Consider the following 56435-nt stretch of genomic DNA (forward strand, 5'->3'; position numbering starts at 1 on the left):
GAAGAACAGCTCGCTGTCTACAAAACCAGACAAGCTCCGCTGGATCTTGGACTCGTGGTGCGCGACTATCTGGCGCAATATCCGCGCGCGCGCCACTTCGACGTTGCCCGCATTGTGGTAGACCAGGCGGTGCGCCTGGGTATCGCACAAGCAGATTTCACCGGACTGCCGCCGAAGTGGCAGCCAATTAACGATTACGGAGCCAAGGTACAGGCGCATGTCATTGACAAATATTGAACAAGTGATGCCGGTTAAGCTGGCACAGGCGCTGGCGAATCCGTTATTTCCGGCGCTGGACAGCCAGCTGCGTGCCGGTCGTCACATTGGCTTAGACGAGCTGGATAATCACGCCTTTTTGATGGACTTCCAGGAGTACCTGGAAGAGTTTTACGCCCGCTACAACGTGGAGCTGATTCGCGCGCCGGAAGGTTTTTTCTACCTGCGCCCGCGCTCCACGACGCTGATCCCGCGCTCCGTGCTCTCCGAGCTGGATATGATGGTCGGCAAAATTCTTTGCTATCTCTATCTCAGCCCGGAACGTCTGGCGAATGAAGGCATCTTCACCCAGCAGGAACTCTACGATGAGCTACTGACGCTGGCGGATGAGAGCAAGCTGCTCAAGCTGGTGAACAACCGTTCGACCGGATCGGATCTTGACCGTCAGAAATTACAGGAAAAGGTGCGCTCTTCCCTGAACCGTTTGCGTCGTCTGGGGATGGTCTGGTTTATGGGCCACGACAGCAGCAAATTCCGCATTACGGAATCAGTCTTCCGCTTCGGCGCCGATGTGCGTGCGGGGGATGACGCGCGTGAAGCGCAGCTTCGCATGATCCGTGACGGTGAAGCGATGCCGGTGGAAAACCATTTGCAGCTCAATGACGAGCATGAAGAGAATCTGCCGGATAGCGGGGAGGAAGAGTAATGATTGAACGCGGTAAATTTCGCTCACTAACGCTGATTAACTGGAACGGCTTCTTTGCCCGAACCTTCGATCTGGACGAGCTGGTCACGACGCTCTCCGGCGGTAACGGGGCGGGGAAATCCACCACCATGGCGGCGTTTGTGACGGCGCTGATCCCCGACCTGACGTTGCTTCACTTCCGTAACACCACTGAAGCAGGCGCGACAAGCGGCTCCCGCGATAAAGGTCTGCACGGTAAGCTGAAAGCGGGCGTCTGTTATTCCGTTCTGGACGTCATTAACTCTCGTCACCAGCGCGTGGTGGTGGGGGTTCGTTTGCAGCAGGTTGCCGGTCGCGACCGTAAAGTGGATATCAAACCGTTTGCTATCCAGGGGCTGCCAACCTCCGTGCAGCCGACCGCGCTGCTGACGGAAACCCTGAATGAACGCCAGGCGCGCGTGCTGACGTTACAGGAACTGAAAGACAAGCTCGAAGCCATTGAGGGCGTGCAGTTCAAGCAGTTCAACTCCATCACCGACTACCACTCCCTGATGTTCGATCTGGGCGTGGTGGCGCGTCGTCTGCGTACCGCTTCAGACCGTAGCAAATACTACCGTCTGATCGAAGCGTCCCTGTATGGCGGTATCTCCAGCGCCATTACCCGCTCCCTGCGCGACTACCTGTTGCCGGAAAACAGCGGCGTGCGTAAGGCGTTCCAGGATATGGAAGCGGCGCTGCGTGAAAACCGCATGACGCTGGAAGCGATTCGCGTGACCCAGTCAGACCGTGACCTGTTTAAACACCTGATCAGCGAAGCCACCAACTACGTGGCGGCGGACTACATGCGTCACGCCAATGAGCGCCGCGTCCATCTCGATCAGGCATTAGAATACCGCCGCGAACTGTTTACCTCCCGTAAACAGCTGGTGGCAGAGCAGTATAAGCACGTCGAAATGGCGCGCGAGCTGGGCGAGCACAACGGTGCTGAAGGTGATCTGGAAGCCGACTACCAGGCCGCCAGCGATCACCTGAACCTGGTGCAGACCGCGCTGCGCCAGCAGGAGAAAATCGAGCGCTACGAAGCGGATCTCGATGAGCTGCAAATTCGTCTCGAAGAGCAAAATGAAGTGGTGGCCGAAGCCGCCGAGATGCAGGAAGAGAACGAAGCCCGCGCCGAAGCCGCCGAGCTGGAAGTGGATGAGCTGAAAAGCCAGCTTGCTGATTACCAGCAGGCATTGGACGTGCAGCAGACGCGTGCGATTCAGTACACCCAGGCACTGCAGGCGTTACAGCGCGCGAAAGAGCTGTGCCATCTGCCTGACCTGACGCCGGAAAGCGCCGACGAGTGGCTGGATACCTTCCAGGCTAAAGAGCAGGAAGCCACCGAGAAACTGCTCTCTCTTGAACAGAAAATGAGCGTCGCGCAAACGGCGCACAGCCAGTTTGAACAAGCGTATCAGCTGGTGGTCGCCATTAACGGCCCGCTGGCGCGTAACGAAGCCTGGAACGTTGCCCGTGAACTGCTGCGCGACGGCGTCAACCAGCGCCATCTGGCCGAGCAGGTGCAGCCGCTGCGTATGCGCCTGAACGAACTGGAACAGCGCCTGCGTGAGCAGCAGGAAGCCGAGCGTTTGCTGGCTGAGTTCTGTAAGCGTCAGGGTAAACATTACGATTTCGACGAGCTTGAGGCGCTGCATCAGGAGCTGGAAGCGCGTATCGCTGCACTTTCCGATACGGTCTCCAGCGCCAGTGAGCAGCGCATGACCCTGCGCCAGGAGCTGGAACAGCTTCAGTCCCGTTCTAAAAGGCTCCTGGAGCGCGCGCCGGTCTGGCTGGCGGCGCAAAGCAGCCTTAACCAGCTCAGCGAACAGTGCGGCGAACAGTTCGAATCCAGCCAGCAGGTGACCGAATACCTGCAACAGCTGCTGGAGCGTGAGCGCGAAGCCATTGTTGAGCGTGATGAAGTCGGCGCACGTAAGCGTGACGTCGATGAAGAAATTGAGCGCTTAAGCCAGCCGGGCGGGTCAGAAGATCCGCGCCTCAATGCCTTAGCCGAGCGTTTTGGTGGCGTACTGCTGTCTGAGATTTACGACGATGTCGGCCTGGACGATGCGCCATACTTCTCCGCATTGTACGGTCCATCCCGTAACGCGATTGTGGTGCCGGATCTGTCGCTGATTTCTGACCAGCTCGCCGGGCTGGAAGATTGCCCGGAAGATCTCTATCTGATCGAAGGGGATCCGCAGTCGTTCGATGACAGCGTGTTTAGCGTTGACGAGCTGGAAAAAGCGGTGGTGGTGAAAATCGCTGACCGCCAGTGGCGTTACTCCCGCTTCCCGGAACTGCCGCTGTTTGGCCGTGCCGCGCGTGAAAGCCGTATTGAGAGCCTCCATGCCGAGCGTGAAACGCTGTCGGAACGTTTTGCGACCCTGTCGTTTGATGTACAGAAAACCCAGCGCCTGCATCAGGCATTCAGCCGCTTTATCGGTAGCCATCTGGGCGTGGCGTTTGAAGCCGACCCGGAAGCGGAAATCCGCAAACTCAACACCCGCCGCGGCGAGCTGGAACGCGCCATTGCCAGTCATGAAAGTGACAACCAGCAGAGTCGTGTCCAGTTTGAACAGGCGAAAGAGGGCGTCGCGGCCCTTAACCGCATCCTGCCGCGCCTCAACCTGCTGGCAGATGACACGCTGGCCGATCGCGTGGATGAGATCCAGGAACGTCTGGATGAAGCCCAGGAAGCCGCGCGTTTCGTGCAGCAGCACGGCAATCAGCTGGCGAAGCTGGAGCCCGTGGTGTCTGTCCTGCAGAGCGACCCGGAACAGTTCGAGCAGTTAAAAGAAGATTATGCCTGGTCGCAGCAGGTGCAGCGCGAAGCGCGTCAGCAGGCGTTTGCCCTGACGGAAGTCGTGCAGCGTCGCGCGCACTTCGGCTATTCCGATTCGGCTGAAATGCTGAGCGGTAACAGCGACCTGAATGAAAAGCTGCGTCAACGTCTTGAGCAGGCAGAAGCGGAACGTACCCGAGCACGCGAAGCGATGCGCAGCCACTCCGCTCAGCTTAATCAGTACAACCAGGTGCTGGCCTCGCTGAAAAGCTCCTTCGACACCAAGAAAGAGCTGTTAAACGACCTGCAGAAAGAGTTGCAGGACATTGGCGTGCGTGCCGACAGCGGGGCGGAAGAGCGCGCCCGTCTTCGTCGTGATGAACTGCATAGCCAGCTCAGCAACAACCGTGCGCGTCGTAATCAGCTGGAAAAAGCGCTGACCTTCTGCGAAGCCGAAATGGATAACCTGACCCGTCGCCTGCGCAAGCTGGAACGCGACTATCACGAGATGCGCGAGCAGGTGGTGACGGCGAAAGCGGGCTGGTGTGCGGTCATGCGGATGGTGAAAGACAACAACGTGGAACGTCGCCTGCACCGTCGCGAACTGGCGTACCTCTCAGCCGATGAGCTGCGTTCAATGTCGGATAAGGCGTTGGGTGCGCTGCGCCTGGCGGTGGCGGATAATGAGCACCTGCGCGATGTGCTGCGCATGTCAGAAGATCCGAAACGTCCGGAGCGTAAAATTCAGTTCTTCGTGGCGGTTTATCAGCATCTGCGCGAGCGTATTCGTCAGGATATCATCCGTACCGACGATCCGGTCGAAGCCATCGAACAGATGGAAATTGAGCTGGGGCGTCTGACGGAAGAGCTGACTTCCCGCGAGCAGAAGCTGGCTATCAGCTCCCGCAGCGTGGCGAATATTATTCGCAAAACCATTCAGCGTGAGCAGAACCGTATCCGCCAGCTGAACCAGGGTCTGCAGAGCGTGTCGTTTGGTCAGGTGAACAGCGTGCGTCTCAACGTCAACGTGCGTGAAGCCCACGCGACGCTGCTGGACGTGCTCTCTGAGCAGCACGAGCAGCATCAGGATCTGTTCAACAGCAACCGTCTGACCTTCTCTGAAGCGCTGGCGAAGCTGTACCAGCGTCTGAACCCGCAGATTGATATGGGTCAGCGCACGCCGCAAACCATCGGTGAAGAACTGCTGGATTACCGTAACTACCTGGAAATGGAAGTTGAGGTTAACCGTGGTTCAGACGGCTGGCTGCGTGCGGAATCCGGGGCGCTCTCTACCGGTGAAGCGATCGGTACCGGGATGTCCATTCTGGTGATGGTTGTACAGAGCTGGGAAGATGAAGCACGCCGTCTGCGCGGTAAAGACATCTCTCCATGCCGCCTGCTGTTCCTGGATGAAGCGGCGCGTCTTGATGCCCGCTCTATTGCCACGCTGTTTGAGCTTTGCGAGCGTCTTGATATGCAGCTCATCATTGCGGCACCGGAAAACATCAGCCCTGAAAAAGGGACCACCTATAAACTGGTGCGTAAAGTGTTCCAGAACAGCGAACACGTTCATGTTGTCGGGTTGCGTGGTTTTGCGCCGCAGCCTCCGGAGTCATTGCCGGAAACCACGGCAGACGCTTCCTGAGGCGTTTTGTTACAAAGAGCGGCGCAAAAGCGCCGCTTTTTTTATTCACTTAACTTGTGCTTAGGGCTGCGTTATCTTTAAACTTCTTTACATAAGGTAAGGCAACAGGTTTGCCGTCTACCTATAATAAAAGAAAGCCCCACCGTGATGGGCATGTCGTAAAAACAGGGGGCAAGGGATGTTGCTAAAGAAAGAATGTGGTCGTCAGCTGTCTGCGCTGAGTTTATGCCTGGCAGTGATGTTTGCTCCACTGTTAACCGCCCAGGCCGACGAGCCTGAAATTGTGCCGACGGACAGCTCCGCAGCGACAGGCGCGCAGCCGACGTCATTGTCTCAGCCGCTGGAACAGTCTCCGGCGACCGCCGTCATGGCCGGCATTAAGCCGTTGCCGGAAGGCATCGATATCGAATCGCTTAGCCAGCAGCTCCTCTCAGGGTTGCCGTCAGGCTACACGCCCGCCTATATCAATCAGCTCACGCTGCTTTATGCAGCCCGGGACATGAAACCCATGTGGGAAGATCGTGATGCCGTGCGCGCGTTCCAGCAGCAGCTGGCAGAAGTGGCGATTGCGGGTTTTCAGCCGCAGTTTACGAAGTGGGTTGAGCTGTTAACCGATCCAGCCGTCACTGGCCAGGCGCGGGACGTGGTGCTTTCCGATGCCATGATGGGCTATCTGCAGTTTGTGGCGGGTATTGCGGTCAACGGCAACCGCTGGTTATATAGCGATAAGCCCTACAAGCTGGCGACGCCAGCGCTGTCGGTGATCAACCAGTGGCAGCTGGCGCTGGATAATAGCGATCTGCCGCGCTTTATTGCCAGTCTCGCCCCGGCGCACCCGCAGTATGCCACCCTGCATGAGTCGCTCCTCGCGCTGGTAGGCGACTCGCGTCCCTGGCCGCAAATGCGGGGTACCGCGACGCTACGTCCAGGCCAGTGGAGCAGCGATGTTCCTGCTCTGCGCGAAATCCTGAAACGCTCCGGTATTCTTGAGGGCGGGCCGAAGATTGCCCTGCCGGGCGACGATCCGCAAAGCGCGGTTGTGAGCCCGTCAGCGCCGGTGAAAGAGAAGAAGGCCGCTCTCCTGAGCGATAAACCTGCGGCATACGATCGCGAACTGGTTGCTGCGGTTAAGCAATTCCAGGCTGCGCAGGGGCTGGGTGCCGACGGGGTAATAGGTCCGTCAACGCGCGACTGGCTTAACGTCTCTCCTGCGCAGCGGGCAGGGGTGCTGGCACTAAATATTCAGCGTTTGCGCCTGCTGCCGGGCACCTTGTCCACAGGCATTATGGTGAATATTCCGGCCTATTCCCTGGTCTATTATCAGGATGGCAGCGAAAAACTGGCCTCGCGCGTTATTGTCGGGCGTCCGGATCGTAAAACACCGATGATGAGCAGCGCGTTAAATAACGTGGTGGTTAACCCACCGTGGAACGTGCCGCCGACGCTGGCACGTAAAGACATTCTGCCAAAGGTCTGGAACGATCCGGGTTATCTGGAACGTCATGGCTATACGGTGATGCGCGGCTGGAACAGTAAAGAGGCGATTGATCCTTACATGGTCGACTGGTCGACGATTACGGCTTCCAACCTGCCGTTCCGCTTCCAGCAGGCTCCCGGGGCGCATAACTCCCTGGGGCGTTACAAATTCAATATGCCGAGTTCAGATGCTATCTATCTGCACGATACGCCGAACCACAACTTGTTCCAGAAAGATACCCGCGCCCTCAGTTCAGGCTGCGTGCGCGTAAACAAAGCCTCGGAGCTGGCCAATATGCTGTTGCAGGATGCGGGCTGGAACGATACGCGTATTTCTGATGCCCTGAAACAGGGGGATACGCGCTACGTGAATATTCGACACAACATTCCGGTCAATCTTTACTATCTGACGGCATTTGTGGGTGAAGACGGGCGCACTCAGTATCGTACAGATATTTACAATTATGATCTCACTGCGCGATCCGGCGCACAAATTTTGCCAAAAGCGGAACAATTAATCAGGTAAATGAAGTAGTTCGGGAAAAATGATTGTCGTAAGTTATGGTGAATAGGGGGCGATATCGCTGTAAGCCGCGTATTCACTGGGGTTGGGCGCCTTGACGTACCCCGTTTTGCCAGTTAAGGTGCCCTTCGTGCGCTAAGCATACTTACAATTTCATTGACCTGTAGACCTGATTATCATGGACAAATTTGACGCTAATCGCCGCAAACTGCTGGCGTTAGGTGGTGTTGCGCTTGGCGCAGCGGCCATCTTGCCGACGCCAGCATTTGCCACCCTCTCGACACCTCGTCCGCGAGTTTTAACGCTCAACAATCTTCATACCGGTGAGTCGCTAAAAGCGGAGTTTTTCGATGGCAGAGGCTATATTCAGGATGAATTAGCAAGACTCAACCATTTTTTCCGTGATTTCCGCGCGAATAAAGTAAAAGCCATCGACCCAGGATTGTTTGATCAGTTGTTCCGCCTTCAGGGCCTGCTGGGCACCAGGAAGCCCGTGCAGCTCATTTCTGGTTATCGCTCACTGGATACCAATAATGAACTACGCGCCCATAGCCGTGGGGTAGCGAAAAAAAGCTATCACACGAAGGGACAGGCAATGGATTTCCATATTGAAGGCGTTTCGTTAGCCAATATTCGCAAAGCTGCGTTATCTATGCGCGCAGGTGGTGTAGGATATTACCCCAGCAGCAACTTTGTGCATATTGATACCGGTCCGGTCCGGCACTGGTAATAACGAAACACAGGAGCAGTATGAACTATCGTATTATTCCGGTTACCGCGTTCTCCCAGAACTGTTCATTGATCTGGTGCGAGCAAACCAAACTGGCCGCGCTTGTTGATCCCGGCGGCGACGCCGAGAAAATCAAGCAGGAAGTCGCCGACAGCGGTGTGACGCTGATGCAGATTTTACTGACGCATGGTCATCTCGATCATGTTGGCGCAGCGGCAGAGCTGGCACAGCATTTTGGTGTGCCGATCATCGGTCCGGAAAAAGAAGATGAGTTCTGGCTGCAGGGGTTACCTGCCCAAAGCCGCATGTTTGGCCTTGATGAGTGTCAGCCTCTGACGCCCGATTGCTGGCTGAACGAAGGAGAGCGCGTTAACGTAGGGAATGTGACTTTACAGGTGTTGCATTGTCCTGGGCATACGCCAGGCCATATCGTCTTCTTTGATGACCAGTCTCGTCTGCTGATTTCGGGCGACGTGATTTTCAAAGGCGGCGTAGGACGCAGCGATTTTCCGCGCGGCGATCACGGGCAGCTGATTCAGTCGATCAAACAGAAGTTATTGCCGCTGGGCGATGACGTGACGTTTATCCCTGGACACGGTCCGATGTCGACGCTGGGCTATGAACGGCTCCATAATCCGTTCCTTCAGGATGAAATGCCTGTCTGGTAAACCTGGTTAAATAAAAAAGCCTGCTGAACGCAGGCTTTTTTGTGGGCGTAAATTACAGTACGGCGACAATCGCTTCGCACAGAGGCGCCATGTTGTCAGGCGTCATCCCTGCCACGTTCACGCGACCGGAAGCCACGGCGTATACGCCAAACTCTTCACGCAGACGCAGAACCTGCTCTTTGGTCAGGCCGCTGAAAGAGAACATGCCGTTCTGTTTGATGATGAAGCTGAAGTCACGGTCTGCGCCTTTCTCGGCCAGAGTATTAACAAACAGCAGACGCATACGCTGGATACGCTGGCGCATATCGTTCAGCTCTTGTTCCCAGATCGCGCGCAGCGCATCGTTGCTGAGAATGGTTGCAACAACGGACGCACCGTGTGCCGGTGGGTTAGAGTAGTTCGCGCGGATAACCGATTTCATCTGGCTGAAGGCACGATCGACGGTTTCGTCGTTAGCCGCAACCAGCGTACAGGCACCTACGCGCTCATTGTACAGACCGAAGTTCTTGGAGTAGGAGCTGGCAACGATCAATTCCTGGTGTACGGCTGCAAAAGCGCGCAGGCCTTCTGCATCTTCTTCCAGTCCACGGGCGAAACCCTGATAGGCGAAGTCAAACAGCGGCAGCCAGCCTTTCTCTACGGAGAGTTTAGCCAGCTGTTCCCACTGCTCAAGCGTCGGGTCGATACCGGTTGGGTTATGGCAGCAGCCGTGGAACAGCACCACATCACCCGCCTGCGCTTCGTTCAGGCTTGCCAGCAGGCCATCAAAGTCGAGAGCATGGTTTGCCGCGTCGTAGTATGCATATTCGCGCACTTCCAGACCTGCAGAGTTAAAGACGCTCTTGTGGTTCGGCCAGCTTGGGTTGCTCACCCAGACACGCTTAACAGAGGTGTTTTTCGCAAGGAAATCCGCCGCCACACGCAGTGCGCCGGTACCGCCTGGTGTCTGTGCTGTACGCGCACGTTTGTCACTCACAATTGCGCTACCTTTACCGAACAGCAGCTCCTGCGTGCAGCGACCAAATTCAGGAATACCATCAATACCGAGGTAGTTTTTGGTGGTTTCATTTTCCAGCAGATACTGCTCAGCTTTCTTAACGCTGGTCAGTACCGGGGTTTTGCCGGTTTCATCTTTATATACACCAATACCCAGGTTGATTTTGCCAGGGCGGTCGTCGGCACGAAACAGATCGGCCAGGCCCAGAATTGGGTCGGCAGGAGCGGCGGTAATGTTCTCAAACATGACGAAGTTCCATTGTGATTACAGAAGTGAAATCCGCTATCAGGTTAACGGTAGATTTACAAAATGCCAACCGTTTGCGACGAAAAGCGTGCGGCTTTTCAAAAGTCGCCATTATTTTCTGTCAGGCATAAAAAAACAGGGCCGAAGCCCTGTTCATTAAGCATATAACAAAGTGGTGTTCTGATTAGAACTGGTAGGTTACACCCACAGCAGCCATATCGTCGTTGCCGTTCAGACCGCCAACCGCTTTCGCGTAGTCGGTGTCTTTGTCCAGCAGGTTGATGTAGTAGTCAGCCCACACGTTGAAGTTTTTGTTGAAGTAGTAAGTGGTACCCACCTGGATGAATTTAGCCAGGTCTGCATCGCCACCGCTGAAGCCGCCGACGGCAGCCAGGTCTTTACCTTTGGTCTGCACGTAGGAGATGGCTGGACGCAGGCCGAAGTCGAACTGGTACTGAGCAACCACTTCGAAGTTCTGCGTTTTGTTAGCAAAACCAGCATCACCGCTAGAACCGGTACGGGTGGTGTTACGGGTTTCTGCATAGGTGGTTGCCAGGTACAGGTTGTTAGCGTCATATTTCAGACCAACACCCCATGCTTCAGCTTTGTCACCCTGACCATCAGCTTTCTGGTTCAGAGTACGGTTAGCGTTGCTGTAAGATGCGATTGCACCGAAGCCTTCGCCGAAGTCGTAACCCAGGGAGTAACCTACGCCGTCACCGTTAGAGGTTTTAACGTCAGCACGGTCGTTTTTACCCTGGTACTGTACGCCCAGGCTCAGACCGTCAACCAGACCGAAGAAATCGCTGTTACGGTAGGTCAGCAGGCCGGTGCTACGGCTGGTCATAAAGTTATCAACGTAGTTACCGCCCCAGGTCATACCTGAGAAGGACGGCGCCATATCGGTGTATGACTCTACGTCATAAACGATACCGTAGTTACGGCCGTAGTCGATGCTGCCAGCGTCGCCCGCTTTCAGACCGGCAAAGGCCAGACGGTTTTTGTTTTTCTGTGCAGTGTTTTCCGCATCATTGGCCATGAAGCGGTATTCCCACTGGCCGTAACCGGTCAGCTGGTCGTTGATCTGAGTTTCGCCTTTGAAACCGATCTGCGCGTAGGTTGCGTCGTTGTTGTTGGTGTTATCACCAGAGGTCACGAAATCGTGCTCGGCGTTAACTTTCCCGTAGAAGTCCAGTTTGTTGCCGTTCTTGTTATAGATTTCTGCAGCGTTAGCTGCACCGGCTACCAGCAGGGCAGGGATTACCACTGCCAGAATATTGCGCTTCATCATTATTTATTACCCTCATTGGTTTTTTTATGACACTCGCCACTGCCGTCAATAAATTCTGTCAATAAATATTTCCGGAACTATTGATGAGAGTTAGGTGTCTTTATGTATCTGACAGGCATCTTTCCATTCACTGAAGCGTTTCGCTAGCCTGAAAGTGCTACAATTCTCAAGATTGAGTTACAAAAAGAAAATATGTGTAACTAAATGTGTATTTTTCGGAACTTTGTGAACCATCTCAAATTTCAGAACGCCCTGGCGAATTAAACAGCAGATTGTTTCCTATATATATGAATTCCTTATGATTAATTTGGATAAAGGCAATTCCTATAAACAGATGTTAAACGACTCGTTTTTTCTTATGACCGAAAAAAGACTTCTGGATGGCTGAAAAAGTGGTTGAAAATTGTGCTATTGCTTGAGGGTGTAATAATCGCAATAAGAATAGGGTTTATTTTTTGTGGCTAGATGTTTCTCGGAAACAAAACGTAACAGGTAGTGGTTGTGACGGGGTGGTGCTTTAAAAACACTGACTTTGCGCTGACGAAAACTGACAGTGCAGAATAAAATAATGGCCAGCAAATGCTGGCCATGGTCTGTTTTTTGCTCTTAGAAGCTGGCGTTACGTGGCGTACGCGGGAACGGAATCACATCACGCACGTTCTGAACACCGGTAACGTAGGCGATCAGACGCTCGAAGCCCAGGCCGAAACCTGAATGCGGAACGGTGCCGTAACGACGAAGATCGCGATACCAGCTATAGTCCGCAGGATTGAGACCCATCTCTTCCATGCGCGCGTCCAGCACATCCAGACGTTCTTCACGCTGAGAACCACCGATGATTTCACCGATGCCAGGCGCCAGGACGTCCATCGCTGCGACGGTTTTACCGTCTTCGTTAAGGCGCATATAGAAGGCCTTGATGTCTTTCGGGTAGTTTTTAACGACAACCGGCGCTTTGAAATGTTTCTCGGCCAGATAGCGTTCGTGCTCAGACGCCAGGTCAACGCCCCAGTAGACCGGGTTCTCGAACTTCTCACCGCATTTCTCGAGGATCGCAACCGCGTCGGTATAGTCCACCTGCGCAAAGTCGGCAGAGACAAAACGTTCCAGACGGCCGACCGCATCGCTGTCTACGCGCTCAGCGAAGAACTTCATATCGTCCGGACGCTCTTCCAGCACCGCTTTGAAGACGTACTTCAGCATCGCTTCTGCCAGACCGGCGACATCGTCGAGGTTAGCAAACGCCACTTCCGGCTCCAGCATCCAGAATTCCGCCAGGTGGCGGCTGGTGTTAGAGTTTTCAGCACGGAAGGTTGGGCCGAAGGTATAAATCTTAGACAGTGCACAGGCGTAGGTTTCGCCGTTGAGCTGACCGGATACCGTCAGGAAGGCCTCTTTACCAAAGAAGTCTTTGTCATAGTCCACTTTACCTTCTGGCGTGCGCGGCAGGTTTTCCATGTCCAGCGTCGAGACGCGGAACATTTCACCCGCACCTTCCGTATCGGAAGCGGTGATCAGTGGGGTAGACACCCAGAAGTAACCCTGCTCATCGAAGAAGCGATGCAGCGCCTGAGCCAGCGTATGGCGCACGCGTGCCACCGCGCCGATCAGGTTGGTACGTGGACGCAGGTGCGCCACTTCACGCAGGTACTCGATGCTGTGACGTTTTGCCGCCATCGGGTAGGTGTCCGGATCTTCAACCCAACCGGTCACTTCAATCGCAGAGGCCTGAATTTCGAAACTCTGGCCCTGACCCGGAGACGCCACAACCACGCCGGTCACAATGACGGAACAGCCGGTTGTCAGGTGCAGAACGTCATCATTGTAATTGGGCAGAGAATTATTAATGACGGCCTGTACAGGATCAAAGCAGGAACCGTCATAGACGGCGAGGAAGGAGATGCCAGCTTTAGAATCTCGGCGGGTACGCACCCATCCGCGCACGGTGACTTCCTGGTCAACGGCAACACGGCCCTGGAGTACGTCGGCTACAGGCACAACGCTCATAATATTCTCTCTGTTAATAGTCGGAAAAAATAAACACTTGTCCACCCTTATGGGGGGATATCTATGTTACCTGCCATCCGCTATCAGACAAGTAAATTTCGCAGTCAAAAGAGAAGAATTGAGAAATAAATAAGGGAAGGGAGCCCTTCAGGCTCCCGTAAGCGCTTAACTGGCTTTTTTGATCTGCGGGAGATCGAAGGCTTTGCGCAATGCGCGGACAAACGCTTTGTCATGGCAGATGGTTTTACCCGGGCTGTCGGAGAGTTTCGCCACCGGCTTGCCGTTACATTCCACCAGCTTTATAACAATATTCAGAGGTTTTACCTGAGGAATGTCGCAGGTCAAACGGGTACCAATCCCGAAGCTCAGGTTCACTCGGGTGTTGAAATGGCGATAAAGTTCAACCGCTTTTGCCAGGTCAAGATTATCGGAGAAAACCAGCACCTTGCTCATCGGGTCAATGCCGAGTTTTTGGTAATGGGCTATCGCCTTCTCGCCCCATTCAACCGGGTCCCCGGAATCGTGGCGTAACCCCTGATAACGCTCAGCAAATTCGGGACCGAAGTCACGCAGGAAGGCATCCATCGTAATGCAGTCGGTGAGGGCGATCCCGAGTTGATTCGGGTACTCCTCAAGCCATGCGGCGAGGGCCGCGCGCTGGCTGTTAGCCAGATCCGGGCTGATTTGCTGATGCGCCTGGAACCACTCGTGCGCCTGGGTGCCCATCGGCGTCAGGTTGAGTCGACGCGCCAGGTCGTAGTTACTGGTGCCCACGAACCACGGCTCCTGCTGCAGACGTTTAACGATGGCCTGCTGAACCTCGCGAGAGAAACGGCGACGGGTGCCGAAATCCATCAGGCGGAAGCGGGACATATCCAGCCCTTCGGTCAGCGTGGTGAAGGCTGCAAGTTTATTTTCCAGCGAGGCGACCGCCTGGGCGACGCCCATTTCCGGCGAACGGTAGCGGTGAGCCAACTCGCTGATCACTGCCAGCAGCGGCACTTCCCACATGATCACTTCCCGCCACGGACCTTCAAGGCGAATATCCAGCTTGCCGTTCTCGTTGGTCACGGTGACCTGCTCCGGCTTATAGCGGAAATCACGCAGCCAGTTCAGGTAATCGGTTTTAAAGAAAGGCAGGCCAGAAAGCCACTGGTATTCATCGTCCTGCAGCGTCAGATGCTGCATCGCATCGACCTGTTCACGAATGGAGTCTGCGTAGATACCGAGCAAATCGTCACCACGGCAGCGGAATTCCGCCGCGACGTGAACGTCATAGTAATGGTGGAAAACGGCTTGCTGCATATGCAGTTTATACGCGTCGGTATCCAGCAACGTATGCAGAACCGGAGAAGCGAATTGAGTCATAGGTGCGCTGTAGCATCCTCTCACGGGAGCGTTTAGTACAATAAACAACTCCGGAGTATACCTTGTTTAGTGATTTATTGAACCCCGATCACAACATAAGCACACTTTATGGTCGAGGGCATTTTGTGCCCCGTGTTATACAAATGTAGCAACAGGGCTGCTAACCACTTGAATTTAAGGTTTTCTACTGCGCTGCTATCATGCTTTGGGGCAGCGATGGGGCAATGTGTGAAAGCGCCTTGTTGAGTAGAGTAACCTGTTCGCCGCTCTTCTCTGACATCCACTTTCCATACACCTTGTAAACCATCTGTGCATCGGTATGCCCCATCTGAGTTGCTATAAAATTTGGGTTCGCCCCGGCTGACAATGACCAGCACGCATAGGTATGCCTTGACTGATACGCGTTGCGGTACCGTATACCGGCGCGCTTGATTATCGGGCCCCAAATTTTATTAATCGAATTAACCGCGTAATGATATCCTCTTCGTGACCCACGCTTGACGCATTGAGGGCTGAAAACGAAAGTGCATGGATGTATGACTGACTGGCCATATTCACGCAAATTCACTTCAACCTCATGCTGCCGGCCAAGGCGCGTCAGTTGGGCCTGATTCCTGAGGGCATCAATAGCTGGTTGTATGAGATAAATCACCCTGTCAGTGCCTGCCTCGGTTTTTGGCAGGGTGAACTCATACGTTTGGGTAAGGTTACGCTTAACCGTAATGGTTCCCGCGGTGAGATCGATGTCTTCCCATGCAAGACCACATAATTCCCCATGCCTCATTCCAGTATAAACGGCGACGGTCCAGAGATTTCGCATCTGCTGGTGGCCGCATGCCTGAATGAACCTGATGAACTCGTCTGTCGTTAGTGGATCTGGTTCGTCTTTTGCCTTCCTGAGACGGTTAATTCCGCTAAACGGGTTTTCCTTTGCGTAGCCGTTATCTGCTCCAAACTGGAAGATCTCGGCCATCAGCATCATGTAATTATTCACCGTGGAAGACTTCCGGCCTTTTACCTGTGTCCGGTGATCCTTCTTCATTACATGGAAGCCCGTCAGCAACTCCTTCCTGACATACAGCAAATCTTCAGTGGTAACCGCAGAAACCATTTTATTTTCGCCGATGCGCGGAAGCATGTTTTTTATGATGGATTCGTACCTACTCATGGTGTTAGAGCTGATCTCCATTCTCTTCAGCTCTGACCATCTTTCGGTAAGCTCCAGCACAGTAATTTCCTTTCTATCCTGACCGAACCGGGCAAGGTTCGGTGAGTTTGGGAATTTTTCTGCATAGTTAAAATTTCCCATCCTTATCGCAAAACAAACCGAAGAACGCAGCTCACCAGCTATCTTGCGATTTTTTGCAGTGTCAGGGACACCGAGGTTTTCCCTGACACGTTTACCTTTATAAAGAAACCAGATGCGGAGCGAACCGCCGTGGTTTTCGACGCCTGTAGGGTATGATGCATTAGCCATTGATCCCTCCTGACGTCCAGGAGCGTGGACGAGTGTACTGCTTTTCATGCTGTCTTCGCACCTGGTTGATTTTTTTTCTGTGCCTCGATCCACTGATCAACGGCTTTCCTGTTGTACATGCATTCGCTCGAAGGCTTGGGATTACCATCTGGTGAAATGTGCAGGTACTCGCGGCCCAGCATCCAGGATTCTTTTCTGGCGCGGGTGATGGTTCCGGGCTTGAGCCCGGTAACCGCAATCAGAACCTTTTCGCTAACCCAGTCATTCGGCACCAGAAGAACGATTTCAGCACTGGTTTGCATGGATCTCCTCCATTTTCTCTTTAGCCAGACGCACGCAACGCGCAAAAGAGGAGGGCGTTACAATTTCGCGCAGAGCCTGAACCAGGAAGTCGTTGTGCTGCTGGTGCAGCTCCAGGTTGCGTTCTTTTTCCTCATGACGCAGGACTGCCAGACGGGCTGTGATGATTCGACGCTTCCCTTTGATCAGCCGCAGTGCGTTCTCTGCCTTTTTGCGCCATGTACTCCAGTCACTACTGCTGTTCGATCTCGCCAGTTGCTCTTCAATACTGAGCTGCGCTTCTTCTGCGTTAACAAGCTGCTGCAGGCAATCGCTGATAGTGTTCAGGTTGTCTGTCTCCACGAAGAATTTGTGCATTCTTAACCCTCCCACCCAATCGCCTGGAACAGGCCCATTTTAGGGTGATACCAGCGGGTGCCGCGCGGTTCAGCTTCTGACATCATCTGGCGAAATGCGGCCATAAACGGCTCCAGTTCGACAATAGCCCTACGTGACAACAGCCCGTCTGGAGTCATAAATTCGTGCGTGTCTGTCGGGATGCGGTAGGCATTGACCAAATTTCGGCACTTGGCGTCACTCATTCCGCTTTTGGCTACCACCTGGCGGTAACCGACATATCCGGCGCGCATGGTCCCGCGTTTGATGTTCTCCACAGCTTCTGTGACCGTTTCGATCTGCTCTTCAACATGATTAAGGCGCTTCTGCTGGCGAACGGCGTCGGCGGCCATTGCAGCGATCATCTCGATTTCCGTCAGCGGCGCGCGAGTGCGGAAATAGTTGTTAACCAGTTCGCGCTGAACCTGCCAGGCAAGATCATCGTTAAATGGCTTCGTCAACATCAGATAGCCTGATTCGAAAAGCACAATCCCTGACGGTGCAAATTTAGAGAATGTCCCTTCAGGGAGGTCCGTACGTATTACGTCCGCACCTAATTCGGCATAATCCACACCGTTGATGAAATGCTCACGGTTTCGGTTGAATGCTGCACGAGCGGTTCCTTCCGGTCGCTGGTGGACTTCATCAATCATCGCCAGCGTCACAACGCGCTGACCGCGATATTCGACTGCCGGCAGATGTTTGTTATTGATCGTTACAGTGTTCATTTTCGTCCTCCTCAGTGCATAACCGGCATGTCAGGCATACCTTCTTTCTGAATCTGTTCAATGAAGCTGTCATGAAGGAGATTTAAACCCTCCCGCCCCATTTTTGAGAGTCGAAGCCCGTTCTCAGCGTCCGTATCTAGCATGTCCCGGTACATGCGCAGCGCCATCTGCTGACCGAGTTCCTGGCCATATTTCTCAATGGCTAGCCCTTCCACATGGCTTGCGAGTGCGAACCGCTCTGGCGCAGGATAAACACTGATTGAACCGTGCTGTCCGGAGTAGATAACTGCGGTGTCAAACCCTCCAGAATCGTTGGCAACCTCAACTGTGCCGTTCTTTGCCTGCTCCTCGGTAATGAAGACGGCAACAAGCATCCAGCGCCAAATGATGATTTCGCTCTCGATGCCCGGGGTAAACCAGCCGCTTTCAATCGCTTCCATGATGCAAGCCAGCAGATCTAATCCATCCGGAATTCGTTTGTCATAGTTGCCATTGTCGAGCTGGCGAACCGCGACGGAATAACCAATGACGCGGTTACCAAAACGGATGCCTGTTGATGTCGGCTCCGGAGTAAAGGCTGAATTAACCATCACTGAACTCCTTTCGGCTTGATGGCCTGCAGTGCATCAACCTCTTTAACGAATCGGTCATGCATCGCGTCCCATTTCTCACACCATTTCTCCATTTCTCGCTTGCGCGCCAAGATGCTACGCAGACGGCGAACACAACGCTGGTGTGCCATGAAATACTCGGTGGTTACGCCGCCACGCTGCCAACAATTCAGCTCTGGATTGAGTGGGTGGACTGCCTGCACATCCGGGTGCCGCTGCTCGAAGCCGGAGCGATAAAATGCTTCTGAAGTCATAAAGAACGCCAGATAGCGGATCGCCGTATCTCGCGTGAAGCATTTTTTTATACGTCCGTGGCGTACTGCTACGAACAGTGGGCCAACAGGCGTATCGTGTTTCTGTAATGCCAGGTCAATCATGCTCACGGTGCGTTTATCGTTCATTTCCGATCCTTAACTTTGCTATAGCGTTCGTGTGACATCACTTCCCAGTTCTTGCCGCCATCGCGGGAGAGTAGCCGCCAGCGATGATTAACCTTGAGGCTCAAATTCCCGGAGCCGTGCATACGGCAGGGATGGATGCGCCTTGCCCTGAACTGGCTTAAAACGTGTGCCGCTTTGAGGTGAACCCACTCAGGAATTCGTATCGCTGTCAGCGCCATCAGATCCGAGCCTCCACTTTTTGTTTTTTGACGAACTCAACCAGCTCAGAAATGAGCTCGTCGATTAATTCCTTCCCGCTATCCGTAAGGAATTCACCGCTGCCATTTACATCAACAGCACTGCTGTAAATTCCTTTAATAGCTTTTACTCCTTCTACATTCCCGTATTCACTGATCGCAAGCCTTTCGAATTTCCGCAATAATCCATCGAGAAGAATCTCTGTTAACTCGACCGTGTTAATACCGCCTTTATTTAGCTTAATAACTAGGCAGTTACTGCCTGTTTTACGCTGGTGTCGTAATAATGCTGCTTTTAAAACTCGTCGACGATATGTCTCGATTAATTTATCCATTGCGCTGTTCCTCCTCCAAACTCATAACTATTTCCTCTTCTTTTTCGGTCCACCCATGAATCTCAGCGGCGAGGTCATAAACCAGAGCGCATATTGTTTTGAGTTGAAATCTGTCTAACTTGTCGTGATATTCAAATAATGTTTGCGACAAGCCTGACAACTTCTCCGCTTTGATATTCACTTCCTGAATATCCTGTCTTTTTAAAACGCCCATAATTAACGACCATATGCTTTTTTAAGATAAAGACGAGCGATTACCTCGTAACCGCTGGCCGCATAAAGGCATGCTGTTCTATATGCTGATTTATCAATGATGAAAGTCATACGAAGCGCCTCACAGCCAAAGAAGCGACCACACGACCGTGAATTTTGATTTCTTTCTGTTCATCGGTATTAAGGGTGAAAGTTTCGTAATGATGGTTATCAGAGATGATTTTTAATGAGCCATCAGCTAATGGCTCAATTCGCTTAATGAAAAGGCATGGGCGACCAAAAGCATCCATTGTGTAAACATAAATGCCAGAGGTAAGCGCACGTCCACCGCAATCAACGAAAGCCACAATCTCACATGGTTCTATGGTCGGCTGCATTGAATCACCTTCCATCCGGCAGCTTTGAACGCGGTTGCCAAAGTCATTAATATTGTCTGAACCGATCAGCATTTGAGTAGTTTTTATTGGCTGATTAATCGCGATAGCATTTTGCATTTTCATTTCCTCAGGGTGAGTTTCCCCCCACCCTAAAAGGTGTTAATTATGATTAATTGAGTTAATTAGTTAGTTAAATAGCAGAGAACATTTTCTTAATGTCAGGATAGTCATCAATGATTTTTTTAGCATCATCACATGCTTCTTCATATGACTTGAAGAAATCAACCAGAACAAAATAATTACCTACACGTTCGTAGATAGCGAATTCCAAACCGTCAATAAAAGTGGTGTTAAATTCGTAATCAAAATCATTCTGATGAGGTTGCGCAGCTCGTAAATAACACCAGTGCGAATTTGCTGCCTTGAGCTTGGCGTGGATATCAAATTCCTTACTCGCTGGGTTTGGTTGGGAGGTTATGTTCATCTCATTGGCTCCGTTGTTTGCCGATGAAATGAGAATACTTAAGTATTAATTGAAGGTCAATGGTATTAATACAAAAAGAATAATAGTTTTCTTATGTATTTGTTATTGAAGATTATTTTAGTAATAAAAAAAGCCGACGCTATGGTCGGCTTGGTGGTTTTTTGGGAGCGGATCAGAAGATTGTTGATACCCAAAACAGTCTTCCTAAAACCTCAAGGCTATCCATGTCTACTTCTTCATCAGGGTATTCATCAGAGTTATAGCTTCTGATTGTCACCTTATCTGGCCCAGATCTGTAGAGGATTTTTAACCTTTTCCATCCACCTTGGTTGATGCCGTAAATTTTACCATCAACGATACGCTTGTCATGGCAGTTTATGGCAACAGTAGAGCCATCAGCGATCACTGGCTCCATGCTATTTCCGTGTGCAGCAAAGCATAGAACGCCATCACCATCACTATTAGCTCCCACCTTTCGCAATGTTGCTTTGGAAAACCTAAGTTTTTTGCCATTGTAATCATCATTAAGAGCGCTGCCATCTCCACATGCGAACTCGATATCCTTCAAGTAAGGCACCTCTACCTCATCATCCTCAAGCGGCGTTTGCTTATCCCATGGATCTATACCAAACATCCTTTGTTCTGGAGTTTTTGCGGGCCCCATGGTGCCTTCACCAGTGCTTAACCATATTGGATCTACATCCAACGCTTTGGCTATATCCACGATTTTTCCGCTGGACTGAGCTTTTCCTGAGGTTAGTTTTTGTATGGCCCCCTGGCTTACCCCAACCCTATGCGCTAATTGACTTTGAGTAGCCCCGGCATGAGCCATCGCCAGCCTTAGTCTTTCTGCAAGTGTGTTCATCTAAGTATCTCCGATTTCTGTGCATATTTAATACCACAGGATTAACCATGGCAAGCGGATAATACTTGATTAATTATTCCTTTGGTATTATTTTATATCTTTAATATTAATACTAAGGGCTTTGTTATGACTGATGAGGTTTTTGAATCCCCAATGGCGAAAGCCGTGTACGTTGCTGGTGGGCAAAGTTCGCTTGCTAAAAAGGTTGGCGTTACGCAAGGAGCTGTCTGGAAGTGGGTCAGGGGGATAAAGAAAGTTTCTCCGGTCCATGCAGTGGCAGTCTCAAACGCAGTTAATGGAGTTGTTAAGCCTCATGAACTGCGTCCTGATTTGCCGACTCTTTTCCCGCACCCGGGTAATGAGGTGTGACATGTCACGGCATTATTGCGTCAGCGAACCTTTACTGGTGGCTGAATTCAGTAACGAAAATGAGTTGGCGGGTGTCGCATGAGCATGGAACTTATGGTTAAAGCAATGAAGGTCAAGGTGGGAAATCCACTGCGTAAGCTCGTGCTACTTAAGCTTGCAGATAACGCTAGTGACCATGGTGAGTGCTGGCCGAGCTATCAACACATCGCTGATCAGTGCGAAATTAGTAAGCGATCTGTGATGAATCACATTGATGCTTTGTGTGAATGCGGACTGGTAAAAAAAGAACTTCGCCCGGGGCCAAAAGGTAACTCAAGTAATGTCTATCGACTTGATTTTAGTAGTGCAGGAGATTCACTAGGGGGTAGTGCAAGTCGTTCACTACCTAGTGCAGGAGATTCACCACATGGTGCAGGAGATTCACTAGGGGGTAGTGCAGGAGCTGCACCCAGAATCAGTCACTCTTTTGAACCAGTCAATGAATCAGTCATAGAACCTAAATATAACGGTTCATCTGACAACGGTTCTGAAAAAAATCGCTCTTCCAAAGAGAACTATTCCAACGAGTTCGAGCAGGCATGGCAGGCATATCCAAAACGTGCTGGTGGTAACTCCAAGGCCGCTGCCTGGAAAGCCTGGAAATCTCGAATCAAAGACGGTGTTACCACTGAGGCAATGCTGGCAGGCGTAAGCCGTTATGCCGGGTATGTTCGCGCCACTGGTAGCGAGGGAACTCAGTTCGTCAAACAAGCAGCAACGTTCTTCGGTCCTGATCGGCACTTCGAAGATGTATGGCAGCCTCCCGCAGGCAAAACCAACGTACGAACCGGAATGCTCCCTGTATCAGGGTTCAGTGAACAAGATTACGGCCAGTCAGACTGCAACTGGTAAGCAGGAGAAATCACAATGCTGAGTATTAAACAACGCGAAGAAAGGGAAGCCCTGGTGGCAAAGCGCGAAGGGCTTCGTGAAGAACTGGCGTTCGCTGTAGAGCATAAAAAACCATGGCAGTGGAGGAGTTGGGAATCTGGCGAGGTACACGCTGCCACCTGTGAAATGCATGGTGACTATCAACGTATTTCCCTCACTGGAAAAGCCTATCGTGGCGTTGAAAACGTCAAGCATTCCCAATGCCCGGAGTGTGTGAAAGCGGAACTGGCGGACATCGAATCCAGCCTGCGTGCATTACGTGTGGCCGACCTGATGGACAACGCAGGGATCGCACGACGTTTCGAAGCATGTGAATTCGATAACTACCAGGCTATCAATCAGGATGCGGCCAAAAATCTCGCGTCCTGTCAGCGTTACACCCACAGCTGGCCTGAGCGTCTGAAAGCCGGAACCGGTTTAGTCATGACCGGAAACTGCGGTACTGGTAAAAATCACCTGGCAGTTTCTATTGCGAAAAGCATCATTCGCGATCACCTCGCTAAAGTGGAAATAACCGACGTCATGCGCCTCACCCGGGCTGTGAAAAGCACGTGGCGCCACAATGCCGAAATGACCGAGGAAGACGTGATAGAGCGTTTTGCATCACTGGATCTGCTGATTATCGACGAAGTGGGCGTGCAGTTTGGCAGTCCGACCGAAATGACCATCCTGCAGGAAATCATCAATGCCCGGTACGAAAGCATTCTGCCGACAATCCTGATCAGCAATCTCACATTCGACCAGTTGAAAGAGACGATTGGTGAGCGAATCGTGGACCGGGTTACCGATGGTGGACGCAACCGCCTGGCATTTGGCTGGGGAAGTTTCCGCGCTATCGTGTCAGGAGTTGTAGCATGACCCCTGTCTGGAAAAATGAAGATCTGGAAGGTGCGGTAATCGGCGCTATTTTTCTTCGTGGTGCCGACCCTGAGGTACTGGATATTCTCTCCAGAGTTCCGTCCAGCGCCTTCTCGGTACCACAGTATCGGGAAATCTACACTGGGATCTGCCGTCAGGCGCGAGGGGCCGGTGTTATCGACCCTGTATTGCTCTGCGAAAGCATGCCAAAGCACAGCGCAATCATTCTGGACTCAAGCCGTATCGCATGGGCGAAGTCGGCGCTTGTTTCCTACGTTTCGACGATGGAGCGTAATGCAGCTGTTCGCGATGCCGAAGCTGTAATTGAAAGGGCGCTGGCAGATCTGCGGAGTGCTCACAATGGTGATGCAGCTTTATCGGCATTCAGGGCCGCACAGAACAGCATTGCCGCAATTTCTCTCGAAGAAAAGACCGTTCAGCCAGTTCACATCGACGACATTCTTCCTGCAGTAGTGGATCGGGTAGATGCACGCAACCGCGGGCTCGAAGAAGCCAGAAGCCTCATGACGGGTATTGAAGAGCTTGATGCAAAGACTGGCGGCATTGAACCAACAGACCTGGTGTTTATCGCTGCGCGTCCGTCGATGGGTAAAACTGAATTGGCGCTGGATATCATCGACAAAGTTTCTGAACAGGGCCGTGGTGTCCTGTTCTTCAGCATGGAAATGCCAAATATCCAGATCGGTGAGCGGATGGTATCCGCTGCCGGTGGCATGTCGGTTTCACGCCTGAAAAAGGCCGCTGATTTTGACGATGAAGACTGGGCCAGGCTGACCAATGGTGTAGAGCGCCTGACTGGTCGTAGCATCTGGATGGTTGATTCCACCGATCTGACAGTTGATCAGATTCAACAGATAGCTACCCGCCTGCAGCTGGCACATCCTGAAATAGCGCTGGTGGTCGTGGATTATCTGGCACTTATCAAAATTGAAAGCACTGCACGATATGACCTTGCCGTCGGTGAGGTGTCAAAAGGGCTTAAGCGCCTGGCTAAATCCAACAAAACGCCAGTTCTTGCTCTGAGTCAGCTTTCTCGTGGTGTCGAAACTCGGCCAAATAAACGTCCAATGAACTCCGATCTTAAAAACTCAGGTGAGATTGAGGCAGATGCTGATCTCATCATGATGCTTTATCGCGATGAAGTTTATAACCCTGAGTCGCCAGCAAAGGGGATAGCGGAAATTAACGTGACCAAACAGCGCAACGGTGAGCTGGGCACGATCTACCGTCGATTCTATAACGGGCACTTCCTCCCAATTGACCAGGAGTTAGCAAAGCAACGTTCAGCTCCACAGCAGAAAGCCCAGACCAGACGTTACTCAAAAGAAAGGCATTCCAGCAATGCAGACTATTAAAACCATCAAGGCAGCGGGGGCAACCGTATGAAACTGGAAGCATCACTCAAACATTTCAGCCCTCAGGGCATGCACATCAGCGACGACGTGAAAGGAACCTCTCCGGATCGCCTTACAGGAACAGATGTAATGGCGGCGATTGGCACCACCAGCAGCCGTGCGCGCTTCGGCCTGGCGGCGTTCTTCGGTAAAGCGGGAATCAGTAAAACGGATGAACAGCTCGCAGTTCAGGCGCTGGCGCGATATGCGATGGATGTCGCACCGAAGAATGTTCGCAAAGCAGCTGGTGGGCAGTTCGGATGGTGCATGCAGATGCTGGCACAATTTGCCTTTGCTGATTACTCCCGTTCTGCGGCTACCAGCGTGACATGTCACAGCTGCAGTGGTACCGGGTTTATCTCCGGGAATGAGGATGTGGTTAAACATCCTGGTATTTTCGACGCCGACGGTGCCGAAGTGGTGGCGCCGAAGATTAAAAATGAGCTGGTGAATAGGGTTTGCGGAACATGCGGAGGAAAGAAAGTGATCCTTGCCCGGTGCAGGTGTGGCGGTAAAGGCGAAGTGTTGGACCGTAAAGCCACAAAAGACCGCGGCGCGCCGGTTTTCAAGACGTGTGAACGTTGCTCTGGTAATGGCTTCTCTGCTATCTCCTCGGCGACGGTACACCGTGCCATTCTTAAGCGTCTCCCGGACCTCCATCAATCCTCATGGTCACGCAACTGGAAACCCTTCTATGAAATGCTGGTGGACACTCTGCGCCAGGGGGAGCGTCATGCAGCAGTAGAATTTGAGAAGGCGACAACTTATTAATATGATCGGAGCAAATAGCGACACTTTTTTGCACGTTGGTGTTGACTTTGCATAAAACTGCCCTGTATGCTTCTGATTATGGAGTATAACGCCTGTAGATAATTAACCTCGAAAAGCCCGCCACGTTGCGGGTTTTTTTATACCTGCAATTCTTCGCACCACGCTCGGTGCAATTCAACCTTTGACAGAGTGACAATAACGCCGCATAGCGGCCTTCTTTCCCCTCGTATTGAGAGGATTCACAGCAATAAGAGGGGGCTAAATGTCCGATCCATTAACCGGTACTGGTGCAGTTCTCGGCGGCGGTCTGCTGGGCTCCGTGCTTTACGGGGTCTTCACCCATACCGATTTCGGCGTGGTATTTGGCGCTTTCGGTGGTGCGGTGTTTTACGTTGCGACAGCAACAAACCTTACGCGCGGTCGCCTGACAGGGTATTTCCTGACATCGTTCATTGTTGGTGTGCTTGGGGCTGGTTTTATTGGTTCATGGCTAAACGCCTTTACGCGCTATGAAAAACCTCTTGATGCACTTGGTGCAGTGATTCTGTCTGCGCTGTGTATAAAAATCCTAACTTTTCTTAATAACCAGGATCTGAACAGCCTGTTCGGCTTTTTCTCGCGGTTACGCGGAGGAGGGGGGAATGGTAATTGAACCTGCTGCACTGGCTAACGCAATTATCTCTGCTGTTATCGTTATTGCACTGATGTTTTATCAGCGTGGCAGTGCGAGACATCGCCCACTGATATCGCTGATGGCTTATTTCACTGTGCTGGTATACGCCAGCGTTCCTTTCCGTTATCTGTTCGGCCTGTACCATGAATCGCACTGGTTTGTGGTGCTGGTGAACGTCCTGATATGTGCTGCCGTTCTCTGGGCTCGGGGAAACGTGGCGCGCCTTGTTGATGCACTGAGGCACTAATGAACCAATCACAATTTCAAAAGGCGGCTGGTATTAGCGCCGGGCTCGCTTCGCGCTGGTTTTCGCGCATCGATGCTGCAATGAAGGAATTCGGCATCACAGCACCGCTCGATCAGGCCATGTTCATCGCACAGATGGGGCATGAGTCCGGCGGGTATACCCGGCTGGTGGAAAGCCTGAACTATGCGGCGGAAAACCTGGTCCCCAACTTCGGCAGCCACCGGATTACCAACCAGCAGGCCGCCGCACTCGGCAGAACGGCAACGCAACCGGCAAATCAGAAAGCGATAGCCAATCTGGTTTACGGCGGTGAGTGGGGCAAAAAGAACCTGGGCAACCAGATTGCTGGCGATGGCTGGAAATATCGCGGTCGCGGCCTGAAGCAAATCACCGGCCTGAGCAATTACCGCAGCTGTGGGCTGGCTCTGAAGCTGGACCTTGTCACCCAGCCTGAGTTGCTGGAACAAGATGAATACGCTGCACGCTCCGCCGCGTGGTTCTATGTCTCTCATGGCTGCCTTCTTCATTCCGGCGATATTGAGCGCGTGACACTGCTTATCAATGGCGGTCGTAACGGGCTGGATAAACGCCGTGCACTGTTTAACCTGGCAAGATCAGTGCTGGTGTGAGGTGAGCATGGGTATTGAAATGATTGTCGGCCTGGCTGTTGCTGTTCTTGGGGCCATTGCAGCTGCTTTCGGTTTTGGTCATGCCTCTGGAACGACTAAAACGGAAGCAAAATTCCAGAAACAAAACACCGAAGAGAAAGCCGCTGCCACTGAAGCAGTTGCAGAACGCCGGGTAGACGTTACGAAAGAGGCCAGCAATGTACAGCAGACTGTTAACCATATGCCTGATGACGATGTTGATCGCGAGCTGCGTGACACGTGGAAGCGTCCCGGTGGTGGTTGATACCGCCTGTGACTGGGTAAAGCCAATCTACCTCACTGATCACGATATCGATGTTATGGACCGTCAGACGAAGAAAGACATCCTGACCCATAACAAAGCGTGGCAGGCGAACTGCCAGAAACCAATAGAAGTGAGGTCCAAATGATCGCAGCCATCGGCACAATTCTGGTCTGGTTGATAATTGGCATTGCTGGTATTGGTGCTATTTTCTGTGCCTTCATTGGCTTGCTGTTTCTCATCAACTGGCCTAAATAAATTCCCCGCCTTAAACCGAGTGGCAACCGGCGCAGGCCCAGCGAACAGGGTAACCAATAGCCTCGCAATAGCGGGGCTTTTTCACATCTGAGGATTACCAATGACCGTACGTGCTAAATTTTTCTGCCAATCAATTCAGAAGGCAGAAGATGATTCATATCGAACCATCCACATGAGCCCAATTACTGCTGACACCGAAGAAAACAAGGCGTGGTCAAAGTACACGCCTGACGGCCAGTTGACGATGCATGTGTCCAACCCGGCAGCATTCGACCAGTTCGAGCAGGGGAAGGAATACTACATCGACATTCAACCAGCTCAGTAAGCATTACAAAGCTCATCCGCTGGTGGGCTTGATAATGGGAAAACAGTGATGCCTATAAATTTTGGTAATTAGAAAAAACCTCAGATAAGTGCTAAAAATTTTCCCAGTAAACAACGATGAGATGAAGAATGAAAATCCTGGGATTTGATGAGCACAGAACAAAACGTGGGAGTGGTGCATTAAAGTTCTTTGAGCTGGAGCGTGTACCAAGCAGTGACTGGGTAAAGATATTCGAAAGCCTGTTCACAGAAAGTGGTGATGAGGCGTGGGTTGAGGGGTATTGCATAGTGACGAACTGCCCAAGCAGTGACATAGCTGAAAGGCTGGTGCAGTTACAATCAAAATGAATCGCCACGCGTTTAACAGACACCTCAGAGTCATTTAAGATGACTTAAAGAGAGGTGCCCATGAGCGGTAAGCGTTATCCTGAAGAGTTTAAAACTGAAGCAGTCAAACAGGTTGTTGATCGCGGTTATTCTGTTGCCAGCGTTGCAACACGTCTCGATATCACCACCCACAGCCTTTATGCCTGGATAAAGAAGTACGGTCCGGATTCTTCCACTAATAAAGAACAGTCAGATGCTCAGGCCGAGATCCGCCGTCTCCAGAAAGAGCTGAAACGGGTTACCGACGAACGGGACATATTAAAAAAAGCCGCGGCGTACTTCGCAAAGCTGTCCGACTGAGGTACGCCTTTATCCGTGACAACTCCTGTTGCTGGCCTGTTCGCCTGCTCTGTCGGGTGCTGGATGTTCATCCCAGTGGTTTTTACGCCTGGCTTCAGCAGCCGCATTCACAACGCCATCAGGCAGACCTGAGACTGACAGGACAGATTAAACAGTTCTGGCTGGAATCGGGATGCGTCTATGGTTATCGCAAAATCCATCTGGATCTGCGTGACAGCGGGCAACAGTGCGGAGTAAACAGAGTCTGGAGACTGATGAAACGTGTCGGAATAAAGGCTCAGGTCGGATACCGAAGCCCGCGGGCACGTAAAGGCGAGGCCAGTATCGTGTCACCCAACAGGCTCCAGCGACAGTTCAATCCGGATGCTCCTGATGAGCGTTGGGTAACGGACATAACCTACATCAGGACCCACGAAGGCTGGCTGTATCTTGCCGTTGTTGTTGATCTGTTCTCACGCAAAATTATCGGCTGGTCCATGCAATCCCGGATGACAAAGGACATTGTCCTGAACGCACTGCTGATGGCTGTATGGCGGCGTAATCCCGAAAAACAGGTGCTGGTTCATTCGGATCAGGGCAGTCAGTACACAAGCCATGAGTGGCAGTCGTTCCTGAAATCACACGGCCTGGAGGGTAGCATGAGCCGTCGCGGTAACTGCCATGATAATGCGGTTGCAGAAAGTTTTTTCCAGTTGTTGAAACGTGAACGGATAAAGAAAAAGATCTACGGAACGCGGGAAGAAGCCCGCAGTGATATTTTTGATTACATCGAAATGTTTTATAACAGTAAGCGTCGGCATGGTTCTAGCGAACAGATGTCACCGACAGAATATGAAAACCAGTATTATCAACGGCTCGGAAGTGTCTAGATTATCCGTGGCGATTCAAAATGCGAAGAAGCAGAAACCATATTCAGAACTCAGTGCCCAACCCTCTGAACACTAATCGCCGCCTTCGGGCGGTTTTTTATTGTCACAAACAACGCATATCCACTCCAAGGGATGAAGAACTAATTATCTCTTTGAGAGGGTAAAAGCAACAGCCAGCACCCGCTGGAGGGATTGATAATGATGGCTTCGTGATCCCTATGGTTTTTAGGGTATGGAAATAGGCATAAATAGGCTCCCTGGGTAAATAAACGTAGCGAAAGTCACAGACATTAGATTTTTTTCATGTGATTGAATTATTTAAAGGCTAACATCATCCACATAAAATGAATCACTTGAGGAAGGAAATGTTGTGGCTCCGATACTTGTTTTTGCCAATAACGAACATGTGAGAGTATTGAGAATTCGTGATTACAGAAGCAAAATCAGATACCTGCATTCAAACCAAGAAGTAAGATCTCTGGATGTCATAATGGTTTTTTCAACCTTCCTCAACGGGAAAAGCGGTGCTGTCCTGGTGGCAGCAGACAGATATGTAAGCAGGAAAGAAATTCTCGAGGCTTATGATGCGCTGCTCAGTTAAAATCCAGACTGAAGACTCACTAAGAAGTGGATCAGACAGCCTGCTGAACCACAAAGTTAGATATTCACAGTAATAATCTGGTGCGCGGGGTAGCAGGTTAAACTGTTCCGGACGAAGCGTGACGCTGCTACAAGCTGGAGGATGGTGCAGACGACCTATATCTTCTGGCTCAATGGTTCGAATCCATTCCTGATTACCTCATTTAAGCCATCTACTTCCGCTAGTGGGTATGAAAATGGTTTTAACCTCAAGCGTTGAACCAATCAGCTGATTATCTTGCGCAATTGGATTTCTTCCTGCTCGTTGAGCTTGGCGTACTCGCTGATTTGTTTAATAAGTGACTCTTTGTTATTAGACATCATGGATGAAACGTAGCAATCAGTTCTCCATTCGAAAAAACTCACTAAAAACAAGAGGGTTGTTTTTGAGTACTGATAATGTATTGAGAGGTCATTGCAAATTCTTTTCTTTTCCATGGGGTAAGTTTCTACTTAATGCAAATTATCGGCATTTATAATGCTTCATTGGGTTGAGATACATGAATACTTCACTTTGAGTAAAGTGATACTTCATTACCGCTAAAATTAGTAGGATTAATCTTAGGTTATTGTTGTTTTTGGCACAATATGAATAATAAATTCGACTAAACACAACGATAACAAACGATGAAAATTCAATCTATTGCAATCGCTTTGCTGGTGGCGATATCGTCACCTTCATACTCAGCATTTCAGGAAAGGGAATACAATACCTGGTATCAGAAAGATGCAGTGCTTTACGACATTACGCAGACCTCAGAGGGATTGCCCGTCATGATAAGCATCTCGCAACCAGAGCGGGGATCAGCCAATATGCTCGTATCCTATATGTCCGAGGGTAGTTGTGGGGATAAGAAGGATTTTCTTAATGTGAACGGGAAGGATGTTCCTGCAACTTACAGCTGTGCATCAGTCGGGGTAAACAGGATTGATCACTTTGCAATTAATGATGCCGAAAAGGTCAATGAGATGGTTAACCACCTCAAGTCTGATTTCACTTTGTTGCTTCAGAACGATATTAAGGTCTGGGCTGCAAACATAAAGACGCCGAAGTACGGCATAGCGCCAAGATTTTAAATCGCCAGATATAACCGCCTCAGGGCGGTTTTTTTATGCCTTAAATTTGTCCATCAGAGGATAACTATGCAGGTCACTATTGATGGTGTCCCATACGTTCCCGCCAGCGTCGTTTCATCACGGATCGGCATTGCCATTTCGACGCATCAGCGCGCAGACGTTTTAAAGCGAGCACTCGAACAGCACATGAAGCATCTTCCCGCCGGTGCGCTGGTGGTGGTAGTCGATGATGGTTCTAAACCTGCAGCGGTAGTTCCCCACGGCGTGCAGCTGCTTCGCCATGAAACATCACTCGGCATTGTTGCTTCGAAGAACGCCAGCCTGTCAGCCCTGATGGATGCCGGATGCGAGCATCTTTTTCTGTGGGATGATGACGCCTGGCCTATCGCCGATAACTGGCATCTTCCCTACATCGAATCACCTGAGCCGCACCTGGCTTACCAGTTTCTGGATCTGGCCGGGCGCAATAAGCTGCACGACATGGCGGAGCTGTACCGTGATGATAAGCATGTTGCTTACACCGGGCAGCGCGGCGTGATGCTTTCCTACCACCGCAGCGCCATCGAGAAGGTGGGCGGATTCGATCCGGTTTATGGTCGCGGCATGTACGAACACAGTGACCTCGCCCTGCGGATTCATAACGCTGGCCTCACGACGTGGGCATACGCTGATGTCGTCGGTTCAGAAAAGCTTATCCATTCTCTCGATGAGCATGAGGCCGTAGAGCGTTCAGTGCCGAGGCCAGACCGACAGGCGCTGGTGGAACGTAACGTGAAGATACACAACGAACGGCGTGATACCGGGTATACCGGTTATGTTGAATACAGGCAGCAGCGCGACGTGGTAATCACAACGCTGCTCACAAGTCAGCCTGACCCGCAGCGCGGTACCAAACTGACGGCCTCGCCTGACATGCTGAGCAGGTGGTCGGCATCGCTTCGGAATTGTGGCCGTATTGCGCTGGTGGATGAATTACTGACGGCCCCGGCAGATGTTGAGCTGTATCTCGTACCTGACGTGAAGATGAATGTCTACTTTCGTCGCTGGCTGCACATCTGGCAGCACCTGCGAGATCACCCGGAATACCGGTTCGTCTGGTGTACTGATGGTACCGATGTCGAAATGCTTCGCGCGCCGTGGGAAGAAATGGAGCCCGGGAAGGTGTATGTCGGTTCAGAACCGAAGACATACGCCGACGCCTGGGCAAAGCAGAATCATCCTGAGCGAATCTATCAGGAATTCATCAAAGCGCACCGCAACGATGTGATGCTTAATGCTGGTCTGCTTGGTGGTACCCGCGCTGATGTAATGGCGTTTGCTCAGGGCATCATCCGTCTTTACTACCGGATTGAGAGTTATCGTTTCTGGAAGAAAGAACAGGCTGGCGCCGCGGTGGGTGACATGATGGCCTTTGGCATCGTAGCTAAGTCGTTTGGCGATCGCATCGTTACTGGGCCGCGCATTCACACAGTGTTTAAGTCTGAAGGTATCGGTAAGGAGTACGCCTGGTTTAAACATAAATAAGGAGAAGTTTGCATGTCTAACGAAGAAAACGTGGTTAAGCTGGTAAAGAAAAGCGCCCCCGACAAAAATGAGACGCTTATGTTAGACCGATTAAAAGAATCTATTCTTGACTGGGCGGCTGGTCTAAAGAGCGCTTCACCGTTGCCAGAGCGTCCATGGCGGCATTGAGAAATCTCTCATCATGAGAGGCTGCGGAGTTAGGAAGCTCTTTTACGAGATTTTCCATTTCAGCGATCAGATAAGTGGAAACGCCATTATTCACACTCAATTTATCCATGGCTCTGATCATTTTAGGGATGAGAAATCCAACCTGTAACTCGAGAGTGAAAATTCTGTCAAAAAGCTCTTTGCTATCCATACATTTCCTTATACAGAGGTCAACAGCCATCCCTCTGTGCTGAGTGCGCCAGTGTCCCACCACTGACGGGCTGAATGCTTACCTTAACCAGGGTTAATGAGAAGCAACACCCTGATATTCAGACAGTAGCCGCCATCGTGCGGCTTTTTTATTGGAGATTCGCTGGTGGCTGAAGAGTTTAAGTTATGCGTTGTAGGCCATCACGCCCGACGGAAACAGGCTGAGGCGTTGGCTTTAAGCATCAGTGCCCATCTTCTAATTGATGAGGGCGACGGTGGAGCTAATGCTAACCATCGCCGAGCACTTGAATGGGCTGCTGAGCAACCTTGCCGGGTGGTCGTGCTGGAAGACGATGCGATGCCCGTTCCTTGGTTTGCAGAGCTGGTGGTCGACTGGCTGACCCGCTTCCCTGACGACATGCTGAGCCTTTATCTCGGTACTGGCCGCCCGCCGCAGTACCAGATGCAGATAGCCGAACGGCTGATTATTGCTGATAAGACTCAGGCTGACTACATCACACTGCCGCGGCTGATACACGGCGTTTGTTATAGCGTACCTCCTCAGCATATTGAACGAGTCCTTTCTCGATGGGACAGCAGCAAGCCTGCCGATTATGCCGTTGGTGATGCTTATGGCGGCGCTGTGGTCTATCCGTGTTACTCGCTGGTGGACCATGCAGACTTTGAATCAGTCGAGTGTCACCCTGACTCAGCACCACGAACAGAACGCCGCCGGGCATGGAGATTAGCCTGATGCCTGCGTTAATACCGAGAGCATGCCGCAAGCGTGGCTGTCCTGGCACAACCACAGACCGCTCAGGCTATTGTCCAAAGCATCTTAACGAAGGCTGGCAGCAGCATCAGCGAGGACAGAGCAGGCACCAGCGCGGTTATGGCAGTAAGTGGGACAGGCTGCGCCCAATCGTTCTCGACAGGGATAAACACCTCTGTCAGGAATGCCTGCGAAATGGAAGGTATACACCCGCTGAGACGGTGGACCATATCACCGCCAAAGCAAATGGGGGAACCGATGACCTTTCCAACCTCGAAAGCCTCTGCAAGCCCTGCCACAGGGCGAAAACAGCGGTCGAAAGACTCAAATGACATCAATTCTCATTTGAATAGACCGAAGGGGAGGGCGGGTTGAAAGTTCAGGAACGACGCGCCAAAGGACCGCCGCCTGACCTCTTTTCACATCGCCGCAGGTTAGAAATCTTTTTTATGGGGTCCCCCATTCGATGATTAATAGGAGTTTTCGATTATGTCTGGACCACCGAAAACCCCGACCCATCTACGTTTGGTGAGGGGTAACCCATCAAAACGCCCGATCAACGAAAACGAACCAAAGCCCGCTGCTGGGGTACCCCCAACGCCGAAGCATTTCGACAAGCAGGGTAAATACTGGTTCAGGCGAATGGCTGAAGAGCTCGATGCGCTTGGCGTCATGTCGCAGCTTGACGCGAGAGCGCTTGAGCTTATGGTTGAGGTTTACACCGAGTACCGACATCACTGCGATACGCTGGAGAGAGAAGGCTACACCTACGCCGTTTATAGCGACGAAGAGCCAGACGAAGGCAAAGAGCGAGAGATTCGCATGATCAAGGCTCACCCGGCCGCCATCATGAAAGCTGATGCCTGGAAACGTCTGCGCGCCATGCTCGGTGAGTTCGGCATGACGCCAGCCAGCCGCTCTAAAGTGAATGCAAAAGGTCCTGATGCGGTTGACCCGCTGGCCGAGTTTATGAAAGCGAGGGATTAATGGCTAAGGTTGCAGAAGGCATCCGCTACGCCGAGAGAGTGGTGGCGGGGGAAATTATTGCCTGTGAGTATGTGCGCCTTGCCTGTCAGCGTTTTCTTGACGATCTGGCCCACGGCGAAGAGCGCGGTATTTTCTTCAGTGAGCCGCGCGCGCAGCACATTCTGAATTTCTATAATTTTGTCCCTCACGTCAAAGGCGCGCTGGCAGGCCAGCCTATTGAGCTGATGGACTGGCATGTTTTCATCCTGATTAATATCTTTGGTTTTGTAATCCCGCTGCTTAACGAAGAGACGGGGGAAACCGTCCTGCGTAACGACGGCAGCGGTCGGCCGGTGATGGTTCGGCGTTTCCGTACAGCAGATGTTGAGGTGGCCCGTAAAAATGCCAAATCAACACTTTGCTCCGGCGTGGGTCTCTATATGGCTGGCGCAGACGGCGAGGGCGGGGCGGAGGTTTATTCCGCTGCAACCACCCGTGACCAGGCGCGCATTGTTTTTGAAGACGCGAAAAATATGGTCAAGAAGGCGAAAGCCACTCTTGGGCGGATCTTCGAATTCAACAAGCTCGCTATCTACCAGGAGCAGACGGCCTCCAAATTCGAGCCATTATCATCAGATGCGAATAACCTCGACGGCCTGAACATCCATTGCGCCATTGTCGACGAGCTGCATGCACATAAAACCCGTGACGTCTGGGACGTTCTGGAGACGGCAACCGGCGCACGCCTGCAGTCTTTGCTTTTCGGCATCACCACAGCGGGATTTAACAAAGAGGGTATCTGCTACGAACTGCGTGATTACGCCATAAAGGTGCTGCGTGGCCTGGTAAAAGACGATACGTTTTTTGCAATCATCTACACCTTAGATGAAGGCGACGATCCCTTTGATGAAAAAGTCTGGCAGAAGGCCAATCCGGGACTGGGTATCTGTAAGCGCTGGGATGATCTGAGACGCCTGGCTAAAAAGGCAAAAGAGCAGGTTTCGGCCAGGATTAACTTTTTCACCAAGCACATGAATATCTGGGTTACCGCTGAGTCAGCCTGGATGGACATGATGAAATGGGAGAGATGCGAGTTTATCGCCCCGCAGCACGAACTTAAAACCTATCCCTCCTGGGTGGGCGTTGACCTGTCAAACAAAATTGATATCTGTGCGGCCGCTAAAGTCTGGCGCGCGCCAGGTGGACACGTTCATGCGGATTTTAAATTCTGGCTGCCGGAGGGACGCCTTGAGAAGTGTTCACGCCAGATGGCAGAGCTCTATCGTAAGTGGGCCGGGATGGACAAGCTGATCCTTACCGACGGGGATGTAATCGACCATGCTCAGATTAAGGAAGAGCTGCAGCTGTGGGTAGCTGGCGAGAGCCTGAAAGAAATTGGCTTCGACCCGTGGAGTGCGACGCAGTTCAGCCTTGCGCTGGCAGAAGAAGGGTTGCCGCTGGTGGAAGTTCCGCAGACGGTTCGTAATTTCTCTGAGGCGATGAAAGAGGTCGAAGCGCTGGTATACGGTGGCCGCTTCCATCACAGCGATCACCCGGTGATGAACTGGATGATGTCCAACGTAACCGTCAAACCTGACCGGAACGAGAACATTTTCCCGAATAAGTCCACACCAGAGGCAAAAATTGATGGCCCTGCGGCCTTGTTCACAGCAATGAGCCGCGTTCTGGTTAACGGTGGCAATGACCAGCAGGATCTCTCCGGATTCTTCAATAATCCCATCATGGTAGGTTTCTGATGAAAAAAAACAAACGGCCAGGCAGGGTTAAAAGTGCTCTGCTTAACTGGCTTGGTGTGCCTATCAGCCTGACTACCGGCACGTTCTGGGAGGAATGGTTTGGTACCAGCAGCAGCGGAAAGGTGGTAACGGCCGATAAGGCCATCCAGCTATCGGCTGTATGGGCATGCGTAAGGCTGTTAAGCGAGTCTATTTCAACACTTCCGCTGAAAATATACGTTCGACAGCCTGACGGTTCGCGTAAAGCGGCAACCGATCATCCGGCCTACTCGATACTGTGCCGCCGACCCAATTCAGAAATGACACCATCACGATTTATGTTGATGGTGGTCGCCAGTATTTGCCTGCGCGGGAACGCCTTCATTGAGAAGAAATTCATCGCAAACCGCCTGGTTTCGCTGGTGCCTTTGCTGCCGCAGAACATGGTGGTTAAACGTCTCACGACCGGGGCGCTGGAATACAAATACACTGAAAACGGTAACGAGCGAGTCATTCCCGTCAAAAACATCATGCACATTCGCGGGTTCGGTCTTGACGGCGTTTGCGGCATGATGCCGATGAAAACAGGCCGGGATGTGATCGGTTCTGCAATGGCGGTTGAGGAGTCTGCTGCGAAGATATTTGAACAGGGGCTTCAGAGTTCAGGTTTTCTCTCCGCTGAGAATGCGCTGACTGAAGAACAACGTGAAAGACTTCGCAGCTACATGGCTGCATTTACCGGTTCAAAAAACGCCGGGAAAATCATGGTGCTTGAAGGCGGATTGAAGTACCAGGGCGTCACCATGAATCCCGAAGACGCCCAGATGCTGGAAAGCCGCGCCTTTAGCATTGAGGAGATCTGCCGCTGGTTTCGCGTTCCGCCTTTCATGGTCGGTCACACCACGAAGCAAAGCAGCTGGGCATCCAGTCTGGAGGGCATGAACCTCCAGTTCCTGACACATACCCTGCGCCCCCTGCTGGTGAACATAGAGCAGGAAATAGGGCGGTGCCTGCTGGACAGCGATGATGAGGTGTTCGCGGAGTTCTCTGTAGAAGGACTGCTGCGCGCCGACAGCGCGGGCCGTGCTGCGTACTATACCAGCGCGCTCCAGAATGGGTGGATGTCCCGCAATGACGTGCGCCGTCTTGAGAATATGCCACCGATTGAAGGGGGTGACATTTACACCGTTCAGCTCAACCTGACGCAACTGAAAAATCTCGAAAGCAGCAATCCTGTTGTTCAGGCTCTGGCCCTGAGAGAACTGCATAACCACATATTCCCTGATATTTCCTTTGAACAATCTCCGCTGAAACAGGCCGCTTAGGAGCACTTTCCTGATGAGCAAAAAACAACTTCCGGCAGCACCGGCGGGTCGCCCCTGCGCGCGAGGCACCTGTGAAACTTTACCCTCCGCCCTGGATCGCTGGGATGGCGGGATCAAAGCCGCGTCCACCGACGACAACAGTATTTCTGTTTTTGATGTGATCGGGCAGGACTACTGGGGTGAAGGCGTAACAGCCAAACGTATCGCCGGTGCGCTACGGGCGATGAATGGCGCCGACGTCACGGTCAATATCAACTCCCCTGGCGGTGACATGTTCGAAGGCCTGGCAATCTACAACCTTCTACGTGAATACGAAGGCCGTGTGACGGTGAAGGTGCTCGGTATCGCCGCCAGCGCTGCCTCAGTCATTGCGATGGCCGGGGATGATATTCAGATCGGTCGTGGTGCCTTCCTGATGATCCACAACTGCTGGGTCTACGCGATGGGTAACCGCCATGACTTCGCGGAACTGGCACAGTCTCTGGAGCCCTTCGATAACGCTATGGCAGACATCTACGCGGCGCGTTCCGGCCTTGATATGGCAGCTGTTCAGAAACTGATGGATGCCGAGAGTTACATCGGTGGCAGTGACGCTGTGGCGAAGGGACTGGCAGACAGCCTGCTTTCTGCTGATGCGGTCAGTGATGGCGATGAATCACCCGCGGCCGCGCTTCGCAAACTTGATGCGCTGCTGGCTAAAACCAACACCCCGCGCTCTGAGCGCAGAAAACTCATTAAAGCCTTATCCGGTGGCATGCCTGGCGCTGTCACCACCAACGACGGTACGCCGGGCGCTGCCGAAGATATCAAACCTGAAACCCTCAATTCACTTGAAAGCGCTCTTGCGGCGTTAGTCAAATAAGGACCCTTTATGTCTGAAGTAAACGAAATTCTGAAAAAAGTCACTGCCAGCATTGAAGAGGCAACCGGCAAATTCAACGCGAAAGCAGAAGACGCACTCAAAGAGGCACAGAAGTCAGGCAGGCTGTCAGAAGAAACAAAAGCAGCCGTTGATAAAATGGCTTCTGAGTTCAATGCGCTGCGTGAAGCTGAAAAAACCCTGAAGGCCTCAATGGGCGAACTGGAGCAACATGTTGCCCAGATGCCGCTGGCAAACGCGAAACAGGTTGTCGAGTCCGTTGGCCACCAGGTGATCTCCGCTGAAGCCCTGAAAACCTTTGCTTCCAGCGTGGAAGGCGGTAAGCGCATCAGCATCCCGGTTAAGGCCGCCCTGACTTCGGTGGATGTGCCTGATGGTGTTGTAGAGCCACAGCGCCTGCCGGGTATCGATACGGCACCGAAACAGCGTCTGTTCATCCGCGATCTGATTGCTCCAGGTCGTACGTCCTCCTCAGCTATTTTCTGGGTGCAGCAGACAGGCTTTACCAATAACGCGAAAGTGGTTCCTGAAAATACGCAGAAACCCTACAGCGACATTGAGTTTACGCCGAAAATCACTGGCGTCAGCACCATCGCGCACCTGTTCAAAGCCTCAAAGCAGATCCTGGATGACTTCGCACAGTTGCAGTCCACCGTTGATGCCGAAATGCGCTACGGACTGAAGTATGCAGAAGAGCAGGAAATTCTCTTCGGTGATGGTACCGGCGTTCATCTGCACGGCATCGTTCCTCAGGCGTCAGCGTTCAATCCGGCGTTCACTGTCGAACAGCAGAGCGGGATTGACGATCTGCGTCTGGCAATGTTGCAGGCACAGCTGGCACGCTTCCCGGCGTCTGGTCATGTTCTTCACTTCATTGACTGGGCGCGGATCGAGCTGACCAAAGACAGCCTGGGTCGTTACATTCTGGCGAACCCTGCGGCGCTGACTGGTCCGACTCTGTGGGGCCTGCCGGTTGTTGCAACGGAAGCGGCAGCCTTCCAGGGTAAATTCCTGACCGGTGCATTTAACGCTGGTGCGCAAATCTTCGACCGCGAAGATGCGAACGTGGTTATCTCCACGGAGAACGCCGACGACTTCGAGAAAAACATGATCACCATCCGTTGCGAAGAACGTCTGGCGCTGGCTGTGAAACGCCCTGAGGCGTTCGTGTACGGTTCATTCAGCACCGGCGCGGGTAGCTGATAACTATTGCGGCCTTCGGGCCGCTTTTTTCGGGGCAAACAAATGCTTGATCAGAATGTGGTGAAACAGCATTGCCGCATTGATACCGACTTTACGGGTGATGATGCTCTGCTGGAGATTTACACAGGTGCGGCGGCCCGGTACGTCCAGACATGGACACGGAGAACGCTCTATGAAAATCAAAGTTCCCCTGGCTACGTAGACGACCCGGACCCGATTCTTCTTAATGATGATGTGACGGCGGCCATGCTACTGCTGATTGGTCACTGGTATGCAAACCGAGAGGCTGTGAACATCGGAAATATTACATCTGCGGTGCCTTTCGCCGTAGAGGCTCTTCTGCAGCCATACCGAATTTACGGGATATAGGAGGACTTTATGCAGGCTGGAAGACTGAGAGACAGGGTGGTGGTTCAGAACATCACAACATCGAGAGATCCTTCTGGCCAGCCTGTTGAAACTTGGCATGACGGCGCAGAAATCTGGGCAGAAGTTAAGGGTATCAGTGGGCGTGAACCGGTAGCCGCAGGCGCTGAAACTGCCGTCGCCACTATCAGAGTATGGACACGATTTCGTAGCGATATAACTGCTGCGTCCAGACTCAGGGTGATTATTGGCCCGTTCAAGGGGGCAATTTTGAATATTATTGGTCCGCCAATACCTGATTCTCGTGGCATTCAGCTCGAAATTCTCTGCAAACAGGGTACCGAAAAATGATTGAGACAAGCCTCGATTTTTCCGGACTGAATGACATCGCAAAGGATCTGGAGGCGCTTAGCCGCGCTGAAAACAACAAGATTCTGCGTGATGCCACGCGCGCTGGCGCCGAAGTGCTTAAGGAAGAAGTGATCGCCCGCGCGCCGGTGCGCACCGGGAAACTGAAAAAAAACGTGGTGGTGGTGACCCAAAAAAGCCGCCGCCGCGGGGAAATTTCTTCCGGCGTCCATATTCGTGGCGTTAACCCGCGCACCGGCAACAGCGATAACACGATGAAGGCGAAGAACCCGAGAAACGCCTTTTACTGGCGATTCGTTGAAATGGGAACCGTTAACATGCCACCGCACCCTTTCATTCGTCCCGCGTTCGATGTTCGCCAGGAGCAGGCGACAGAGGTTGCGATCAGGCGCATGAACCAGGCCATTGACGAGGCATTAAGCAAATGACGGAAGAAGATCTCTATCCTCTGCTGGCGCCGCTGGCCGGAGGGCAGGTTTATCCCTACGTTGCGCCGCTCGGCAGTGACGGGAAGCCTTCAGTCTCGCCGCCCTGGGTAACTTTCTCGATTATTACCGACGTGGCCGCAGACGTTCTTTGCGGTCAGGCTGAATCTGCCGTTTCTGTGCAGGTTGATGTCTATTCCAGCACCATCGCTGAAGCGAGCACGATCAGGAATATGGCGCTTGATGCACTGCAGGTGCTGAAGCCGGAAAGCATTGTGAAAACGCCGGGCTATGAGCCTGATCTGCGCTATCACCGGGCAACGCTCGAATTTCAGGTAACCGTTTAACTTTACCCACCATAACAGACAGCTCCGGCGGTCTTTTTTTTAACTGGAGAAACCATGACCAGTAAGTATGAAGTCACAAAGGGGATGACCTTTGCCGTCTCCGACGCACCCGTAACCGCCGAGGATTTTAACGCCTCAGGTTTCCCGGGGGCTGGCATTACCTGGCTGGAAGCGGCCTGTGCAACAAAGGAGATCACCTTCACCGGCGGGCAGAAAGGGGATATCGACGTAACCACGCTTTGCTCAACTGAACAGGAGCAAACCAACGGCCTCGCCGCGCCTGCTGAAATGAGCATTACCCGTAACTGGGTTGGCGATGAAGCAGCACAGGAGGCACTGCAGACTGCTTACGAAAATGACGAACTGCGCGCGCTGCGTGTGGTGTTCCCGTCTGGTAACGGTTTCTATGTGCTGGTGGAGGTACGCCAGAGCTCATGGTCTGCTGCAACCTCTTCCGTTGTTGGCGCTACCTATTCTCTGCGTGTACGCGGCAAACCTAAACGCATCTACGCGTCTGGTTCCTGAGCGGCTTCGGCCGCTTTTTTTATCCCTTCGATCATGTAACAAGAGAAAAATGAAATGCCGCAAAAAAAATCACAGAATTCATTACGCAACGTGGCGCTTACAGCATCGAAAGCCTATCGCACCAAAGAAGGTATCACGGTCCCTGAATGGGATGGCGCAAAGGTAACGCTGCGTGAACCCTCTGGCGATGCCTGGGTGAAATTCCGGGAGATCGTTAATCCCCAGCTCGCCGAGGGCGAAGAGGCACCGACGCTGACGGAGGCGGAAAAGTTTCTGCGTAACAAAGAGGCTGATGTGGTTCTGTTTATTGACGTTCTGCTGGATGAAAACGGCGAGCGCGTATTCAGCGATGAGGATCAGGAGCAGGTATCTAAAATCTATGGTCCTGTGCACTCCCGCCTGCTGGCTCAGGCCCTCAACCTCGGCATGAGCCAGGAAGAAGCGGGAAAGCCGTAAAGCAGCCGCTGACCTTCTTCCTGATGTCGCTGGCGCTCCGGTTGGGGCGCACTCTCCACGAACTGCGCCAGACCATGACCGCCAGCGAGCTCAAAATGTGGATCGAGTTCGACCGCATCAGTCCGATTGGTGACTGGCGCGCCGATGCTCAGGCGGCGCAGATCTCCGTTGCAATGCTGAACTCTCAGGGCGGGAAATTCACCATTCCTGACGTGATGCTGAAATGGGGTGAGCAGGAAGAAGGCGCTGAAGTCTCTGAACTTGAAGAATGGATGTCCAGTCTTTGATGCCCGCGGCTGCGGGCTTTTTTATGGGTGAAATATGGCAACGCTGCGCGAGCTAATCATCAAAATTTCGGCGAACTCCTCTTCTTTCCAGTCAGAGATCGCCAGAGCGTCCCGCATGGGAACCGATTACTACCGCACTATGGAACAGGGCGGGAAAAAAGCTGCAGCGGCCACGCGTGAAACTCAGCGGTCTTTGGCTGACCTGAATTCTCAACTTGCAACCGTGCGCTCCTCTGCTGCCGGGCTTGCCGGTGCGTGGGCTGGTGCATTTGCCACGCATCAGCTGATTCAGTTTGCCGACACGTGGAACCAGTTGAATGGGCGTCTTCGCCTTGCGTCCTCTTCCAGTGAGGATTACGTGCAATCCCAGCGCGTGCTGATGGAGATTAGCCAGCGCACCGGAACATCCCTAGAGGCAAACAGCAACCTGTACAGCAGAATTGCGCAGTCCCTGCGAGATGCCGGTTACGCTTCTGCTGACGTCGCAAAAGTTACGGAAACCGTAGCAACCTCACTGAAGCTGTCTGGCGCCAGTACCGAAGAGGCGAGTTCTGTTATCACCCAGCTTAGCCAGGCACTTGGCTCAGGCGTTTTGCGAGGTGAAGAATTTAACTCCATCATGGAGAACGGCGGCCGCCTGGCGAAACTGCTGGCTGATGGGCTGGGTACCACTGTTGGTGGCCTGCGAAATATGGCCAACAATGGCGAGCTGACGACCAACAAGATCGTCCCGCTGCTGACCAACGTTGAGATCCTCCGTAAAGAATTCGACAACCTTCCTGCATCCATCAGCGGATCTGCACAGAAAGTGCAAAACGCTTTTCTCGCATGGGTTGGCGGGGCGAATGATGCTGTCGGCGCATCATCCACGCTTTCTGGCGTGCTGGATGGTCTGGCGAATAACATCGATGATGTGGCAAATACAGCCGGTCTTCTGGTTGGTGTTGGCCTCGCTCGTTATTTTGGCAACATGGTCGGCAGCGTTGCTCAGTCAACCCGGGCAGTCCTCGCTAATACGGCCGCCGAGGTCGCGCTGGCGCAGGCTCAGGTCCGTGGAGCTCAGGTTAGCGTTGCTGCTGGTCGCCAGGCTGTTTACCGCGCTCAACAGGCGCGTGCAGCGGCGACGAGTATTGAGGCTCAGATTGTCGCTGAGCGTAATCTTGCTGCTGCTCAGGCATCACTGAATACGGCGCTTGCTGGCAGGACTTCGGCCGTTAATAACCTCACCAATACAGCCTCGGTGATGTCCCGCCTGGGTAGTGGCGTTCTTGGTATTCTCGGTGGCTGGCCTGGAGTGATTATCGGTGCCGGCGCTGCGATGTATGGCCTGTATCAGCATACCCAGCAGGTGCACCGTGAGGCGGTAGGTTTTGCCAACAACCTCGACGAGATCAACACCAAGCTCCAGCAGATGTCGGTGCTTGGCCTGCGTTCGACCGCGGCTGATGCCCGTACATCTTTACAGGCGCAAAAACAGGACCTGGCCGACCTCGACTCTCAGATCGCGAAGGTGAAAGACAGCCTTAAGGCGGTTGACCAAATCCAGCAGGACTATAACCGCCATCCGACGCTGACCCTGATCAACACTTTCATGGACCAGGCCGACATCACGGCCAAAAATATCGAGCTGACCGATAAGCTGAACCAGCTGGAGTACCAGCGCGAACAGGCAGCCTCAAAAGTCGAGCAAACGCAGAAGCTGGTAAACCAGGCCAGCGATCTGGCCACGCAAAAGGCTATCGAACAGGCTGGCGCCGTCTCTATCCTGAAAGGTGCGTATGACCTGCTTAACCGCTCAATGTCAGCGACCGCTGGCGCCAAGCCGCCGCAATATGCCGGACCCGTCGTTTCACTGGCGAACGCAACACCGCAACAGCAAACCGCACTGGAGCGCTCGCGCCGCGATAACGAGCTGGCCAGCCTCAGCGGCTTAGAAAAACTCCATCAGCAGCATGTCTATGAAGCTGAAGATTTGAAGCTGACAGGGGCGCTTTATACCCAGTACATCTACAACAAAGATCAGGCAGCCAAAAAGGATGCGGCAGCGGCTGAGGCTAAAAAGACCTCCACAGCTGCTTCGAATGCACAGAGTAAAGCCGAGCGTGAAGCGGCCAGTACCGCTGAACAGTATTCCCGTAAGATGGCCGATCTGAGCGTGGCTATTGATGTGCAGCGTGTGCGAGCAACGGAGGGAGAAAAAGCCTCCGATCTTTATGCAGCGTCACATCAGGCAGGCACTAAATGGACAGACGAGCAGCGCAGGGCAATTCAGGCATCTTCAGCAGAGCTGGCGAAATGGACGCAAAAGGCCGATGAAAACGTGCGTAAGCAGCGCGAACAGGCTGATGCCCTGAAGGACTTAACTGAAGCGGCCCGAAAGTTCAGGGATGAGGCGACGCTGGCAACCGAAACCGCAGGCATGAGTGATCGCCAGCGCAGCCGGTTCGACGAGACGCAACAGATCGACCGTGTTTTTGCTAAAACGGACGGCGGCGCCGAGGCCATAGCACAGCGCGCAGCGGCCCTCGATGCTCTGGATAAGAAATACAAGGCTATAGCCGCTGCTGAAGCGGATTGGATGTCCGGAGTATCACGCGGCTATGCCAACTGGTTTGATGAAATCAGTGACGTATCCGGCACGGTCTCTGACGGGGTGAAAACCACACTCGACAGTGCGTTTGGTAACGTCACCTCAATGCTTGAAGGCAATAAAGTTAGCTGGAAATCGTGGGGGATTTCTGTCCTGCAGATCATCGAAAAAGTGGCGCTACAGATGGCGGTGGTCAGTGCGATGGGTGGGGCATCTTCTGGTTCTGGCATCTTTGGCTCACTCATCGGCAGTGTAGGCAGCTTCTTCGGGGGCGGTGCGGGAGCATCAGCCAGCACCGGTACGGCGGTTTCCAGTTACGGATCGAACTTCCAGTTTAACGCCAAAGGCGGAGTTTATGACTCTCCATCTCTTAGCGCTTTCAGTAATGGGATCGTCAGAAACCCCACCATGTTCGCTTTCTCAAAAGGCGGGGCCGGAATCATGGGCGAGGCTGGGCCGGAGGCGATTATGCCGCTGACGCGTGCGCCGGATGGTTCTCTCGGCGTTCGTGCGGTCGGAGGCGGTGGCGGTCAGTCCGTATCGTCTGCGCCACAGGTTTATATCACCATCGATGGCAACGGCAACACCTCAACGCAAACCTCACCAGGCCTTGAGCAATTTGGTGCCGAGGTCGGGAAATTTGTCGATCAGCGATATAAGCAGAATGTGATGCGTGATATTCGTCCCGGCGGCGACATCTGGAACGCAATGAAAGGAACCCGATAATTATGGCCATCGAAACTTTCACATGGTGCCCACGGATTAACGCTGAAGCTGATACAAATTTCCGCGTCAGGAAAGCACAGTTTGGTGATGGATATGAGCAGGTTTCAGGGGATGGATTGAACACCAGAACTCAGCAGTGGACGCTTAACTTCACTGGCAACGAAACCTACATTTCTGCCATTAAGTCTTTCCTCGACAGGCATGAAGGAACGAAAGCCTTCCAGTGGAAGCCGCCGCTCGAACCTTTGGGTTTGTATCGTTGCGAAACGTATAAACCCACCGGGCTGGGCGCGGGGAAATTCAACCTTGAAGCAACATTCATCCAGGCATTTAAACCATGAGCTTAAACGCAGATTATCAGAAGCTGGAATCCGGAAACGATGTTCGTCTGATTGAGGTGGACGGTTCTTCATTTGGGCTAACGGATGTTCTCCGTTTTCACAATTACAACATACCCCACACAGAGGCGGAAATCATCGCCGCTGGTGGGGATGAGTCCAGGCTTCCGGCAAAACCAATCTGGTGGCAGGGAAATGAATACGCCGCCTGGCCGTATCAGCTGGAAGGTCTGGAGAAATCAACCAGTGGGAGCAACGCAACGCCATCACTGACGGTCGGGAACATCGAAAGCTCCATTTCTGCTCTGTGTCTTGCGTATGATGATCTGCTGCAAGCGAAAGTCACTATTCACGACACAAAAGAGAAATATCTCGATGCCAGGAATTTCGCAGGCGGTAACCCTACAGCAGACCCGACTCAGGAAAAGTTGCAGGTCTGGTATATCGACGGGAAAACGGGCGAGCTTGCCGGTGAAACCGTTGAATTTGTTCTGTCCAGCCCGATGGACCTGCAGGGGCAAATGATCCCGACGCGACAGCTTCATTCCCTGTGTACCTGGTGCATCCGGAATAAATATCGCACCGGCGACGGCTGCGACTATGCCGGAACCCGCTATTTCGACAAAAACAATAACCCGGTAAGCGATCCGTCACTGGATGAATGCAACGGCACGCTGACGGCCTGCAAACTTCGGTTCGGTGAAAATAACGAACTCTCGTTTGGTGGCTTCCCGGGCACGTCTTTGATCAGGAGCTGATATGCGTCAGAAAACCATTGATGCCATTATGTCGCATGCTGCTGCTGAATACCCTCGCGAGTGTTGCGGTGTGGTGGCGCAGAAAAGCCGAGTTGAACGTTATTTCCCGTGCCGGAATCTTGCCGCGATGCCGGAGGACAATTTTGTCCTTTGCCCCGAAGACTATGCAGCTGCTGAGGACTGGGGGACTGTGATCGCCATCGCTCACAGTCATCCTGACGCCACAACGCAACCGAGCGAACTGGATAAGGCGCAATGCGATGCAACGCTTTTACCCTGGCACATTGTGAGCTGGCCGGAGGGGGATTTGCGCACCATCCAGCCGCGCGGGGAACTTCCGCTGCTGGAGCGTCCGTTTGTGCTTGGCCACTTCGACTGCTGGGGGCTGGTAATGAGCTATTTTCGGCAAACGCATGGTATAGAGCTCCACGATTACCGGGTGGATTATCCCTGGTGGGAAAACGACTATCCGGACAACTTCTATCAGGATTGCTGGTATGAGTGCGGATTCCGTGAATTCGACGGGCCACCGAAACCCGGCGATATGGTGATCATGCAGGTCCAGGCTGATAAGTGGAACCACGCGGGAATTTTGCTGGAGGGAAATATGCTGCTGCACCACCTGTACGGACATCTGAGCCAGCGCGTGCCGTATGGTGGCTACTGGCGGGAAAGGACGATGAAGATTTTACGTTACAAAGCTCTGTGCTAACCTTTTGTAAAACCAAAGGGGATAGGGATATGAAAAAAACATTATTGGCGTTTTCATTGGTAATTATGGCTGGTTGTTCGACAGAGCCAGTTCTCCCGCAGTATGCAAAAGAAGTGTCAGCACCAAAAGAATTTCAACAGAAAACACACACAACTGCCGTGACTATCATTCGCGATAAAGGTTTCGTTGCTGGTGGATGCGCTATAACAACCTATATCAATGGTAAGTATTTGGCTGAACTTGATACTGGTGAGAAAGTCACTGCTTTCTTAAATCCTGGAGATGTATTGATTGGAGCAGGGTTTGCTGGGAAAGGTCTATGTAATGGCGCACCTAAAAAAGAGCGGGAGTTTTCAATAAAAGAAAATGCCCCTCGTGTTTTAAGGATATTTATCGACCAAAGTGGGAATGTGGACATCCTTCCGATGTCGATAAATTAGAGTTTATTTTTAATACTTAAAGGCCACCTTCGGGTGGCTTTTTCATTGGGGTGATTTATGTCAGATGTAATGACACGCATTGAACTTGGCGGTGTTCTCGGAAAGACTTTTGGCAAAACACATCATCGCTCGATAAGCACAACCCAAGAAGCCTGCAAAGCCTTATCTGCTACGATTAATGGTTTCGAAAAATTCATGAATACGAGTAAGCAAAGAGGACTTTCTTATGCGGTTTTTCGCGGGAAGAAAAATATAGGCATAGATGAATTGGGTTTTCCTGTTAAGGGCGAGGTTATAAGAATAGTACCAGTGCCGATAGGAAGTAAAAAAGCAGGTGTATTACAAACTATTTTAGGAGCGGTGTTGGTAGCTGTAGGGGTGGTATTAAATTTCACACCCTTTGCAGGAGCATCGCCATTTTTGTATCAAGCTGGTGGTGCTTTGATCATTGGTGGTGTTGTCCAAATGCTCTCACCTCAGCCAACCGGATTAGCCAGCAAACAAAGCGCAGATAACCGCGCATCCTACGCATTCGGTGGTGTAACAAACACCGCGGCGCAAGGCTACCCGGTACCGCTCCTTTATGGTAAGCGTAGAATCGGCGGAGCGATTATTTCTGCCGGAATTTATGTCGAAGATCAGCAGTAGATAACTAACCTTTTTTTCTGGCCACCTTCAGGTGGCTTTTTTTATGGGCGCAATATGGCTACAGATAAAGTGTTAAAGGGCCGCAAGGGCGGCAGTTCCAGTTCACGAACCCCTACCGAACAGCCTGATGATCTGCAATCTGTAGCGAAGGCAAAAATCCTCGTTGCGCTTGGCGAAGGGGAGTTTGCAGGGCAGCTAACCGGCAAAGATATCTACCTGGACGGAACGGCGCTGGAGAATTCCGACGGTTCCCAAAACTTCAGCGGCGTGACGTGGGAGTTTCGCACTGGAACGCAGGCGCAAAAATATATTCAGGGTATTCCCGGTACCGAAAACGAAATCAGCGTGGGAACTGAGGTATCAAGCGCCACAGCCTGGACGCGCACGTTTACCAATACGCAGCTTTCAGCAGTTCGCCTGCGTCTGAAATGGCCCTCGCTTTTCAAACAGGAGGACGACGGCGATCTGGTCGGTTACTCGGTTAATTACGCGATTGACCTGCAGACGGACGGCGGCGCATGGCAGACGGTACTTAATACCAGCGTGACCGGCAAAACAACGTCTGGCTATGAGCGCAGCCACCGTATCGATTTACCGCAGGCTGGCAGCACCTGGACAATACGCCTGCGTAAGATTACCTCTGACGCCAACAGCGCGAAGATCGGCGACACAATGACGCTGCAGAGCTTCACCGAGGTGATTGACGCCAAACTGCGCTACCCGAACACCGCGCTGCTCTACATTGAATTCGACTCAAGCCAGTTCAACGGCTCTATTCCCCAAATTTCATGCGAACCGCGCGGCCGTGTTATCCGCGTTCCAGATACCTACGACCCTGAAACCCGATCTTATAGCGGTACATGGACCGGTGCGTTTAAGTGGGCATGGACGGATAACCCTGCGTGGATTTTTTACGATTTGGTTATTTCTGACCGGTTCGGCCTCGGGCACCGTTTGACCGCTGCGAATATTGATAAATGGACGCTTTATCAGGTTGCCCAGTATTGTGATCAGATGGTACCAGACGGCAAAGGTGGCAACGGTACCGAACCTCGTTATACCTGCAACGTGTACATTCAGGACCGAAACGACGCCTACACAGTCCTGCGTGATTTTGCCGCTATTTTCCGTGGCATGACCTACTGGGGCGGGGATCAGATTGTTGCCCTGGCTGACATGCCGCGCGATGTGGATTACAGCTACACACTCGCCAATATTGTTGGCAAACCCCGTTATTCGAGCAGCACCACAAAAACCCGCTACACCACAGCACTGGTGTCATGGTCAGATCCTGGCAACGCCTATGCTGACGCGATGGAGCAGGTATTTGAGCAGGCGCTGGTAGCTCGGTACGGCTTCAATCAGCTGGAAATGACAGCCATCGGCTGCACCAGACAATCAGAAGCGAACCGAAAGGGACGCTGGGGTATTCTCACCAACAACAAGGATCGCGTTATTTCGTTTGATGTCGGGCTGGACGGAAACATTCCGCAGCCGGGCTACATCATCGCCGTGGCAGACGAGTTGCTTTCCGGAAAGGTGATGGGCGGACGCATCAGCGACGTTAACGGTCGCGTTATCAAACTTGACCGCGTGGCAGATGCAGCAGCAGGTGATCGCCTTATTCTCAACCTACCATCCGGAGCGTCGCAGAGCAGGACTATTCAGGCTGTAAACGGGGAATCTGTCACAGTCACCACGGCATACAGTGAGACGCCAGAGGCCGAAGCTGTTTGGGTGGTTCAATCGGACGAGCTCTATGCGCAGCAGTATCGAGTTGTCAGCGTTTCCGATAACGATGATGGCACTTTCTCGATTACCGGCGCATGGCATGACCCGGATAAATATGCCCGTATTGATACCGGAGCCATCATTGACCAGCGGCCGGTGAGTGTGATCCCGCCAGGTAACCAGTCTCCGCCTGAGAACATCGTAATCAGCTCGTTTTCAGTGGTTCAGCAAAATATCAGCGTCGAAACAATGCGCGTGAGCTGGGACCAGGCGCAGAACGCTATCGCCTATGAAGCGCAATGGCGCCGCAACGACGGGAACTGGGTTAACGTGCCGCGCAGCTCCACAACGTCGTTCGATGTCCCGGGAATTTATGCCGGGCGCTACCTGGTGCGCGTGCGCGCCATCAATGCCGCAGAAATATCATCCGGATGGGGCTATTCAGAAGAGAAAACGCTGACGGGTAAAGTGGGCAATCCACCGAAGCCGGTTGGCTTCATCGCTTCTGAAAACGTTGTATTCGGTATCGAGCTGAACTGGGGATTCCCTGCGAATACCGACGACACGCTGAAGACCGAAATCCAGTACAGCCTGACCGGTACCGAAGACGATGCGATGCTGCTGGCCGATGTGCCTTACCCACAGCGCAAATATCAGCAGATGGGCCTTAAGGCTGGACAGATTTTCTGGTACCGCGCGCAGCTGGTGGACCGCAGCGGCAATGAATCAGGATACACCGACTGGGTGCGCGGACAGGCGAGCATCGATGTTTCCGATATCACCGATGTGATCCTGGAGGAGATTAAAGATTCTGAGGTATTTAAGGATCTGATTGAGAGTGCTGTAGACAGTAGCGAGAAACTGGCCGAACTTTCTGATGCGATTAAGGAGAACGCAGATGGTCTGGCTGCAGCAGTAGGTTCGAATAAGCAGACAGCAGAAGCAATAATTGGCAACGCCCTGGCTATTGCTGATGTTGTTGTGCGCCAGACTGCGCAGCAGGGGGCTAATTCTGCGACATTCGAAGAGCTACGGGAGGTGATCGCCACTGAGACGGAAGCACGCGTCACGGATGTTACTCGTCTTGAGGCACAAACTGCGCAGAATGAAGCGGGTATTACTGAAGTTCGCCAGGCGTTAGCAACGGAAACTGAAGCTCGCGCTTCCGCGGTAAGCCAGTTGACGGCTGCCACTCAGGCCGCATCTGACAAAGCTGATTCAGCAGCGGCTGTAGGTGCTCAGAATACAGCATCAATCACTGAACTTAGCCAGGTAGTCACGGACCTTGATTCCTCAATGGCATCACGTCTTGAAGAACTGGGAGCACAAACTGATAAGGCCAGTGGAAGTATTCAGAACAATGCTATTGCGCTGATCACGAGTACGCTCGCTCAGGTTAACCAGCGTAACCTTCTGAGCGTGCAATATGGTGATAACAAAGCCGGTATTGAGCGAGTCGACAATGTCATGGCAGATGCAAGTAAAGCTGTCGCTGAGTCGCTGCGCACACTGGATTCCAGTACTGGTGGAAACACTGCGAATGTCACTGACTTGTCAAAGACGCTCGCTGACTTCACTCAGGCGTCTGCTACGCAAATCAACTCGCTGAAGGTCACGGTTAACGGTCAGTCTGCGGCTATTATCCAGAACAGCCAGGTATCAGCGGACATCAATAACAACCTGAATGCGATGTACAGCATCAAGGTCGCTGTTGATTCTAATGGTAATCAGTATGCAGCAGGGATGGGGATTGGTGTTCAGAATACGCCATCTGGAATGCAGACGCAGGTTCTCTTCCTCGCTGATCGCTTCGCGGTTATGACCCAGGCAGGCGGCGCCGTGACTCTGCCGTTTGTTATCCAGAACGGACAAGCCATCATCCGGGACACAGTAATTGGTGACGGGACGATCGGTAACGCCAAAATCGGCAGCTATATTCAGTCTTCAACCTGGGACGGCACAGGGAACGTTGGCTGGCATATAAACAAGTCGGGATATGCCACATTCAACAACGTGACGGTTCGTGGCTCCATTTATGCAACCAACGGTAATTTTTCATTTAACGGATCCGGTAATACCACAGTCATTAATGGCAACGGCGTCACCATCAATATTCCGGGTGGTGGCCGGATCGTACTTGGGACATGGTGATAATATGCCGACAGGGTTATTGATAGAGCTGAACGACGGCGGGAAACGTATGGCGATAACGGCGGGGCTGAGATGCCCGTCATTTGGAGCAAGTTTTGACAGTGGATATCAGAAAGCCAAGTACGCGGATATTTCCGGTTATGTATCCGGTTCGCAGGTGCTGTTTATTCCACATGCGGCGGCTTATCTTGATTCAGGGCTTCTTCATAAAATGAACTCGGTCACCATATCGGGAGCGCGAGTCACGCAGAACTCAACGATGAAAGACAACAGTATCAGCGAACGAGAAAGCACGTACACGTTTCCCGGAAGCCTCTGGCAGATATTTCCGACGGGCCAGCGTAGTGGTGTGGGCTTGCTCATAAGCGACAGCACAGATTTCACATCTATAACTAACGCTACTCAGTCAGGCCAGTGTATCTGGAAAGGTACTGTGAATGTTCCAACCGGGGGCTGGGCGGTTCCGACGATATCAGGTTATGACAAGTCGAAATATATCGTTTTCGGACGCTGTAATAGCGGTAATACGATTGACTTCGACGGCAACACAGTAAGATTCTTCAGTCCTCCGTCAACTAATGATGACGCTCCCACAACAGGCACGATAGACATCGTTATCTTCGCCAGTGGCGTAGCGCCGCAGCCTGGTACTGGCCTCAATATTTTCAACGCTGAAGGGGCCTGTACGTTTTCAACTACAAAGCGACCTTTCGTATACCTCAATCAACTATGGTCACCTTCCACAAGTGCCGTGAGCATCGGCAGCGGCTATGTACCGCTGGGCAGATTTGGTCTGATGATTCATATGGTTAATGGCATGTACGTGTATCGGATGTTCGGAATAAAGATACAGAACGGCAGCGCTTCAGTTCAGGGCGGGAAATACCTTGGACGCGAGCAGTATGCCATATTCGGTAATAACACCATTACTCCGCTCAGCCTTCCTGTATTGCCTGATATGTACGTCTGAATTCAGTGTCTATTCAAATCAACCTCGCTCCGGCGGGGTTTTTTATTGTCTGGAGAAAATATGATTTATAACACCGGCACAATCGCCATAAACGGAAATAGCCTTACAGGTACGGGAACAAACTTCACCGCTGCTGGCTCACTCATTCGTAACGGCTGCACTGTTATCGCCTTGACAAGCCCAGCGCAGGTTTTCCAGATCACCGCGATCGGAAGCGCAACTTCTCTTACCGTGACACCTGCGGCAAGCCCAGCAATTCCTGCTGGAACGAAGTATTCGATTTTGCTGAGCGATAGCCTGAGTGTGGATGGCCTGGCGCAGGACATTGCTGAAACCTTCACGATGTACCAGCGCTACATGAGCGGCTTTGCTGATGTGATGAACGGTACGACAGACGTCACCATAACGATTAACGGCACACCAGTCACCGTACCGGGGCAGAAATCACTGGCGAAGAAAGGGGTAAACAGCGACATCACCAGTCTTTCCGGGCTGACTACCGCGCTAAGCATTTCCCAGGGTGGAACTGGTGATAAGACAGCAGCAGGTGCTCGTACAAACCTTGGTTTAGGAAGTGCCGCCACCAAGGATGTAGGCCCCAATACTGGGAATGTTTTAGGTGTGGGCTATTTCGGTTTCGGAACTCCAACTATTAACGTCTTAGGAAATACCGAATCAGGATTTTATGGCATTGACGGTTCAGGTACTGCCTGGGCCCCGCAAGCTGGCTCAGGTATTGTATGCGGGTATGACCCAACGCGCCGACAGCAAATATTTACAGGAGCATCCGGGAATCTTTTCGTCCGGAACCTTGGCGCATCTGCTATGAATACATCTTCGTCCACCATTCCATGGACACAGATGCAGTCTGTTGGAACATCAGATATTAATTTTAAGCACGTCAACGGCGATCTCGATGTTGCTGATTCTCTTGAAAACATCTGTCAAATGGAGTTTAAGCGATTCTACTACCTTGATGATGATGAGCAGACAGAGCGCCGTGGCGTAATTGCTCAGCAGATCGAACAAATCGACAAGGAATATGTTCACTCTGCTGAGGGCGTAGGGAAAATGACGCTTGACCTTAACCCACTGATGATGGATGCCCTGGCAGCCATAAAGGCACTTAACGCAAAGGTAGCAGAGCTTAGTAAACAGGTTGATGAGCTAAAACAGGGTGGAGCTTGATATACCTGAAGACCGCATATTGAAACGGCTTCGCTAAGAAAACCGCCGCCCGTCTTAAGAAAGAACTGGCGGCGGCTGGTTGCTCAGTGTTCATGCCCGAGCAAACGTGGGGAATATTAACCGAGTAAAATTTAAAGGCCAACCTGGCGAACGGTCGGAAACTCAGAAACCAGCCACATATCGGAATCTTCAAACATTTCCTCCAGCATGCGATTGAGCTTTTCCCGATCACTTTTGCTGGCGTCGCTGTTTAAAGCGTTCGCCTGCATCGGCTTCACCTTCACTTCTGCATCAGGAAAAATCTGGTGCACTCGCTTTGTTAGCTCAGCCAGGATGATCTCTCTGGCCCCTTGGAGCCCTTCAACATTTCGCTTGTCATAAACCAGTTCAACAAACATACCGATCCTCTTATAAGTGAAAAATTGCCTGTGCTTGATCTGTTTTTATAAAAATACTACTGTATATGCATACAGTCAATAAGTGAGTGAGGGTGTGTTCATGCCTCGTCAACCGGATATTCGTGCTGCTTTTATTGCGGCCATACAGCAAAACCCGAAGGGCTATCTCTGCCTGCATACAGACAAATTCATCGCTGAACTGCAGGAGAGGCACTGGCATTTCAGCCAGGAGGATGCAAATTCATGGATCGAGCGATACCAGCCGGACTTCGCCGATAAGACGACAAACGGAAGTGAGAACCGATACTGGATCCTGCGTAACATGGGGAGGGTTTTCTAATGGGGTTAGTTTCGCCAACTACTGACTATGTTGAACATCGGATAGTCTTTTTGGTTTGATGACGACTACCGAGTGAAGAAAATGTCGTGCATCTAGGTATGTACGATTCAGGATAAACAATTTATAAAACAGTAGGATATTGTTTTTTTGTTTTTTTTCTAAAGGATCTGCAATGGTTGCCGATAGTAAATTTAGCGGCGCAAGAGCCTAGTGGTGGAAGCCGTAAACTTAAATTACGACCAGTCAAACAGGAATTACTATCATGGCACAAGTCATTAATACCAACAGCCTCTCGCTGATAACTCAGAATAACATCAATAAGAATCAATCCTCAATGGCCACTGCTATTGAGCGCCTGTCTTCCGGTCTGCGTATCAACAGCGCAAAAGATGATGCAGCTGGTCAGGCGATCGCTAACCGCTTCACCTCTAACATCAAAGGTCTGACCCAGGCTGCACGTAACGCTAACGATGGTATCTCCGTTGCACAGACAACTGAAGGTGCACTGTCTGAAATCAACAACAACTTACAGCGTATCCGTGAGCTGACCGTTCAGTCCTCTACTGGTACTAACTCACAGTCTGACCTGGACTCCATCCAGGACGAAATCAAATCCCGTCTGGATGAAATTGACCGTGTATCCGGTCAGACCCAGTTCAACGGTGTGAATGTGCTGGCAAAAGACGGTTCCATGAAAATTCAGGTTGGTGCTAACGATGGCCAGACCATTACCATAGACCTGAAACAAATCGACTCTAATACCCTGAAACTTACGAGCTTTAACGTAAATGGTAAAGGTG

General features: G+C 52.1%; 63 protein-coding genes (2 of these 63 only partly in view). 46 read left to right on the top strand and 17 right to left on the bottom strand.

Going from position 1 to position 56435, the window contains the following annotated elements; all coding sequences use genetic code 11:
* From mukF to L383_RS20530, 6 genes are all read left to right on the top strand, one after another.
* Positions 1-237, top strand: the 3' end of a protein-coding gene (gene mukF, locus L383_RS20555) for a chromosome partition protein MukF (RefSeq protein ID WP_014883227.1). The gene continues 1086 nt to the left of window position 1, outside the view; 237 of the gene's 1323 nt are visible here — the last part of the coding sequence; the start codon falls outside the window, past its left edge; the stop codon is at positions 235-237.
* A complete protein-coding gene (gene mukE / locus L383_RS20550; protein WP_008499954.1) occupies positions 218-922 on the top strand; it encodes a chromosome partition protein MukE in 705 nt (234 codons plus the stop codon). Before mukF ends, mukE begins: the two co-directional genes overlap by 20 nt.
* Complete coding sequence (mukB, locus tag L383_RS20545) at positions 922-5373, top strand: chromosome partition protein MukB (RefSeq protein ID WP_023332552.1); 4452 nt, start codon at positions 922-924, stop codon at positions 5371-5373. The genes mukE and mukB overlap by 1 nt, the downstream gene beginning before the upstream one ends.
* Before the next feature lie 178 nt (positions 5374-5551).
* Positions 5552-7375, top strand: a complete 1824-nt coding sequence (gene ldtD / locus L383_RS20540) for a L,D-transpeptidase (protein WP_023332553.1) — start codon at positions 5552-5554, stop codon at positions 7373-7375.
* Between the two features lie 175 nt (positions 7376-7550).
* Positions 7551-8102, top strand: a complete 552-nt coding sequence (locus L383_RS20535; protein WP_014883230.1) for a peptidoglycan L,D-endopeptidase MepK — start codon at positions 7551-7553, stop codon at positions 8100-8102.
* A 20-nt stretch (positions 8103-8122) separates the two neighbouring features.
* Positions 8123-8770, top strand: a complete 648-nt coding sequence (locus L383_RS20530) for an MBL fold metallo-hydrolase (protein ID WP_023332554.1) — start codon at positions 8123-8125, stop codon at positions 8768-8770.
* 52 nt (positions 8771-8822) lie between these two features.
* Here L383_RS20530 and aspC read toward each other — a convergent pair whose 3' ends face one another.
* The 15 genes from aspC to L383_RS20450 all read right to left on the bottom strand — a co-directional run bounded on the left by aspC (position 8823) and on the right by L383_RS20450 (position 21081).
* Positions 8823-10013 carry an aspartate transaminase gene (gene aspC, locus L383_RS20525; protein WP_014883232.1) on the bottom strand — a complete coding sequence of 397 codons (1191 nt, stop codon included), beginning with the start codon at positions 10011-10013 and terminating at the stop codon, positions 8823-8825.
* A 184-nt stretch (positions 10014-10197) separates the two neighbouring features.
* Positions 10198-11304, bottom strand: a complete 1107-nt coding sequence (locus L383_RS20520; RefSeq protein WP_014883233.1) for a porin — start codon at positions 11302-11304, stop codon at positions 10198-10200.
* Positions 11305-11910: 606 nt separating this feature from the next.
* Positions 11911-13311, bottom strand: a complete 1401-nt coding sequence (gene asnS, locus L383_RS20515) for an asparagine--tRNA ligase (protein ID WP_023332555.1) — start codon at positions 13309-13311, stop codon at positions 11911-11913.
* Between the two features lie 165 nt (positions 13312-13476).
* The gene (pncB, locus tag L383_RS20510) at positions 13477-14679 is read right to left on the bottom strand and encodes a nicotinate phosphoribosyltransferase (protein WP_023332556.1); all 1203 of its coding nucleotides are present in this window, start codon (positions 14677-14679) and stop codon (positions 13477-13479) included.
* 184 nt (positions 14680-14863) lie between these two features.
* Positions 14864-16156: a tyrosine-type recombinase/integrase gene (locus tag L383_RS20505; protein WP_023332557.1), complete on the bottom strand. Its 1293-nt coding sequence runs from the start codon at positions 16154-16156 to the stop codon at positions 14864-14866.
* 44 nt (positions 16157-16200) lie between these two features.
* Positions 16201-16458: an excisionase family protein gene (locus L383_RS20500; RefSeq protein ID WP_013097283.1), complete on the bottom strand. Its 258-nt coding sequence runs from the start codon at positions 16456-16458 to the stop codon at positions 16201-16203.
* The gene (locus L383_RS20495; RefSeq protein ID WP_023332558.1) at positions 16442-16813 is read right to left on the bottom strand and encodes a hypothetical protein; all 372 of its coding nucleotides are present in this window, start codon (positions 16811-16813) and stop codon (positions 16442-16444) included. Before L383_RS20495 ends, L383_RS20500 begins: the two co-directional genes overlap by 17 nt.
* 2 nt (positions 16814-16815) lie before the next feature.
* Positions 16816-17559, bottom strand: coding sequence for an ORF6N domain-containing protein (locus tag L383_RS20490; protein WP_023332559.1), 744 nt, complete (start codon positions 17557-17559; stop codon positions 16816-16818).
* 11 nt (positions 17560-17570) lie between these two features.
* Positions 17571-18149, bottom strand: a complete 579-nt coding sequence (locus L383_RS20485; protein WP_023332560.1) for a hypothetical protein — start codon at positions 18147-18149, stop codon at positions 17571-17573.
* The gene (locus tag L383_RS20480) at positions 18149-18571 is read right to left on the bottom strand and encodes a hypothetical protein (protein ID WP_023332561.1); all 423 of its coding nucleotides are present in this window, start codon (positions 18569-18571) and stop codon (positions 18149-18151) included. The genes L383_RS20485 and L383_RS20480 overlap by 1 nt, the downstream gene beginning before the upstream one ends.
* A 217-nt stretch (positions 18572-18788) precedes the next feature.
* On the bottom strand, positions 18789-19142 hold the full coding sequence (locus L383_RS20470) for a hypothetical protein (protein ID WP_023332563.1): 354 nt from the start codon (positions 19140-19142) through the stop codon (positions 18789-18791).
* Positions 19135-19356, bottom strand: coding sequence for a hypothetical protein (locus L383_RS20465; protein ID WP_023332564.1), 222 nt, complete (start codon positions 19354-19356; stop codon positions 19135-19137). Before L383_RS20465 ends, L383_RS20470 begins: the two co-directional genes overlap by 8 nt.
* 106 nt (positions 19357-19462) lie before the next feature.
* On the bottom strand, positions 19463-19849 hold the full coding sequence (locus tag L383_RS20460; protein WP_023332565.1) for a S24 family peptidase: 387 nt from the start codon (positions 19847-19849) through the stop codon (positions 19463-19465).
* Positions 19850-19922: 73 nt separating this feature from the next.
* Positions 19923-20216 (bottom strand): hypothetical protein, encoded by a 294-nt coding sequence (locus L383_RS20455; RefSeq protein WP_023332566.1) that lies wholly within the window; start codon positions 20214-20216, stop codon positions 19923-19925.
* 172 nt (positions 20217-20388) lie between these two features.
* Entirely contained in the window at positions 20389-21081 is a 693-nt protein-coding gene (locus L383_RS20450) for an XRE family transcriptional regulator (protein WP_023296237.1), read from the bottom strand.
* 126 nt (positions 21082-21207) lie between these two features.
* Here L383_RS20450 and L383_RS0123640 point away from each other — a divergent pair, with 126 nt between their 5' ends.
* From L383_RS0123640 to L383_RS20385, 15 genes are all read left to right on the top strand, one after another.
* The gene (locus L383_RS0123640) at positions 21208-21450 is read left to right on the top strand and encodes a transcriptional regulator (protein WP_023296238.1); all 243 of its coding nucleotides are present in this window, start codon (positions 21208-21210) and stop codon (positions 21448-21450) included.
* Positions 21451-21528: 78 nt separating this feature from the next.
* Positions 21529-22341 carry a helix-turn-helix domain-containing protein gene (locus L383_RS24725; protein ID WP_082197293.1) on the top strand — a complete coding sequence of 271 codons (813 nt, stop codon included), beginning with the start codon at positions 21529-21531 and terminating at the stop codon, positions 22339-22341.
* 15 nt (positions 22342-22356) lie between these two features.
* Positions 22357-23238 carry an ATP-binding protein gene (locus L383_RS20440; protein ID WP_023332568.1) on the top strand — a complete coding sequence of 294 codons (882 nt, stop codon included), beginning with the start codon at positions 22357-22359 and terminating at the stop codon, positions 23236-23238.
* The gene (locus tag L383_RS20435; RefSeq protein WP_023332569.1) at positions 23235-24614 is read left to right on the top strand and encodes a replicative DNA helicase; all 1380 of its coding nucleotides are present in this window, start codon (positions 23235-23237) and stop codon (positions 24612-24614) included. The genes L383_RS20440 and L383_RS20435 overlap by 4 nt, the downstream gene beginning before the upstream one ends.
* A 27-nt stretch (positions 24615-24641) precedes the next feature.
* Complete coding sequence (locus L383_RS20430; protein ID WP_023332570.1) at positions 24642-25424, top strand: antitermination protein; 783 nt, start codon at positions 24642-24644, stop codon at positions 25422-25424.
* A gap of 262 nt (positions 25425-25686) precedes the next feature.
* Positions 25687-26076 (top strand): phage holin family protein, encoded by a 390-nt coding sequence (locus L383_RS20425; protein ID WP_023332571.1) that lies wholly within the window; start codon positions 25687-25689, stop codon positions 26074-26076.
* Positions 26066-26344, top strand: coding sequence for a phage holin family protein (locus L383_RS20420; RefSeq protein WP_023332572.1), 279 nt, complete (start codon positions 26066-26068; stop codon positions 26342-26344). The genes L383_RS20425 and L383_RS20420 overlap by 11 nt, the downstream gene beginning before the upstream one ends.
* Positions 26344-26973, top strand: a complete 630-nt coding sequence (locus L383_RS20415; protein WP_023332573.1) for a glycoside hydrolase family 19 protein — start codon at positions 26344-26346, stop codon at positions 26971-26973. Before L383_RS20420 ends, L383_RS20415 begins: the two co-directional genes overlap by 1 nt.
* 7 nt (positions 26974-26980) lie before the next feature.
* Positions 26981-27256, top strand: a complete 276-nt coding sequence (locus L383_RS20410; RefSeq protein WP_032628811.1) for a hypothetical protein — start codon at positions 26981-26983, stop codon at positions 27254-27256.
* The gene (locus L383_RS26260) at positions 27207-27401 is read left to right on the top strand and encodes a hypothetical protein (protein WP_050582649.1); all 195 of its coding nucleotides are present in this window, start codon (positions 27207-27209) and stop codon (positions 27399-27401) included. The genes L383_RS20410 and L383_RS26260 overlap by 50 nt, the downstream gene beginning before the upstream one ends.
* Positions 27402-27611: 210 nt before the next feature.
* Positions 27612-27836 carry a hypothetical protein gene (locus tag L383_RS20405; protein ID WP_023332576.1) on the top strand — a complete coding sequence of 75 codons (225 nt, stop codon included), beginning with the start codon at positions 27612-27614 and terminating at the stop codon, positions 27834-27836.
* Positions 27837-27964: 128 nt separating this feature from the next.
* Positions 27965-28183 (top strand): hypothetical protein, encoded by a 219-nt coding sequence (locus tag L383_RS20400; RefSeq protein ID WP_023332577.1) that lies wholly within the window; start codon positions 27965-27967, stop codon positions 28181-28183.
* A 60-nt stretch (positions 28184-28243) separates the two neighbouring features.
* Positions 28244-29391 (top strand): IS3 family transposase gene (locus L383_RS0123650; protein ID WP_085949497.1). Its coding sequence is split into 2 segments (ribosomal slippage): positions 28244-28481 and positions 28481-29391, totalling 1149 coding nucleotides; the frame shifts between segments, so codons are not numbered across the junction.
* 1266 nt (positions 29392-30657) lie between these two features.
* The gene (locus L383_RS0123655; protein WP_032628816.1) at positions 30658-31107 is read left to right on the top strand and encodes a hypothetical protein; all 450 of its coding nucleotides are present in this window, start codon (positions 30658-30660) and stop codon (positions 31105-31107) included.
* Between the two features lie 66 nt (positions 31108-31173).
* A complete protein-coding gene (locus tag L383_RS20385) occupies positions 31174-32631 on the top strand; it encodes a glycosyltransferase family 2 protein (protein ID WP_023332581.1) in 1458 nt (485 codons plus the stop codon).
* Positions 32632-32731: 100 nt separating this feature from the next.
* Here L383_RS20385 and L383_RS20380 read toward each other — a convergent pair whose 3' ends face one another.
* Positions 32732-32989 carry a hypothetical protein gene (locus L383_RS20380; protein ID WP_023330772.1) on the bottom strand — a complete coding sequence of 86 codons (258 nt, stop codon included), beginning with the start codon at positions 32987-32989 and terminating at the stop codon, positions 32732-32734.
* A 162-nt stretch (positions 32990-33151) separates the two neighbouring features.
* Here L383_RS20380 and L383_RS24735 point away from each other — a divergent pair, with 162 nt between their 5' ends.
* The 23 genes from L383_RS24735 (at position 33152) to L383_RS26265 (ending at position 54897) form a co-directional block, all read left to right on the top strand.
* Positions 33152-33742 carry a hypothetical protein gene (locus L383_RS24735; RefSeq protein ID WP_032628818.1) on the top strand — a complete coding sequence of 197 codons (591 nt, stop codon included), beginning with the start codon at positions 33152-33154 and terminating at the stop codon, positions 33740-33742.
* Positions 33742-34092: an HNH endonuclease gene (locus L383_RS24740; protein WP_032619870.1), complete on the top strand. Its 351-nt coding sequence runs from the start codon at positions 33742-33744 to the stop codon at positions 34090-34092. The genes L383_RS24735 and L383_RS24740 overlap by 1 nt, the downstream gene beginning before the upstream one ends.
* A gap of 157 nt (positions 34093-34249) precedes the next feature.
* A complete protein-coding gene (locus L383_RS20375; protein ID WP_023332582.1) occupies positions 34250-34747 on the top strand; it encodes a phage terminase small subunit P27 family in 498 nt (165 codons plus the stop codon).
* Entirely contained in the window at positions 34747-36483 is a 1737-nt protein-coding gene (locus L383_RS20370) for a terminase large subunit (protein ID WP_023332583.1), read from the top strand. The genes L383_RS20375 and L383_RS20370 overlap by 1 nt, the downstream gene beginning before the upstream one ends.
* Positions 36483-37787: a phage portal protein gene (locus L383_RS20365; RefSeq protein WP_023332584.1), complete on the top strand. Its 1305-nt coding sequence runs from the start codon at positions 36483-36485 to the stop codon at positions 37785-37787. The genes L383_RS20370 and L383_RS20365 overlap by 1 nt, the downstream gene beginning before the upstream one ends.
* Before the next feature lie 13 nt (positions 37788-37800).
* Positions 37801-38649: a head maturation protease, ClpP-related gene (locus tag L383_RS20360; RefSeq protein WP_023332585.1), complete on the top strand. Its 849-nt coding sequence runs from the start codon at positions 37801-37803 to the stop codon at positions 38647-38649.
* A gap of 9 nt (positions 38650-38658) precedes the next feature.
* Positions 38659-39870: a phage major capsid protein gene (locus L383_RS20355; protein ID WP_023332586.1), complete on the top strand. Its 1212-nt coding sequence runs from the start codon at positions 38659-38661 to the stop codon at positions 39868-39870.
* A gap of 42 nt (positions 39871-39912) precedes the next feature.
* A complete protein-coding gene (locus L383_RS20350) occupies positions 39913-40239 on the top strand; it encodes a head-tail connector protein (protein ID WP_023332587.1) in 327 nt (108 codons plus the stop codon).
* A 9-nt stretch (positions 40240-40248) separates the two neighbouring features.
* Positions 40249-40587 carry a phage head closure protein gene (locus L383_RS20345; protein WP_023332588.1) on the top strand — a complete coding sequence of 113 codons (339 nt, stop codon included), beginning with the start codon at positions 40249-40251 and terminating at the stop codon, positions 40585-40587.
* Entirely contained in the window at positions 40584-41033 is a 450-nt protein-coding gene (locus L383_RS20340; protein ID WP_023332589.1) for an HK97-gp10 family putative phage morphogenesis protein, read from the top strand. The genes L383_RS20345 and L383_RS20340 overlap by 4 nt, the downstream gene beginning before the upstream one ends.
* Complete coding sequence (locus L383_RS20335; RefSeq protein WP_023332590.1) at positions 41030-41377, top strand: tail completion protein gp17; 348 nt, start codon at positions 41030-41032, stop codon at positions 41375-41377. Before L383_RS20340 ends, L383_RS20335 begins: the two co-directional genes overlap by 4 nt.
* Before the next feature lie 54 nt (positions 41378-41431).
* On the top strand, positions 41432-41902 hold the full coding sequence (locus L383_RS20330) for a phage tail tube protein (protein WP_023332591.1): 471 nt from the start codon (positions 41432-41434) through the stop codon (positions 41900-41902).
* A 54-nt stretch (positions 41903-41956) separates the two neighbouring features.
* Positions 41957-42358, top strand: a complete 402-nt coding sequence (locus tag L383_RS20325; RefSeq protein ID WP_023332592.1) for a phage tail assembly chaperone — start codon at positions 41957-41959, stop codon at positions 42356-42358.
* 23 nt (positions 42359-42381) lie between these two features.
* A complete protein-coding gene (locus tag L383_RS20320) occupies positions 42382-42645 on the top strand; it encodes a phage tail assembly protein T (RefSeq protein ID WP_000050396.1) in 264 nt (87 codons plus the stop codon).
* 34 nt (positions 42646-42679) lie between these two features.
* Complete coding sequence (locus L383_RS20315; protein ID WP_023332593.1) at positions 42680-45961, top strand: phage tail tape measure protein; 3282 nt, start codon at positions 42680-42682, stop codon at positions 45959-45961.
* 2 nt (positions 45962-45963) lie between these two features.
* Positions 45964-46302 (top strand): phage tail protein, encoded by a 339-nt coding sequence (locus tag L383_RS20310; protein WP_023332594.1) that lies wholly within the window; start codon positions 45964-45966, stop codon positions 46300-46302.
* Positions 46299-47057, top strand: coding sequence for a phage minor tail protein L (locus L383_RS20305; protein ID WP_023332595.1), 759 nt, complete (start codon positions 46299-46301; stop codon positions 47055-47057). Before L383_RS20310 ends, L383_RS20305 begins: the two co-directional genes overlap by 4 nt.
* Position 47058: 1 nt before the next feature.
* The gene (locus tag L383_RS20300; protein ID WP_023332596.1) at positions 47059-47769 is read left to right on the top strand and encodes a C40 family peptidase; all 711 of its coding nucleotides are present in this window, start codon (positions 47059-47061) and stop codon (positions 47767-47769) included.
* Between the two features lie 29 nt (positions 47770-47798).
* On the top strand, positions 47799-48209 hold the full coding sequence (locus L383_RS0123670; RefSeq protein WP_204369705.1) for a hypothetical protein: 411 nt from the start codon (positions 47799-47801) through the stop codon (positions 48207-48209).
* A gap of 57 nt (positions 48210-48266) precedes the next feature.
* Positions 48267-48857 carry a tail assembly protein gene (locus L383_RS20295; RefSeq protein WP_023332597.1) on the top strand — a complete coding sequence of 197 codons (591 nt, stop codon included), beginning with the start codon at positions 48267-48269 and terminating at the stop codon, positions 48855-48857.
* Positions 48858-48911: 54 nt separating this feature from the next.
* The gene (locus tag L383_RS20290; RefSeq protein WP_023332598.1) at positions 48912-52739 is read left to right on the top strand and encodes a TipJ family phage tail tip protein; all 3828 of its coding nucleotides are present in this window, start codon (positions 48912-48914) and stop codon (positions 52737-52739) included.
* 4 nt (positions 52740-52743) lie between these two features.
* Entirely contained in the window at positions 52744-53709 is a 966-nt protein-coding gene (locus L383_RS20285; protein ID WP_023332599.1) for a DUF6453 family protein, read from the top strand.
* Positions 53710-53769: 60 nt separating this feature from the next.
* Positions 53770-54897, top strand: a complete 1128-nt coding sequence (locus tag L383_RS26265; RefSeq protein ID WP_023332600.1) for a tail fiber domain-containing protein — start codon at positions 53770-53772, stop codon at positions 54895-54897.
* A gap of 131 nt (positions 54898-55028) precedes the next feature.
* On the opposite strand, the gene L383_RS20280 is transcribed toward L383_RS26265, so the two are convergent.
* Positions 55029-55295 carry a DinI family protein gene (locus tag L383_RS20280; RefSeq protein ID WP_023332601.1) on the bottom strand — a complete coding sequence of 89 codons (267 nt, stop codon included), beginning with the start codon at positions 55293-55295 and terminating at the stop codon, positions 55029-55031.
* A 100-nt stretch (positions 55296-55395) separates the two neighbouring features.
* Here L383_RS20280 and L383_RS20275 point away from each other — a divergent pair, with 100 nt between their 5' ends.
* Together L383_RS20275 and L383_RS20270 are read left to right on the top strand one after the other, a co-directional pair.
* Complete coding sequence (locus L383_RS20275; protein WP_023330754.1) at positions 55396-55635, top strand: hypothetical protein; 240 nt, start codon at positions 55396-55398, stop codon at positions 55633-55635.
* A 262-nt stretch (positions 55636-55897) separates the two neighbouring features.
* Positions 55898-56435: the start of a flagellin gene (locus L383_RS20270; RefSeq protein ID WP_023332602.1), read on the top strand. The gene runs 1148 nt beyond the window's last position; only the first 538 of its 1686 coding nucleotides appear in the window; it begins with the start codon at positions 55898-55900; its stop codon lies off the right edge, out of view.

This window comes from Enterobacter sp. MGH 37, from assembly GCF_000534515.1.
Lineage (GTDB): Bacteria > Pseudomonadota > Gammaproteobacteria > Enterobacterales > Enterobacteriaceae > Enterobacter > Enterobacter kobei.

What these genes read in the sequence shown, in the direction of transcription:
- L383_RS20440 (WP_023332568.1), top strand. Translation starts at nt 22,357, where the DNA reads ATGCTGAGTATTAAACAACGCGAAGAAAGGGAAGCCCTGGTGGCAAAG.
- L383_RS20405 (WP_023332576.1), top strand. Translation starts at nt 27,612, where the DNA reads ATGACCGTACGTGCTAAATTTTTCTGCCAATCAATTCAGAAGGCAGAA.
- L383_RS20435 (WP_023332569.1), top strand. Translation starts at nt 23,235, where the DNA reads ATGACCCCTGTCTGGAAAAATGAAGATCTGGAAGGTGCGGTAATCGGC.
- pncB (WP_023332556.1), bottom strand. Translation starts at nt 14,679, where the DNA reads ATGACTCAATTCGCTTCTCCGGTTCTGCATACGTTGCTGGATACCGAC.
- L383_RS20425 (WP_023332571.1), top strand. Translation starts at nt 25,687, where the DNA reads ATGTCCGATCCATTAACCGGTACTGGTGCAGTTCTCGGCGGCGGTCTG.
- L383_RS20480 (WP_023332561.1), bottom strand. Translation starts at nt 18,571, where the DNA reads ATGAACGATAAACGCACCGTGAGCATGATTGACCTGGCATTACAGAAA.
- L383_RS20490 (WP_023332559.1), bottom strand. Translation starts at nt 17,559, where the DNA reads ATGAACACTGTAACGATCAATAACAAACATCTGCCGGCAGTCGAATAT.
- L383_RS20410 (WP_032628811.1), top strand. Translation starts at nt 26,981, where the DNA reads ATGGGTATTGAAATGATTGTCGGCCTGGCTGTTGCTGTTCTTGGGGCC.
- L383_RS20530 (WP_023332554.1), top strand. Translation starts at nt 8,123, where the DNA reads ATGAACTATCGTATTATTCCGGTTACCGCGTTCTCCCAGAACTGTTCA.
- L383_RS0123670 (WP_204369705.1), top strand. Translation starts at nt 47,799, where the DNA reads ATGAAAAAAACATTATTGGCGTTTTCATTGGTAATTATGGCTGGTTGT.
- L383_RS20470 (WP_023332563.1), bottom strand. Translation starts at nt 19,142, where the DNA reads ATGGATAAATTAATCGAGACATATCGTCGACGAGTTTTAAAAGCAGCA.
- L383_RS20430 (WP_023332570.1), top strand. Translation starts at nt 24,642, where the DNA reads ATGAAACTGGAAGCATCACTCAAACATTTCAGCCCTCAGGGCATGCAC.
- L383_RS20420 (WP_023332572.1), top strand. Translation starts at nt 26,066, where the DNA reads ATGGTAATTGAACCTGCTGCACTGGCTAACGCAATTATCTCTGCTGTT.
- mukB (WP_023332552.1), top strand. Translation starts at nt 922, where the DNA reads ATGATTGAACGCGGTAAATTTCGCTCACTAACGCTGATTAACTGGAAC.
- L383_RS20370 (WP_023332583.1), top strand. Translation starts at nt 34,747, where the DNA reads ATGGCTAAGGTTGCAGAAGGCATCCGCTACGCCGAGAGAGTGGTGGCG.
- L383_RS20350 (WP_023332587.1), top strand. Translation starts at nt 39,913, where the DNA reads ATGCTTGATCAGAATGTGGTGAAACAGCATTGCCGCATTGATACCGAC.
- L383_RS20330 (WP_023332591.1), top strand. Translation starts at nt 41,432, where the DNA reads ATGACCAGTAAGTATGAAGTCACAAAGGGGATGACCTTTGCCGTCTCC.
- L383_RS20385 (WP_023332581.1), top strand. Translation starts at nt 31,174, where the DNA reads ATGCAGGTCACTATTGATGGTGTCCCATACGTTCCCGCCAGCGTCGTT.
- L383_RS26260 (WP_050582649.1), top strand. Translation starts at nt 27,207, where the DNA reads ATGTTGATCGCGAGCTGCGTGACACGTGGAAGCGTCCCGGTGGTGGTT.
- L383_RS20315 (WP_023332593.1), top strand. Translation starts at nt 42,680, where the DNA reads ATGGCAACGCTGCGCGAGCTAATCATCAAAATTTCGGCGAACTCCTCT.
- L383_RS20295 (WP_023332597.1), top strand. Translation starts at nt 48,267, where the DNA reads ATGTCAGATGTAATGACACGCATTGAACTTGGCGGTGTTCTCGGAAAG.
- L383_RS20280 (WP_023332601.1), bottom strand. Translation starts at nt 55,295, where the DNA reads ATGTTTGTTGAACTGGTTTATGACAAGCGAAATGTTGAAGGGCTCCAA.
- L383_RS20345 (WP_023332588.1), top strand. Translation starts at nt 40,249, where the DNA reads ATGCAGGCTGGAAGACTGAGAGACAGGGTGGTGGTTCAGAACATCACA.
- L383_RS20465 (WP_023332564.1), bottom strand. Translation starts at nt 19,356, where the DNA reads ATGGGCGTTTTAAAAAGACAGGATATTCAGGAAGTGAATATCAAAGCG.
- L383_RS20305 (WP_023332595.1), top strand. Translation starts at nt 46,299, where the DNA reads ATGAGCTTAAACGCAGATTATCAGAAGCTGGAATCCGGAAACGATGTT.
- L383_RS20320 (WP_000050396.1), top strand. Translation starts at nt 42,382, where the DNA reads ATGTCGCTGGCGCTCCGGTTGGGGCGCACTCTCCACGAACTGCGCCAG.
- L383_RS20275 (WP_023330754.1), top strand. Translation starts at nt 55,396, where the DNA reads ATGCCTCGTCAACCGGATATTCGTGCTGCTTTTATTGCGGCCATACAG.
- L383_RS20360 (WP_023332585.1), top strand. Translation starts at nt 37,801, where the DNA reads ATGAGCAAAAAACAACTTCCGGCAGCACCGGCGGGTCGCCCCTGCGCG.
- L383_RS20365 (WP_023332584.1), top strand. Translation starts at nt 36,483, where the DNA reads ATGAAAAAAAACAAACGGCCAGGCAGGGTTAAAAGTGCTCTGCTTAAC.
- L383_RS24725 (WP_082197293.1), top strand. Translation starts at nt 21,529, where the DNA reads ATGAGCATGGAACTTATGGTTAAAGCAATGAAGGTCAAGGTGGGAAAT.
- L383_RS20325 (WP_023332592.1), top strand. Translation starts at nt 41,957, where the DNA reads ATGCCGCAAAAAAAATCACAGAATTCATTACGCAACGTGGCGCTTACA.
- L383_RS20285 (WP_023332599.1), top strand. Translation starts at nt 52,744, where the DNA reads ATGCCGACAGGGTTATTGATAGAGCTGAACGACGGCGGGAAACGTATG.
- L383_RS0123655 (WP_032628816.1), top strand. Translation starts at nt 30,658, where the DNA reads ATGAAAATTCAATCTATTGCAATCGCTTTGCTGGTGGCGATATCGTCA.
- L383_RS20340 (WP_023332589.1), top strand. Translation starts at nt 40,584, where the DNA reads ATGATTGAGACAAGCCTCGATTTTTCCGGACTGAATGACATCGCAAAG.
- aspC (WP_014883232.1), bottom strand. Translation starts at nt 10,013, where the DNA reads ATGTTTGAGAACATTACCGCCGCTCCTGCCGACCCAATTCTGGGCCTG.
- L383_RS20485 (WP_023332560.1), bottom strand. Translation starts at nt 18,149, where the DNA reads ATGGTTAATTCAGCCTTTACTCCGGAGCCGACATCAACAGGCATCCGT.
- L383_RS20520 (WP_014883233.1), bottom strand. Translation starts at nt 11,304, where the DNA reads ATGATGAAGCGCAATATTCTGGCAGTGGTAATCCCTGCCCTGCTGGTA.
- L383_RS20535 (WP_014883230.1), top strand. Translation starts at nt 7,551, where the DNA reads ATGGACAAATTTGACGCTAATCGCCGCAAACTGCTGGCGTTAGGTGGT.
- L383_RS20455 (WP_023332566.1), bottom strand. Translation starts at nt 20,216, where the DNA reads ATGAACATAACCTCCCAACCAAACCCAGCGAGTAAGGAATTTGATATC.
- ldtD (WP_023332553.1), top strand. Translation starts at nt 5,552, where the DNA reads ATGTTGCTAAAGAAAGAATGTGGTCGTCAGCTGTCTGCGCTGAGTTTA.
- L383_RS26265 (WP_023332600.1), top strand. Translation starts at nt 53,770, where the DNA reads ATGATTTATAACACCGGCACAATCGCCATAAACGGAAATAGCCTTACA.
- L383_RS20460 (WP_023332565.1), bottom strand. Translation starts at nt 19,849, where the DNA reads ATGCAAAATGCTATCGCGATTAATCAGCCAATAAAAACTACTCAAATG.
- L383_RS20300 (WP_023332596.1), top strand. Translation starts at nt 47,059, where the DNA reads ATGCGTCAGAAAACCATTGATGCCATTATGTCGCATGCTGCTGCTGAA.
- L383_RS20355 (WP_023332586.1), top strand. Translation starts at nt 38,659, where the DNA reads ATGTCTGAAGTAAACGAAATTCTGAAAAAAGTCACTGCCAGCATTGAA.
- L383_RS20450 (WP_023296237.1), bottom strand. Translation starts at nt 21,081, where the DNA reads ATGAACACACTTGCAGAAAGACTAAGGCTGGCGATGGCTCATGCCGGG.
- L383_RS20290 (WP_023332598.1), top strand. Translation starts at nt 48,912, where the DNA reads ATGGCTACAGATAAAGTGTTAAAGGGCCGCAAGGGCGGCAGTTCCAGT.
- L383_RS24740 (WP_032619870.1), top strand. Translation starts at nt 33,742, where the DNA reads ATGCCTGCGTTAATACCGAGAGCATGCCGCAAGCGTGGCTGTCCTGGC.
- L383_RS20415 (WP_023332573.1), top strand. Translation starts at nt 26,344, where the DNA reads ATGAACCAATCACAATTTCAAAAGGCGGCTGGTATTAGCGCCGGGCTC.
- L383_RS20335 (WP_023332590.1), top strand. Translation starts at nt 41,030, where the DNA reads ATGACGGAAGAAGATCTCTATCCTCTGCTGGCGCCGCTGGCCGGAGGG.
- mukE (WP_008499954.1), top strand. Translation starts at nt 218, where the DNA reads ATGTCATTGACAAATATTGAACAAGTGATGCCGGTTAAGCTGGCACAG.
- L383_RS20495 (WP_023332558.1), bottom strand. Translation starts at nt 16,813, where the DNA reads ATGCACAAATTCTTCGTGGAGACAGACAACCTGAACACTATCAGCGAT.
- asnS (WP_023332555.1), bottom strand. Translation starts at nt 13,311, where the DNA reads ATGAGCGTTGTGCCTGTAGCCGACGTACTCCAGGGCCGTGTTGCCGTT.
- L383_RS20380 (WP_023330772.1), bottom strand. Translation starts at nt 32,989, where the DNA reads ATGGATAGCAAAGAGCTTTTTGACAGAATTTTCACTCTCGAGTTACAG.
- L383_RS20400 (WP_023332577.1), top strand. Translation starts at nt 27,965, where the DNA reads ATGAAAATCCTGGGATTTGATGAGCACAGAACAAAACGTGGGAGTGGT.
- L383_RS20375 (WP_023332582.1), top strand. Translation starts at nt 34,250, where the DNA reads ATGTCTGGACCACCGAAAACCCCGACCCATCTACGTTTGGTGAGGGGT.
- L383_RS20500 (WP_013097283.1), bottom strand. Translation starts at nt 16,458, where the DNA reads ATGCAAACCAGTGCTGAAATCGTTCTTCTGGTGCCGAATGACTGGGTT.
- L383_RS20505 (WP_023332557.1), bottom strand. Translation starts at nt 16,156, where the DNA reads ATGGCTAATGCATCATACCCTACAGGCGTCGAAAACCACGGCGGTTCG.
- L383_RS20310 (WP_023332594.1), top strand. Translation starts at nt 45,964, where the DNA reads ATGGCCATCGAAACTTTCACATGGTGCCCACGGATTAACGCTGAAGCT.
- L383_RS0123640 (WP_023296238.1), top strand. Translation starts at nt 21,208, where the DNA reads ATGACTGATGAGGTTTTTGAATCCCCAATGGCGAAAGCCGTGTACGTT.